We start from the raw sequence: 56,386 nt of genomic DNA, 5'->3' as shown, positions 1-56,386 counted from the left end.
TCGCCGCCGCCGAGCCCGACCCGCTGGCCACGGCCGAGGCCGGCCTGCTGACCCACCTCGCCGACTGTCACGGCGACGCCGTCGAGCGTCTCACGCGCCTCGTCGAGCCGGAGAGCCTGCACGGGGCCGTCAAGGTCCAGCCGCTCGCCGTCGACCGGCACGGACTCACCCTGCGCATCGAGCGGGCCCGCGCCCACGGCGACGTACGGCTGGCGTTCCACCGGCCCGCCGACACCGTCGCGCAGCTCACCGAGCGCATGCACATCCTCCTCACCCAGGCCAGCGCTGCCTCCTGCCCCCGCGCGCTACAGCGGCAGCGCACAGACGACGACCGGTGACGCGAACGGCTCGCCCACGAGCCGCAGTTCACCGCTCGTACGGTCGACGCGGAAGACGCTGACCGTGCCCGACCGCTGGTTCGCCGCGAACAGCAGGTTCCCGCGCGGCGAGAGGGCGATCTGGCGCGGGAAGTCACCGCCGACCGGCACCGTGTCGAGGAGCCGGAGACGGGCGCCGTCCGCCTCCACGGCGTACCGCGTCAGGCTGTTGTGCCCGCGGTTCGCCAGATACGCGAACCGCCCGTCCGGGGACACCACGAACTGGGCCGGGTAACTCGTGCCCGAACCGGTCCCCGTGGACTGCGCCTCCCCGATGGACAGTCGCCCGGTGGCGGGGGAGTAGGCGCAGACCGCGACCGTGTTGTCGACCTCGTTGGCGAGATACGCGTACCGGCCACCGGGGTGGAAGGCGAGATCGCGCGGACCCGCGCCCGGCCGGGTCTGATCGCGCGAGACCTCGGTGAGCGTGCCGCGCGCGAGGTCCAGGCGGTACGTGTAGACCGTGTCCGTGCCCAGATCGACCGCCAGGACATGGCCGCCGTCGGGGCTGGTGACGAACTGGTGCGCGTGCGGGCCCTGTTGACCCGGCCCCGGCGCCGGACTGGAGTGCATGACGAGATCGGTGCGCTCGCCCAGTGCGCCCGAGGCGTCGATGGGGTGCACCGCCACGCTGCCGGAGCCGTAGTTGGCGCTGAGCAGCCACCGTCCGCTCGGATGCACGGACAGATGACACGGCCCCGCGCCGCCGGTGCTCCGCGTGCCGAGCACCTGGTGCCGATCGCCCTCGCCGCCGAGCCGGATCGCGGTCACGCCGCCGGCCTCGCGCTCGTTCACCGCGTACAGGGTGCGGCGGTCGGGGTGCACGGCGAGGTACGACGGGTCGCCCACGCCGGTGACGGTTCCGGCGCCGGTGATCCGCCCCGATTCCGGGTCGTAGGTGGCCAGGCCGATGCCGGTGCCGCCGTTCTCGACGGAGGTGTAGGTGCCGAGGAAGAGGGGGCGGGGAGCGGTCGGTCGAGAGGCTGCCGATGTGGATGGTTCCGGTGCGGGTGATTCCGGTGTGGTGGCGGGTTCCACCGGGGTGGCCGCCATCGCTCTCGCCGGGACGGACGCGGCCGCGGCGGTGCCTGCCGCCGCGCCCACGAACCGGCGCCTGCTCCAGCCGCCGCGCGCACCTCGCGCCGGTTCCGTACCACCGCTCATTGCCTGCACCCCGGGTCTCGGTCGCCGCGGCCGTCTGTCGGCCGTGACAGCAACTCTGACGTGGATCACCTGTGGTGTGCAAGAGGAGCAATGGGCGTTGCATGGGCTGCAACGGGCGCCGCGGGTCTTTCTCGCCCCCGCCGCCCCTACCCGTCCCATCCTTCTGGGGGCTGCGCCCCCAGACCCCCCTTTCGCGCTGGACGCGCTCGTCCTCAAACGCCGGACGGGCTGGAGGGTGGCCCCGGCCGGTGCTGAAGTGCGGCGGGTGCGGGTGGGCGGGGGAAAAGGGGTGGGCTGAGCGTGGTTGTCCTCGGACGCCTGCCGGGGCTTGTTTTTTAGCCCGTCCGGCGTTTGAGGACGAGGCCGTTCAGGCCGACAGCGGGGGTCTGGGGGCGCAGCCCCCAGAAGGATGGGACGGGTAGGGGCGGCGGGGGCGAGAACAGCTACCAGTCGCCGTCCTCCACCGGCTTCCCTGCCAGCGGCTTCACCTGTCCGGGCGACGGCTCCTGCCACGGCTCGTGGTCGTCGCCGAGCCAGTCGCCGACCGGCTTTACGGCCGTCAGGGGGTCCGTGGGAGCGAGATCCTCGGCGTCCTGGTCGAAGTAGTCGAACCAGGGCAGGCCGGCCCGGGTGTAGGCCGCGCGGTCCACGGGAGACGGAGGCGGGGCCTCGCCCGTGATGCGGCGCCACTCGGGCGGCGTCACCAGGTGCACGAACACGCGGCCGGCGGGGCGCTCGGCCCACGCCTTGAGCGGCCGGTCGTCCCGGTAGACCTCCTGGCGCATCGAGCCGCCGACCCCCAGCCCCATCGCCGCCCCCGACCGCTGCGGCCCCGCCGCCCCGCCCGGCGCCGGCGGGGCAGCCATCGCCATGGGCGCCATCGGTACGGTCCCGCCGTAACCCCGGTTCCGGACGGTCGCCGCCCGCTCCGCCCGCCGACGCTCCTCCTCCCGCCACTTCGCCAGTTCCGCGTCGGACAACGGGAACGACTGGAGCTGTACGCCGCCCCACACCTCCTCGCCCGTGACCTGGCCCTCGACGGTCGCGCCCAGCCCGAGCGGCACCGCCACGAACTGGCGAACCGTGCCCTTGCCGGAGTTGATGCCGTCCAGCCAGGGCTGGCGCGGCAGCACCACGTAGTTCTGCGGCTTCCGCGACAGCCGGTCGCTCCACGGCTCGCCCGACACCGCGCACACCTTGCCCACGCCCACCTGCAACGCGGCGGGCTCCGTGGTGCCCGCGAAACTCAGCCACATCGCTTCGCGCAGATACACCGGCAGCAGCACACCGCCGCGCGCCCGCCAGGCCTCCGGCACGGTGTCGGGGTAGTCGGCGACCCGGCGCACCGGGAACTCGCCGAGCCCGGGCGGCAGTGGATGCGTGCCCGTCTCCGGCAGCCGGAGGGTGCGGACGAACCGTACGGACACACCGCCCGGCAGCCGCAGGGTGTTGCCTTCGATCCGTACGCCGGAGTCACCCATGCGCCGCCCCCTTGGTCCTCTGGTCCTCAGTTGTTCTGTGTGACTTCGTCACATAGAACGACGTGACACGGCCTCCCGGTTCCTGCCCGGTACGCGCACCCGCTTCAGGTACTTCCGCAGCCGGGTCAGTCGGGGCATCCGCTCCCGCTCCTCCCGGGTGCACCGGTCCAGTTCCTCCAGGAGCCGCCGGGAGCGGTGCTCGGTGTCCAGCTCGTCGAGGATGCGGTTGACCTCGGTCAGGACGGCGCCGTGCAGTTGCCACTGCGCCGCGTCCTGCTGGATCTCCGCCAGGAGCAGCTGCGCCAGCTTGTCGCGGGTCGCTGTCGCCGCCCGCAGTTCGGTGGCGAGCCGGGTCTCCGCTGACTCGGCGCTGACACTGACGTCGGTGGTGACGAGGACCGCGAAACTGACCACGGCGTCGGCGATCTCGGACAGCAGCCGCTCCAGCGCGGCCCCCGTCTCCGGGGCGAACAGCGGTTCGGGGTCCCGTTCCTTGGCCAGGTCGGTCAGGCTGCGGGCGAGGACGCGCAGGACGACCGTACAGATCTCCAGCGTGTCCAGGCCGGTGCGCAGGACGACCCGGTGCAACAGTCCTTCCCGGACACGGGGGTTGAGGCGCAGGCTGTCCTCGGCCTGTTGCAGGGCCGCGTCCACCTCGACGATGTCGTGGTCGAGCCGACGGGCCTCGTGGAGACGGGCGGTCGCGTGGTCCACGGGAGTGCGGCCCGCGGCTTCCTCGCCCATCCGCAGCATCAACTGCCGTACGCGGCGCGCCAGATCCTCGATGGACTCACCGGCCGCCTCCACCCACACCGGGGGAGCCAGCAACAGGTTGAAGGTGAGCCCGACGACCGCGCCGACCACGGTCTCCAGGACCCGTGCCCAGGCAGTGTCCCCGACCCTGGTGACGCCCAGCACCAGCATCGCGCTGATCGCCACCTCGGGCACGAACTCGCTGACCCGCACCAGATGCCCGACCGCCAGCGAGGCCAGGATGATCAGTCCCAGGCTCCACCAGGTCAGCCCCACCAGCACGCTGAAGCCGATCGCGATGACGACCCCGGCGACCACGGAGTTCACCCGGCGGATACCGGTCTTGATCGTGGCGTAGAGGGTGACCTGGACGACCAGGAGCGCGGTCAGCGGAGCGGTGAGCGGCGCGGACTCGGGGCTGACGCGGAGCGCGACGACGTACGCGATCGTCGCGGCGGCCGCCGACCGCAGCGTCTGCACGACCACGGGCTCGCGGTGCCTGCCCACGAACCGGACGACGGACGCCGTCCACTCACCGGGTACCACTCGCATGCGCGCGCACGCCTCCTTCCCGTCCTTCCCACAAACGGACCGAGCGTACTCACGGTAGGCCGCGAGTGCGTCCGGCGCGGAGGGAGGTGTTCCTCACGTGATCAGGGATGTTTCCCTTCGTTGACCACAGGTTCTGTCGACCGGGTTGACCATTACGTTGTGGATCTTCGGGCCGTCCGGTGATCTCCTGGTCCGTATGGCCGACGACCCCGATTCCCCGCACGCGAAGGCGCTCCGCCATGTCGCAGCCCTCTCCACCGGCCCCGCCGTGCCCCCGGACCTCCGGGTGACCCTGAACTTCCACCCGGACCGGGCGGTCCGCGAACTGCCCCTGCTGCGGGCGCTGGCCCAGGACGGTGTCTACCGCTCGCAGTTCGTCACCGGCACCAGCAACGGCGGGCTCACCGCCCGTCCCGGCGGCGACCGCTGGCGCTGGGAGAGCCGGATGTTCGCGGGGACGTACGACACCGCGCCCGCCCACCAGCGCCCGGTGTACGGCGCGTTGAACTTCCGCCGCCAGGTCGTCGGCGCCGCCCCGAGGTTCGGCTCCTCGCACTTCCGGCTGACCGGCGCCGCCCTCGCGCGGGCCACCTTCTGCTACCCGGACAGCGCGGCGGAACCCGCCCACTTCGGGGTCGCCGCCGGGATGTCCCTCGTCGCCCTCGCCGAGGCGGACGAGCGGGACGCGCTCGACGACTACATCGAGGCCCAGATCCACGGCCCCGTCCTGCTCAGCCGGGACGTCGAGGCGCTGGTCCTCGACGCGAGCTATCGCGGCACCCCGGTCGAGAAGGCGGCCCGCACCCTGCCCGTACCGCTCGAATGGCACCCCGGATACCGGCTCACCGTAGGGGAGTTGCGCCGTCACGCCGACTACCGGGGACCCGAGTACGTCGAACTCGGCGCCCGGATCGCCGAGGACGGCCGGCTCGACCCACGGATCATCGGGGACGCGGTCCGCACCGGCCGCCATGAACTCCAGCACCTGAAGATGGTCTGGCACTGTCTCGCCCGGTTCGGCGCCCCGGAGGGGGCGGGCACCGCCCGTTCCACCTAGCTTCCCTTGCCCGGCAGAGCCAGGTCGGTGGACCATGCCTCGCCGAACGCGTACTTGGGCGTGGCGGCGTTGTAGGTGTAGATGCCCGCGAGCGGCAGCTTCTCGCCGGGTGCGGCGGACTGCAGGACGTCGCACAGATCGCCGACGGTACGCACCGGCACGTCCTTGACGCTCGTGATCACGTCACCCTCCTCCAACTTCGCCTTGTCCGCCGCGGAGTTGGTCGCCGTACTCATCACGAACAGACCGGTGACGCCCTCGTCGAGCAGCTGGTTCTGCATGTCGAGGACGTACCGCTGGTCCTGGAGGTCCGGGAAGTAGTACGCGGAACTCAGAGCGGGGTCCTCCAGGGAGACGAGTTCCCACCCGGGGTCGTTCTTCCGGTCGCCCGCCACCAGCCCGTCGAGCAGGGGCTTCGCGTGGTCGCCGGCGATCGAGTAGTACTGGCCCTGCGCCTCCGAGTTGCCCAGGGTGTTGATCCCGACGACCTTGCCGTCGGTGTTGAGCAGGGGCCCGCCGGAGTTGCCGTGGTTCAGCGTCGCGGAGTGCTGGATCGTGGCCGGGAGATGGGGATAGGACACGCTCAGATCGGCGGGAACGTCCGGCGACTGCACGCTGCCGGACGTGTACACGGGCTTCTGCGTGGCGTAGTCGGTGAGGGACGTCGGATAGCCGAGGGCGGTCACGGTGTCGGCGGCCTTGACGTCACCGCTGTCGCCGAACTCCAGCTCCTTCAGGTCGTCCTGAGGGCTCGTCAGTTTCACGACGGCCAGGTCCTCACAGGGGTCGCTGCCGAGCAACCGGACGGGCACCGGCTCCTTGTCGTCGATGACCACCTTCAACGCGCCCTGTCCTTCGACGACATGAGCGTTCGTCAGGATGAGCCCCTCATCGGCGTCGTAGACGAAACCGCTGCCGAGCGCCGAGTTGCCGATCACATGCACCGTGGCCGGCGCGGCCTCTTCGAAGATCTCCTGCGGCGACGGATCGTCCGCCGGTACGGCCACCGCGGTCGTTCCGCCCAGGGCGACCAGAACGGCCGAGGCGCCCGCGACCGCGGACTTCGCTTTCACGCCCATAAGACGCCGCCCTCCGACACCGGGCGGCCCGCCCCACCCCAGGACCCGGCCCGGAAATGATCGCTATCAGGTCCAGAATATCCCCGTATGACCGGCCTGTCCTGCGGCGGACAGGTCCGGTTCCCGACCCGTTCCACCCCTCCTTCCGTACGCTGTTCCGGGGCCGTACGCAGGGCGCGGACACGGCCGGTCGAGGCGGGGGAGGCACGGAGACGGTGACCGATTCGTGGGAGCGGGCCAGAGGGATCCTCGCGGCGGCGGGGCTGCCACCGGACGGCCTCGCGGAGTGCCGTCCGCTCACCGGTGGGACGTACAACGTCGTCGAGGAGCTCCGGCTGGCCGACGGCGGCCGGTACGTCCTGAAGATCCCGCCGCCGGAGACGGTACCGGGGCTCAGCCACGAGGTCCGACTGCTCGTCTCCGAGGCGGAGTTCTACCAGGCCGCCGGCACGGTCGGCGTACCGGCGCCGAGTCTCGTGGCCCTCGGCGACGGCCACCTGCTGATGACCGCCTGTCCGGGCGATCCGTGGGACGACTCCGTGACCGAGGCCGAGCGGGTGCTCCTGAGAGGTGAGCTGGGCGGCCTGGTGGCCCGCTTGCACACGGTCACCGGATCGGCCTTCGGCTATCCTTCCGGCGCCCTCGGCTCCCTCGCCCCCGACTGGCGTACGGCCTTCACGACGATGTTCGACGCGGTGCTCGACGACGCCGTCCGTTATGACGCGTGGCTGCCGGTTCCGGTGGACGAGGTGGCCCGGACCGCCCGGGACGCGTACGACGCCCTCGACGAGGTCACCGTTCCCCACCTGGTCCACTTCGACCTCTGGCAGGGGAACATCCTGGTCGACCGCTCGGCCGGGGCGCCGCGCATCGGTGGCCTCATCGACGGTGAGCGCATGTTCTGGGGCGATCCGGTGGCCGACTTCGTGTCGCTGGCGCTGCTGGGGGACATCCGGGGCGACGAGGCGTTTCTGCGGGGGTACCGGGACGCGGGCGGGTCGGTCGAGTTCGAGGAAGGGGTCTGCCGGCGGCTTGCTCTCTACCGCGCCTACCTGGACCTGATCATGCTGACCGAGGTGGTGCCCCGGGAGATGGGGGAGGAGCGGAAGGAGTGGGCGCGGGAGGTGGTCGGGCCTGCGCTGATGGGCGCCTTGGGAGATCTCCCACGCGCGCGCCGCCGACGCTAGTCCAGTGTGTCCCAGTGCGTAGTCTGGTGCGGTGCAACTGTCTTTGGGAGAACGTGTGCGGTGGTCGGTGGCCCGATGACGGACTTCGGCGCGATCGACGCCCTGCTGGCCGGTGCCCGCCAGGAGGTGCCGCTGCCCTCGGTCGAGGTGCGGCGCGGGCTGCGCGAAGGGCTGAACCTCTCGCGCGCCCAGGTGGCGCAGGCCCTCGGCGTGAGTCCCTCGACCGTCGGGGGGTGGGAGTCGGGGCGGGACCCCAGCGGCGAAGTGCGCGAGAAGTACGCCTACTTCCTCGACGGGGCGCGGACTCGGCTGGAGGAGCGGGCCGAGCAGGACGCTGAGGAGGAGGCCTCCGCGGGCTCCGAGGAGACGACGGAGGTGGCGGAGACAGAGGAAACAGAGGCCGAGGGCGAGTCGGAGACCCTCTCCGTCGCCCAGCCCTGCGTGCTGTGCGGACACCCCGCCCGCCATCAGGTCGCCGGGTTCCCGCAGCACCTCGATCCCGGTGAGTGCGGCGGAGGGACGGCTGAAGAACCCCCGGCCGAACCAGTGGCCCCCGTCAAGGTCGTCCCCGTCGGTCGTCGTGTCCAGACCGTCTCCGACGAACCCGATCCGATCGCCGCCGCCGTCGCCGGTGCCCTCGCCGAACACGCGGGGGATGTCGACGCGGCGACCGCCGCGCTGGTCAAGCGGGCCATCCCGGACGCGATGGCGCTGCTCGACTCGACCCGCAAGGGCGGGCGGTACGACGTCGTGGCGCATCCCTGGATCCCGGACATCCTGCGCAAGCAGACCGCACGCGGTGCCGACCAGATCTGGGAGGCCCGCCCCAAGTGGGCCCGGCGTGAACTCCCGCCCGGCGCCCACGAGGTGACCGCGCTCGACATCAACGGCGCCTACCTCTCCGCGCTCAAGACCCACCTCCCCATCGGCCAGTTGGAGCACTCGACCGGCTTCGGCCACGACCGCCGCCGGGCCGGCGTCCACCTGATCACACCCCCCGTCTGGGACCACGAGGCCGAACTGCCCAACCCGGTCGGCAACCGCGACGAACCGGGCCCGCTGTGGGTCACCGAGCCGACACTGAGGCTCCTCCTACGGCTGTCCGGGCCGAAGTACGGGCTGTGCGAACCCCCGGAGATCCATGAGTCGTTCACGTCCGGCGCCACCGAGAACCTGCTGGAGAAGTTCCGGATCGCCCTGAAGGACGCGCGCGACCGGGCCATCGAGCAGGACGACGAGGTCACCCTCGAATACGTGAAGGCGATGTACTCCAAGTTCGTCTCCACCATGGGGGAGTCGAACTACAACCGGGAGCTGTACCGCCCCGACTGGATGCACCTGATCCGCTCGCAGGCCTTCGCCAACCTCTGGACCAAGGCGTACAAGGCGTACGGCGAGGGGCTGACCGTCGTGCGCGCGATGGGTACGGACGAGCTGCATGTGATCGGCGACTGGCGGAGTGTCTTCCCGGAGGGGCGTGGCGTTTCCGAGGTCAAGATCAAGGACACCTACACCGTCGGCGAGGATACTGATCCCGCCGCCGCGGGCGAGCACGAGAACTGAGTGACAGTGAGGGAGGCGGTGCATGCCTGAACACACCCATGAATTCGGGATGTACGGAGCCCGGGGAATCAGGGGCAGCGCGGCCGTCGCACGCCGGCTCGACATGCTGGCGGGCGGGATCGTCACGCCGATCACGGCCCGGCGCGGGCTGCTGGCACGCCTGCACTACCTCACGCGTACCGACCATGCCAGGTCGGCGGCACGGGAGGCGGGGCTGACGGTCACCGACCGTACGCTCAAGGCGTGGCTGGAGGGCAGGCGCAGCCCGTCGAAGCGGAACCTGGAGAAGATCGAGACGGCGTACTGGACGGTCCGCCGTCAGAACGTCGCCCGGTATCTCGTCGGGCGGCTCAACGCCCGGGGCCGGGGCACGCGCGTCGAACTGCATCCCCTCAACCAGTCCCAGGTGGACCGGCCGCGCCAGCGCGTCGTCGAGTTCCGCACCCTCAACATCCGGCACTGGGACCTGCTCGTCGAGGCCTGGTCCACCGGCGACACCCAGGCCTTCGACGACGCCTGGACCGACCAGATCGTCGACCTCGGCTCCCAGTGGGGCCAGTACGAGTACGTCACGAACGTCGGTTTCGCCGCCTGAAGCCCGGCCCCGAACCCGGGGCCGGGCCGGCGCGAGATGATCGTGCCATGAGTGAGATCATCCTGATGTCCGACGAGAAGGTGGCCGCCGTACCCGTCGAGGAGTGCGGTGAGCGTCTGGTGGACGTACGAGGCGCCCTGCTGACCGACGACCGGCAGCAACACGCGTCCGGCGGCGCCCAGTTCCACCTGCGGCAGGGCGTCCTCGACCGGCTGCTCGACGCGCAGGCACTGCTTCCCGACGGCATCCGGCTGCTGTTCGTCGAGGGCTACCGGCCGCCCGTCCTGCAACGCCGCTACTTCGACGGGTACTCCGCCGAACTGCGCGCCCAGCACCCGGACTGGCCCGCGGACCGCCTCCGTTCGGCCGCCAGCCGCTATGTCTCCCCGCCCGAGATCGCCCCGCACAGCGCGGGCGCCGCCGTCGACCTGACCCTCGCCGACACCGACGGCCACGAACTCGACCTGGGCACGGCCATGAACGCCAACCCCGAGGACAGCGCGGGCGCCTGCTACACCCACGCCACCAACATCGACGCCAAGGCCCGCACCCACCGCGAAATCCTGAGCAAGGCCCTCAGCAAGGCCGGCCTGGTCAACTACCCCACGGAGTGGTGGCACTGGTCCTACGGCGACCGCTACTGGGCCTTGACGACAGGCGCCCCGACGGCACTGTACGGCCCGAAGGAATTGACCCCCGGGCACACCTGACGGCTGGAGCGGCCGGCGGGTTGGGGGCGGGCGCGGAACCACGCCCCGCCAGGCACGCCTGACGGCTGGAGCGAAGAGGTGGCTGGGGGACTCGGGTGCGCACCGCGCCCCGACAGGGGCGCGGGGAACTGCGCGACCAGCCCCCACCGACCCGCAGCCAACGAACGACCCACCCGCCCCGGAGTGCTCACCCAGAGAACGCGTTCACCCCCGTGAGCTCCGCCGACACCTCCCACAGCCGCGCAGCCGACTCCGCATCAACCGCATAGTCCCGAACCCCACTGGTCTGATCCCCCGGCGTGGCGGGCTCGGCGACATCGCAGTCCTCGCAGTACACCCCGCCCATCCCCACCAGCTGCGGGGACGTGGCGGCCCACACCTGAGTGGCCGCACCCTGCTCGGGCGTCTTGAAGCCCTCAGGGTCGAGCGCGTTGCCCTCTGCGTCCCGCCACCCGCGTTCGATCTGCTCGGCGATCGGAATATGGCGCTGGAGCGGGGTGAAGATGGCGCCGGGGTGGAGGGAGAAGGCCCGTACGCCGGCGTCGCGGCCGAGCCGGTCCAGGTGGACGGCGAACAGGACGTTGGCCGTCTTGGCCTGCCCGTACGCCTCCCACTTGTCGTAGCCGTGCTGCCAGTGGATGTCGTCCCAGCGGATACCGGAGAAGTGGTGGCCGCGGGAGGAGACGGAGACGACGCGTGCGCCGCCGGGGGCGATGGCCGGCCACAGCCGGTTGACGAGCGCGAAGTGGCCGAGGTGGTTCGTCGCGAACTGGGCCTCCCAGCCGGGGCCGACCCGGGTCTCGGGGCAGGCCATGATCCCGGCGTTGTCGATGACGAGGTCGAGGGGGCGCCCGGAGGCGAGGAAACGCTCGGCGAAGGCGCGCACGCTGTCCAGGTCGCCGAGGTCGAGAGCGTCCACCTCGACACCCTCGATGCCGGCCAGTGCCTCCCGCGCGTGCTCAGGGCGGCGGGCGGGTACGACGACCCGCGCGCCCGCCTTGGTGAGGGCGCGGGTGGTCTCCAGACCGAGGCCCGAGTAGCCGCCCGTGACGAGCGCGAGCTTCCCGGAGAGGTCGATGCCCGCGAGGACGTCGTCGGCGGTGCTCCGGGCATCGAAGCCCGAGCCGATCTTGTGCTGTGCGGTGGTCATGGACAGCACGCTACGAATTGGAGCGCGCTCGAAGTCAAGAGACACCGCCGCCCTCCCCGGCGCCGACCCGCCGGACGAGGCCAGAGGAATGCGAGCGGCGCTTCATGGCCGAACGTGAGCCCCGGCCGGGCCCTTCGGGGGAGTGCGCCGGTTGCCGGAGGGGCCGTCAGCCTTGTGGTGGTCGGCGTTTCGGCGGGTGCCTCGTGGGCGGGCGTGGTCCTGGCGGAGCAGGCGACTGGTGGCAACGCGGCTGGGGCTCTTCGGGGGAGTGCGCCGGTTGCCGGAGGGGCCGTCAGCCTTGTGGTGGTCGGCGTTCCGCGGGTGCCTCGTGGGCGGGCGTGGTCCTGGCGGAGCACGCGACTGGTGGCAACGCGGCCAGGGTCCTTCGGGGGAGTGCGCCGGTCGTCGGAGGGGCCGTCAGTCCGGTGGCAGTCGGCGCATCCGCGAATGCCTCCTCGGCAAACGTGAGCCCTCGCGGAGTCGACGTCGCTGGGGTCCGTCCGGGGGAGTGCGCCCCCCGCCAGGGGGCTTCAGCCCGATGGCAGCCGGCGCTTCCGCGAGCGACTCGTCCATGGACGTGAGCCCGCCGGAGTCGACAGCCGGCGGCACACCCCTGGGCCGCTCCGGGGGAGCGCGCCCACCGCCCCGCGTCACCGCAACGATCCGCCGGACGGGCCCTCAGCCCGACGGCAGCCTGCGCTCCCGCGACCACGCCAACAGGTCCTCCACCGGCCACGTCGTGACCACCCGCTCCGCCGGTACCCCGCACTCCTCCGCGCGGGCGCAGCCATGGATCTGCCAGTCCAGCTGGCCCGGCGCGTGCGCGTCGGTGTCGATCGAGAAGAGCACGCCCGCCGCCACGGCCTGCCGCAGCAGGCGGCGCGGTGGGTCCAGCCGCTCCGGGCGGCTGTTGATCTCCACCGCCGTGCCCGTCTCCGCACAGGCCGCGAACACCGCGTCCGCGTCGAACTCCGACTCCGGCCGCGCCTTGCCCCCGCCCCGCTCGCCCCGCCCGCCCCCGCCACCCCGGGGCTCCCGCCCGACGAGCAGCCGCCCGGTGCAGTGGCCGAGCACGTCCGACAGCGGATTGCGTACGGCGGCCACCATCCGGCGGGTCATCGAGCGGGCGTCCATGCGCAGCTTGGAGTGCACGGACACCACCACGACGTCCAGCAGCTCCAGCAGGTCGGGGTCCTGGTCCAGGGAGCCGTCGTCGAGGATGTCGCACTCGATACCGGTGAGCAGCCGGAACGGCGCCCAGGTCGCGTTCAGTTCCTCGATCACCGCCAGCTGCTCGCGCAACCGCTCGGCGGTCAGGCCCCGCGCCACCGTGAGGCGCGGTGAGTGATCGGTGAGTACCGCCCACTCGTGCCCGAGACGCGCCGCCGTACGGCCCATCTCCTCGATCGGGCTGCCGCCGTCCGACCAGTCGGAGTGCAGATGACAGTCCCCGCGCAGCAGCGCCCGGAGGCGTTCCCCGTCCCCGAGAGGCGGGGTCACGCCCTGCTCGCGCTCCAGTTTCTCCAGGTACGCGGGCACCTGCCCGGCCAGCGCCTCGCGCACCACCTGCGCGGTCTTCGGGCCGATGCCCTTCAGGGACTCCAGCGTGCCGGTGTCGGCCCGCTGCCGTATCTCCTCCGGGGACAGCTCCGCCAGCACGTCGATCGCGGTACGGAACGCCCGTACGCGATACGTGGGCGCCAGGGAGCGCTCCAGCAGGAAGGCGATCCGGTCCAGCGCCTCGACGGGATCCAGTGACATCGCCATCGTCACCTCCGCCTCCAGCGTGGCGCGGGCTCGGCGGGCCCGCACCACGGAGGGGCGGAGGCGACGGTCACGGGCCCGCCCGGTGGCCGGTACATGATGGCCGGATTCGCTCTACGCTCTATGCATGACCGAAATCGGGAGCCCGTACATCGCTCACCCGCGGATCATGGTGCTCGGGGTACAGCCGGGTATGCCGCCGTTCCGCATCATCGAGATCGACGGGGAGGTGGTCGGTGCGGCGCGGGCGCTCACCGATGTGCTGGTGGTCGCCGCCGCGGCCGGCATCACGGTCCATGATCTCGACGATCCGGACATGATCCGCTGGGTCGGCGGCGACAAACTCACCTGGACCAGAAGGCAGAGATAACTACGCCCGTTTCTTCGGCGCGTGCACCGCGCGGCTCAGCCGGCGACCGAGGAGCAGGTAACCGATCAGCGCTCCCGTGGTGTTGAGGATGACGTCGTCGATGTCGAAGGCACGCCCGGTGATCAGCAGGCCCTGGGCCAGCTCGACCATGAGCATCACGGTCGCGGTCAGGAACAGCACTCGCAGGACTCCCCGCGCCTTGGGCAGGACGATGGGCACCAGGAGACCGAAGGGCACGCCGAGCAGCACGTTCCCGCCGATCTGACGGATGGCGTCCCGCATCTCGGGCTGGTCCAGATAGGCGCGCAGCGAGCGGCCCGGGTGGAGATTGGTGTGGGTCAGCGCTTCGGAAGCCGGGGACGGCTCAAGGGTCAGCCTCGCCAGGATCACGGCGAACGCCACCATGAACACGAAGGCGCACAGAACCGTCAGCAGCCGGGCCAGGAAGACGAACGGACGGCGCTTCGGCGGAGCCTTCTCGGGGGGTTTGGGGGAGGCCTTCGGTGGGGTCTTCGAGGTCCCCCGGGTCCTCCAGGAGAACTTGGGCGCGGACTTCGACGGCGACTTCGGCGATGCCTTGGGTGTGGCCTCCTTCGAGGTCTCGGGCGGCTTGCTCGCGGCCTTCGCGGGGCGCAGGCGCAGCGCGGCGAGGGAGCGCGGAGCTGATCGGGCCATCAACGTCCTCCGGTCTTCAACTGACCCCCGTGAAACGGCGGTTACCCCCGATCAGGCCGGGGACTCAGCTCCGGCCCGCCCGGATCCGGGGACCCGGGCAGGACGGTCTCCCTCAGGCGCCGTAGGTCACGGTCACCGTGGTGAAGCCGAGCGAGCCGAGCAGGCCCTTGAGCATGGCCGTGGTGTTCTCCTCGGCGCGCGCGGTCAGACCGCTCTCCTTCGCCGCGTCGCCGATGTGCCGGGCCGCCAGCTTCTGGACGGCCTGTTCGTCGTTCGGGTTGTCGGAGAAGAGATCGGTTATCCGGTCGAAGATGCCGCGCTGCTTGGAGACGGCATAGGAGCGGTCCGGGTTCAGCGCGGGCTTGCCCAGTGCCGAGTGCGGCAGCCGGAGCGTCGCGGTCGTCCGGTCCTTGTCGACCGTCACGTCGTCCTTCGCGATCTTGCCGAGATCGACATAGGCGTCGACCGTGCCCGCACCCACGTAGAGCACCCGGGTGCCCTTGATCGCGTCGGGCAGATACTTGGTGTCCTTCTCCAGGTCCACGACGACCTGGAAGTTGCCGGACGCCGCCTCGTAACGGCTCATGTCCTGGATGGATTCGAGGAGCGCGGGGCCTGAACGGTCGTTCGTCTCCTCGCCGAATATGTCCCCCAGCCCCGGAAGCACCGCCAGCCGTAGCCCGGCCAGCAACAGCACGAACACCAGCACCACGGCACCCAGTACCTTGGCCCAAACAGGCATGCGCCGTACGGCCTTGATGGACGTCGTCATGGCGACGGACCCCTTTCTTCCTGCGTACTGAACCGGATGCCCGCCAAATGCCCCGTCAGACCGCTCTGTTGATGGATCGGGACAATTGAGAGGGGGCCTACCGGAGTGCGCGGTCGCCCGACGGGCGCGACCACCACACGCCCTCCCCGTGCGTCAGCCCCGGCAGCCGCAGCTCGGCCTCGCGCACCCGCCGGGCCGCCACCGCTCCGGTGAGCTGCCAGGTGGCCCCGCCTCCCGTGGTCGGCCCGAACTCCGCACCGAGGGACGCCAGCAGACCGGTCACCGGGGCCAGCGCGGACGACGGGATCTCCAACTCGAAGGCGTGGTACGGCTCGTACACCCGCGTCCCCGCCCGCTCCAGCGCCCGGCGCAGCACCACCGGCGTCAGCGCCCGGAAGTCCGCGGCCGTGCTGAGCGGCCCGATGAACCCGGAGCGGACGAGGACGACCCGGCAGTCGGTGACCGGCCACTCACGCGGTCCTGCCAGCAGACTCGCGTGCACCGAGTCCTCGATCGCCTGATGGAACGCCCGCGGAAGCGCGCCGAGTTCGGTCTCGTACGTGAACACCGCGCCCGAGCCGAGCGGTCCCGGCTCGACGCGCAGCCCGACGGTCGCGTAGCAGCGGGCGCGGTCGAGCCACGGGTACTCCTCGTACGCCTCACCGTTGCCCGCGGGCCGCTCCAGGAACCGGACCCGGCTCGCCTCGAACTCGGCCTCGACGCCGAAGTCCTGGACGAGGGTGGCGGCGATGACCTCCTTCTGTACCTCGCCGTAGAGGAGCAGCGCGGTGCTGCCGTCGGGTGCCGGGCGGGCGTGGGTCAGCGGGTCCTGGTCGGCCAGGGTCAGCAGCGCCGAGCGCAGCCGCGCCGACTGCTCCGGGTGCCGGGCCCTGACCAGGGTCTCCAGCGTCGGGGGCGCGAACTGCGGTGTCCGGTCGGTGAGTTGGCCGAGGCGGTCGCCGACCCGGACGGTGGCGAGGCCGGTCAGGGCGGCGATGTTCCCGGCGGTGAGCGGGCCTCGGCGGCCGATCACATCGAGGCCGGTGACGCGGCCGGGGACCTCGGTGGTCCGGCCGTCGGCCTCGCGTCGCAGGAACGTCAGCCGCTGACGTTCCGTCACCTCACCCTCGTACAGCCGCAGATACGCCGTCCGCCCGCCGTCCGGTGCGGGGCGTACGGCGAACACCGTGCCGCGCGGGGCCGCGTCGGCGGCGGTAGGGGTGGGGCGGGGGAGCAGTCGGGTCAGGGCCCCGACGAGTTCGGGCACGCCCTGGCCGCCCAGCGCGGAGCCGAAGAGGAGCGGATGGAGCGAGCCGTCGGCGGTGCGGGCGGCGAGGGCCTCGGCCAGCTCGTCCGGGGTGGGTGCCGGGCCGTCCACGACCGCCGCGAGGATGGCGGGGTCGACCTCGGCGATCGCCTCCGCGGTGAGCGTCAGTGGCCGGGTGCGGGCGGCCGGGGTGCCGATGGCGTCGACGCCAGTGAGCGGGACGACGTACGGGGTCAGCCGACGGCGGATCTCCGCGACCAGGGCCTCGGACCGGGCGCCCGCGCGGTCGATCTTGTTGACGAAGACCAGCGTGGGCAGCCGCAGCCGCCGCAGCGTCCTCATCAGCACGCGCGTCTGCGCCTGGACGCCCTCCACGGCCGACAGCAGCAGCACCGCACCGTCCAGGACCTCCAGAGCGCGCTCGACCTCGGCGACGAAGTCGGAGTGCCCCGGGGTGTCGATGAGATTGATCTGGGTGTCGCCGGCCGTGAACGCGGCGACGGCCGAGCGGATGGTGATCCCGCGCTGCCGCTCGATCGCGCCGTCGTCCGTACGGGTGTCGCCGGCGTCGACGCTGCCGAGCCGGTCGATCGCGCCCGCGTCGAACAGCAGCCGCTCGGTGAGGCTGGTCTTACCGGCGTCGACGTGGGCCAGGATCCCGATGTTCAGGGTGTGCGAAGTGGGCACGGAGTGCATGGGTGGTCGAGTCCTCAAGAACTGTGGTCCGGCATGGGCGGCGGAGAGTTCCGAGGAAACGGCGCATTCCGTGCTCCTGAGGTCGGGGAGAGCCGGAGAGAACCGGCCGCCGTCATCATGGCGTGGCCCGGGCGGGCGGCCGCAACCGATTTTCGCGGCACGGAGTGCCAGGAACGGCCAGTACGATGGGCCGTGGACGACCGTAATGATCATGCGAGGAGCAGTTCGTGCGAGACATCGCCGTGTTCAGCGGTAGTGCCCATCCCGAGCTGGCGGCCGAGGTCTGCGAGCACCTGGGCGTGCCGCTGCGGCCCACCCAGGTCAGCCGGTTCGCCAACGACTGCCTGGAGGTGCAGCTCCAGGCCAACTGCCGGGAGCGGGACGTCTTCCTCGTCCAGCCGCTGGTCGTCCCGGTCCAGGAACACCTCGTCGAGCTGCTGATGATGTGCGACGCGGCGCGCGGGGCGTCCGCCGGGCGGATCTCGGTCGTCATGCCGCACTACGCCTACGCCCGCTCCGACAAGAAGGACATGCCCCGCATCTCGCTCGGCGGGCGGCTGGTCGCGGATCTGCTGGTCGCGGCGGGCGCGAGCCGTGTCCTCGCGATGACCCTGCACTCCCCGCAGGTCCACGGCTTCTTCTCGGTCCCGGTCGACCATCTGCACGCCCTGCGCGAACTCGCCGCGCACTTCCGCCAGTACGACCTGTCCCGGACGACGGTCGTCTCGCCCGACCTCGGCAACGCCAAGGAGGCCGCGCACTTCGCCCGGCTGATCGGCGCCGAGGTGGCCGCCGGGGCCAAGCAGCGGTTCGCGGACGACCGGGTGAGCATCAGCTCCGTGATCGGCAAGGTCACCGGACGGGACGTCATCGTGCTGGACGACGAGATCGCCAAGGGCAGCACGGTCCTCGAACTCCTGGAGCGGCTGCGGGAGTTGGAGCCCCGGTCCATCCGGGTCGCCTGCACCCACGGGCTGTTCGCGGCGGGCGCGCTGAAGCGGCTGAGTTCACAGCCCGACGTGCTGGAGATCGTGTGCACCAACACCGTGCCGATCCTGGAGGAGGAGCGAACCGAGAAGCTGAAGGTGCTGTCCATCGCTCCCGCGCTCGCCGAGGCCGTACGGCGCATTCACAACGGTGAGTCCGTCAGCGCCCTGTTCGACGCCCCGGGAACCTGATGGGGGCATCACGATCTCAGCGGCGGACGCGGGTCAGGTCACGGAGATCCCTGAAGCAGGTGCGCCGTACTGGGCGCCCGGCGGGGTCATAACGTGCCGGACGTGGTCTCGGGCTGCTCCAGGGCCGCGTCCAGCGAGGCGACCGGCGGCAGCACGGTGGCCAGGCCCGTGACCTTGAGGACGCGCAGGGTGAGCGGGTGCGTGCAGACCAGGTGGAGACGGCCGTCGTGGGTGAGCACCCGGTGGCGGGCCCGGTACAGCAGGCGCAGCCCCGAGCAGTCGAAGAACTCGACATCCGTCAGGTCGATCACGATCCGGGCGTCCGGATGTCCGGTCGCCGCGTCCAGGTGCGGGATGATCTCGACGGCCGCGGCGATGTCGATCTCGCCGTGGAACTCCAGCACGGTGTGACCACGGTCCTCATGGACACGAAGATGCCGGGTGGGCGGTGCAGGATCCTGCTGCACTACGACATCGCCTCCAACCGCATGCTGAGGTGGCGGGACCCGCAGATGAGAGCACAAGTGACTTCCCCGCCCTGCAAGTTACCCTCGTTGGAGTGAATTTGAGCATGTTCGATTGACATATGTCTGTGAAATCGATGCGAGTCTCGCGTGTCTCCTCCCGCGATGTGCGGGGGTGGGTCTACGACAGCGCGTGCCAGGCCTTGGACAGCGACTGACGGAACTGGTCCGCCTGGTGCGAGGTGAGGTCGCGGATCATCCGCTCCTCCAGTTCCCGTACGGGCTCGGTGAAGCGGTCGAGCAGCTCACGGCCGGCGTCGGTCAGCAGGATCAGCAGCTCCCGGCGATTGCGCGGATTGCGCTCCCGTCGTACGAGTCCGCGGTTCTCCAGGGACCGGACGAGATCGGCGATGGACTGCGCGGTGACGAAGGAGTCACGGGCCAGCTGGGCCGCCGAGAGACCGTCGTGTCGCTCCAGGACGGTGAGCGAGGTGTACTGGAGTGCGGTGATTCCAGCCGGTCTGACCAGCTCGTCCAGATGGGAGCGGACTACGAGCTCCACCTGCTTGACCATGTAGAGCAATGAGGGGGGTGCCTTGGTGCTGACCATGGATTCAGACTAGAGCATTGACAGGAAACCTGTCTGTAATCAGACTGCGGACCAACAGGAATCCTGTTGATTGACATCTTGGCAAAGAGGCTGAGGAGCGGTGATGACCACCTTCGAGATCGAACCCGGGCGACTGTTCGTCGGAGGGCAGTGGCGCGAGGCGGCGGACGGAGCGCGGACCGAGGTGGTCGACCCGTCCCGGGGCACGGTCCTCACGACCGTCGCCGAGGCGTCGGCGGCCGACGTGGACGCGGCCGTACGGGCGGCGCGCGAGGCCTTCGAGAGCGGCCCGTGGCCCGCGATGAGCGGACGCGAGCGCGGCCGGATCCTGAACCGGGTAGCCCAGCTGATCCGGGAGAAGGCGGACGAGATCGCGCAGCTGGAGAGCCTCGACGTGGGCAAGCCGATCAGCCTGTGCCACGCGGTCGACGTGACGAACGCGGCCAACGACTACGAGTACTTCGCCGCCCTCGCCTTCTCGCTGGACGGCGCGACCCGCGAGACGGTCCACAACGCCCTCGCCTACACCAAGCGCGACCCGATCGGCGTCGTCGCCGCGATCACGCCCTTCAACTTCCCGCTCATCCTGGCCGGTTCGAAGCTCGGCCCGGCGCTCGCCGCAGGCAACACGGTGGTGCACAAGCCCGCCGACGAGACCCCGCTCAGCGCCCTCTACATGGCCAGGCTGCTCCAGGAGGCGGGCGTCCCCGACGGCGTCGTCAACGTCGTCACGGGCACCGGCCCGGTGGCGGGCGAGGCGCTGCTCCGCCACCCGGGAGTCGACAAGATCGCCTTCACCGGCTCCACCGCCATCGGCCGCCATGTGGCGAGCGCGGCCGGCGAGGCGCTCAAGCCGGTCACCATGGAGCTGGGCGGCAACGCGGCGCACATCGTCTTCGAGGACGCCGACGTCGAGAAGGCGGTCGGCGCGGTCATCAAGGGCTTCGTCTTCAACACCGGCCAGTTCTGCATGGGCGGCCCGCGCCTGCTGGTCGCGCGCCCGGTGTACGAGACCCTGCTCGGCATCCTCGCCGACGCGGTGCCCGGCGTCCCGGTCGGCGACCCGAGGCAGCCCGAGACCGTCGTCGGCCCGATGGCGGGGGAGAAGCATCTGCGCAAGGTCGAGGAGTTCGTGGCGCTGGCCCGCAAGGAGGGCGCCCGGATCGTCTGCGGCGGCGAGCGGCTCGACCTGGACGGCGGCTACTACTACAAGCCGACGGTCATCGCCGACCTGGCCAACGACTCCCGGGTCGTCCAGGAGGAGATCTTCGGCCCGGTCCTCACCGTCCAGCCCTTCGACTCCGAGGACGAGGCGGTCCAGCTCGCCAACTCCACGCCGTACGGCCTGGCTTCGGGCGTCCAGACCACCAACCTGGCCCGCGCCCACCGCGTCGCGAACCGGCTCCAGGCGGGCATCGTCTGGGTCAACGACTGGGCGATGCTCGACCCCGCGATCCCCTTCGGCGGCGTCAAGGACTCCGGCTTCGGCCGCGAGTACGGCCCCGAGGCGCTGGCCGCGTACACGAAGGTCAAGTCAGTGGTCGTCTCGCTGGACTGAGCGCGCCGGCTGTCTCGCATCCACCCCAACTCGTTCAGCCCGTAAGGGAGTTCAGCATGTCCATCACCACCCGTGCCGCGGTCGTCGAGTCCGGCGGTGCGCCCTTCACCCTCTCCGACGTCGAACTGGCCGAGCCCGCGCCCACCGAGGCGCTCGTACGTCTGGTCGCGACGGGCCTGTGTCACACGGACCTCGGTGTGGCCAGCGGAGGACTGCCCTTCCCTCTCCCCGGAGTTCTGGGGCACGAGGGCGCGGGCGTCGTCGAGGCGGTCGGCTCCGCCGTCACCGGCATCGAGCCCGGCGACCATGTCGTCCTGTCCTTCACCTCCTGCGGAGACTGCCGCAACTGCCGTGACGGGCACCCCGCGTACTGCGTGACCTGGCTGCCGCTGAACCTCCTCGGGGGCCGCCGGGCCGACGGCACCGCCACGATCAGCCGCGACGGCACGGAACTGGGCGGCCACTTCTTCGGCCAGTCGTCGTTCGCCGAGCGGGCGTTGGTCGATCAGCGCAGCCTGGTCAAGGTCGACGCGGACGTTCCGCTGGAGTCGATCGCCCCGCTGGGCTGCGGCGTCCAGACGGGTGTCGGCGCCGTCTGGAACGTGCTGAAGCCGGGTCTGGGCAGTACGGTCCTGGTCCTCGGCGCCGGAGCGGTGGGTCTCTCGGCGGTCATGGCGGCGGCGCTGACACCCGCGACGAGGATCATCGCGGTGGACAGGGTGGGCGAACGTCTGTCGCTGGCGCGGGAGTTGGGTGCGACCCACACGATCAACGCGGGAGAGTCGGACTTGGCCGAGGCGGTGGCGCGAATCACGGAGGGCCAGGGAGTCGACGGCGTCGTCGAAACGACCGGCAGCGTCGCGGTCCTCCGCCAGGGTGTCGACGCGCTGGCCCAGCGAGGGACTCTCGTCGTGGTCGGCGCCCCGCCCTTCGGTACGGAGGTCGCCCTGGACGTCAACGGGATGCTGGGCGGCAAGCGCGTGGTGGGCCTCACCCTGGGTGACGTCGAGACCCAGTCCTTCATCCCGGCCCTGGTGGACCTGGTGAAGGCGGGCCGACTCCCGCTGGACCGCCTGATCAGCACGTACCCGTTCACGGACATCGACCAGGCGGTACGGGACATGAGCGCGGGCAAGACGATCAAACCGGTCCTGACCTTCGGCTGACGGCCGGCCCGTACGGTCTCTCGCCCCCGCCGCCCCTACCCATTCCCATCCTCGGGGGCTGCCGCCCCCGAACCCCCGCCACGGCCCTGAAGGGGCCTTGTCCTCAAACGCCGGACGGGCTGGTTTGTCAGCCCGTCCGGCGTTTGAGGACAAAAGGGGGGTCTGGGGGCGCAGCCCCCAGAAGGATGGGACGGGTAGGGGCGGCGGGGGCGAGAAAAAAGACCTCACCTGCTCCGATGCAGCGCCACCAGCAGCTGCCACACCTGGTGGGCGATCTCCTCCGACGTCGCCTCGATCCGGCCGTGCAGCCAGTCCGCCAGGACCCCCGCGAAGGTGGCGGCCACCGCCGAGGCGACCAGCGGCGCGTCCGCCGCCCCCGCGAGCTCGCGTTCCGCGAGGCTCCGGGCACGCAGGTCCCGGTGCAGCACCTGACCCAACGGCCCCCCACCCCCCGGGCTCAGCAGAGCCCGGTACAGCGCGGCGTGCGGAGTGAGGGCCGCGAAGAACTCCACGAGCGCGACCGGAGCGATCACCGGATCGGGCCGGCCGCGCCAGGCGTGCAGGGCGTCCACCGCCTCCCGTACGACATCCGCGCAGGCGTCGACGGCCAGCGCCTCCAGGTCGGGATAGTGGACGTAGAACGTGGCCCGTCCGACCCCCGCCCTGCGCACCAGCGCCGCGACGCTGACCTCCGCCAGGGCGTGCTCGGCGCATTCCGCCAGCAGGGCCTCGCGCAGCCTCGCCCGGGTGCGGGCGGCCCGCGGGTCCTCGGGCACGCCGCGGATCACCGCGCGACGAGGACGGCGGCCAGGGCGATGGCGCCGGGCAGCGCCTGGGCGAACAGGATGCGCCGGTTCGCCGTCGCGGCGCCGTAGACACCGGCCACGATCACACAGGAGAGGAAGAAGACCTGCGCCCGGAACCCGGTCGGGTCGGCGGCGATCAGCCCCCAGACCAGGCCGGCCGCGAGAAACCCGTTGTAGAGCCCCTGGTTGGCGGCCATCGCGGCGGTCGCACGGGCCATCTCAGGGTCGAACCCGTGGAACTTGCGCCCCGGCGGGCGCTGCCACAGGAACATCTCCAGCACCAGGATGTACGCGTGCAGCGCGGCCACCAGACCGACCAGCACGTTCGCGACCGTCTCCATGCTCGGCAAACTCCTACGTCAGGCTTCTTGGACAGGTGTCCATCATGGACAGGTGGCCAGCATACATGGACAGGTGTCCAGTAACTCGCCCCGGTTGTCAGACCCCGCCGCTAGCGTCCCGACCATGACCGAACCCACGACCTCCGACCCCACGATCACCGTCCGCCCCGCCCGCGCCGACGACATCCCCGGACTCGTCGCGTCCAGCACCGCCCTCTTCGCCGAGGACGCCGGCACCCGTGATCCGAGCGTCGACGCGAACTGGCCGCGCGAGCACGCCGCCGTATCGTTCACGGCGGCGCTGGACGACCCGGCGCGCCTGGTCCTGGCGGTCGAGTACGCCGGCGCGGTGGTCGGTCACCTGACGGGCTCCCTCGCCGAGCCCACCGCGATGCGCCCGGTGAAGGCCGCCACCCTGATCAGCGTGTACGTCCGTCCCGCCCACCGGAGTTCGGGGGCGGGGGCACGTTTGGTGGACGCCTTCGTCCGCTGGGCGGGCGAGCGGGGCGCCGAGCACGCCGAGGTGACCGCCTACGCGGCCAACACGGACGCCATACGTTTCTACGAGCGGAACGGCTTCGCACGGCAGTCCCTGACACTGCGCCTGAGCCTGGGCGCGGGCTCAGGCACTGGCACAGACACAGGCCTTTAGTCAGGCTGTCCCCTCCGCCGCGTACACCCGTTCACCGCCCACATAGGTGAGCGCCACCTTCGTCTCCGCGATCGCCTCCGGCGGGCCCGCGTACGGATCGCGGTCCAGGACCGTCAGGTCGGCCAGCGCTCCGACGCGCACGCTGCCCGTGTCGTCCAGGTGGTTGGCGTACGCCGAACCCGCGGTGTACGCCGTGATAGCGGCTGTCAGGCCGATGCGTTCGGCGGGGAGGAACACCCGGGGTGACGCGGAGCCCGGTGCCGCACGGTTGACCGCGACGTGGATCGCCTGGAGCGGGTCGGGGCTGCTGACCGGCCAGTCGCTGCCCGCCGCCAGGGTCGCCCCCGAGCGCAGCAGCGCGCCGAACGGGTACTGCCAAGCCGCCCGTTCGGGGCCGAGGAAGGGGATGGTCAGGTCGTCCATCTGGGGTTCGTGCATGGCCCACAGCGCCTGGATGTTGGCGACCGCGCCGAGCCGGGCGAAGCGCGGCACGTCGTCCGGGTGGACCACCTGGAGGTGGGCCAGATGCGGCCGGGTGTCGCTCGGCCCGTTCGCGGCTCGCGCGGCCTCGACGGCGTCCAGGGCGTCACGTACGGCCCGGTCGCCCAGCGCGTGGAAGTGGCACTGGAACCCGAGGGCGTCCAACTGGGTGACGTACTTGGGCAGTTCGGCCGCGTCCACGAAGCTCGTGCCCCGGTTGGCGGTGGCGCAGCCGCACTTGTCGAGGTAGGGGTCGAGCAGCGCGGCCGTGCCCGTCTCGGCGACCCCGTCCAGCATCAGCTTCACACTGCCCGCCCGGAACCTGCCCTCGCTCAACGCGGCCCGCCGCTCCATGAGTTCGGGGATCTGCTCGGCCCCGCGCTCCCGGTCCCACCACAGCGCGCCGACCACCCGCGCGGTCAGCGACCCGTCCCGGGCGGCGGCGAGATACGTCTCCGACGGGTCCTCCATGCCGAGGAACGAACCGACCAGCGCGTCCTGCCAGGCCGTGACACCGAGCGAGTGCAGCCTGCGTTGCGCGGACAGCAGCGCCGCCAGCCGCTCCGCCGCCGTGACCGGCGGGGTCAGCCGGCCCACGTACTCCATGGCCCCTTCCTGGAGCATCCCGGTCGGCTCGCCCGAGGCGTCCCGCTCGAAGCGGCCGTCCGCCGGGTCCGGGGTGTCCCGGGTGACGCCCGCGAGTTCGAGGGCCCGGGTGTTGACCCAGGCCCCGTGATGGTCCCGGTTGGGCAGGTACACCGGCCGGTCCGGGACCACCGCGTCCAGCAGCTCCCGGGTGGGCGTGCCCCCTTCGAAGGCCTCCATGGACCAGCCGCCGCCCGTGATCCACTCCCGCTCGGGATGCGCGAGGGCGTACGCGCGGACGACGGCCACGGTGTCCTCGGCGGTCTTCGCGCCGGTCAGATCGCACTGGGTCATCTCCAGCCCCGCCGGCAGGGGATGGACGTGCGCGTCCTGGAAGCCCGGCAGCAGCAGCCGCCCGGCGAGATCGACCACCTCGGTCCCGGCCCCGATCAGATCGTTCACCTCGTCCCGCCCCACGGCGATGATCCGCCCGCCGCCGACCGCGACGGCCGTGGGATTCCCGGGGGCGAAGACCGGACCGCCGGTGAAGAGGAGATCAGCGTGCATGTTCTGTTTCCTTGAGGTGTGGGGAGTGGGAGGGAAAGGCCGGCGTGGGGATGCGGTGTCTGGCCGGTGCTGGTGAAGAGGGCGGGCAACCGCGCCCCTTTAGGGGCGCGGGGAACTGCGCGACCAGCCCCCACCGGCCCGCAGACAAAACAACCGCCTCCCCGCGGAGCTCACCGCGCAGACGGCTCCCGTACGCCAAGCAGCTGCGGCGCATCCGCATCCGTGCCCCGACCGGTGCTGAAGTACGGAGACCTACGTCCCCACTTCGCCCACGCGGCGGCCACGAAACCGGACGCGACCATCAGCGACGGCACGAGAAGCAGGAACCACCCGTTGTCCGGGCTGAGTTCGAGATGGTCGGCGGAGGTGTAGAAGGACCAGGCGAGATACCCGCCGAGCCCGAGCAGCGTTGCCGCGCTCAACACCGGCAGCACCACCGCCCGTATCCCGTCCCGCCAGTCCTCGCGCAGCAGCCCCCGGAAGCGCACGGCGGCTGCGAGTGCGGTGAGCGCGTACGACAGGGCGACGACCATGCCGATCGCGTTGACCGCCGCAAGGATCATGTCGGCGAGGCGCGGAATGACCAGGGCGAGCCCGGCGACGGCCGCCGCCAGCGCGCCGATCATCAGCGTGCCGGCCGCCGGTGTGCCGTACCGGGGGCTGACCTTGGACCAGGCCGGGCCGAGCGTACGGTCGCGGCTCATCGCGAACATCGCGCGGGCCGTCGGGATCACCCCGGCCTGCAAGGACGCCACGGCCGAGAACATCAGCGCGACGAGCGGCAGCGCGGCCAGCGGCTGGTCGGCGAGCCGGTCGCCGAAGAACGCCAGCCCCTCGGCGCCGTGGCCCGCCAACTCGCCCTCGGACAGCACCCGTTGGAAGGCGATCGAGCCGAGCAGGAACAGCCCCAGCATCGTCACCAGGGTGGTGATCCCGGCCCGCGAGGCCTGCCTCGGGTCCTTCACCTCCTCGTTCACACTGAACGCGGCCTCGAATCCCCAGTAGCAGAACACCGACAGCAGCATGCCCTGCGCGAGCGCCGACGCCGACGGGATCTGGAAGGGGTCGAACCAGCTCAGGCTGAAGGAGTGCGGGCCGACGACGATGCCGTAGCCGCAGAAGCCCAGCAGCACGACGTACTCGAAGACCAGCAGTGCGCCCTGGAGCCGGGCGGCCGTTCTGATGCCGGAGACAGCGGTGAGGGTGACGGCGACGAGGACCAGAATGCCGACGGCGGTCGTCTGCGCGGTCGACCCGGGGTCCAGGGCCAGCCCGGCCACCCGGTGCAGACCCGCGTCGCCCGCCAGCTGGATCACCGCCGAACCGGTCACCGCCGTGGTGTACGCGAGGAACACCACCGCGGCCACGATGTTCACCCAGCCGACCATGAAGCCCAGCCAGGGACTGAGTGAACGCCCCACCCACACATAGCCGTTGCCCGCGTTCGGCTCCACCCGGTTGAGTCGCGAGTAGGCGCCCGCGATGCCCAGGATCGGCAGGAACGCCAGCAGCATGATCGCGGGCAGATGCAGCCCGACCACCCCGGCCGTGACCCCGAGACCGATACCGATGCTCGTCGTGGCCGCCGTGCTGGACGCGGCGATGGCGACGCCGTCCAGCACACCGAGGGACTTGCGCAGCGCGGGCTGCGCGGACGACACGGGTGGGGGTGCGCCGTAGGGCTGGGGATCGGTCATGGCGGTCTCCGCTCACACCTGGGGGCCTCGGTCGACCCCGGTGAACGCACATGAAACTGCCCGGGGCCTTAACAGGTCAACGGTGTTGTCATAAGGTGCCCGCACCGGTCACCGCGCCGCACATGATCGTGAGCGACCGCTCAGGAGGAAGCCGATGAGCGACCGTGTCGTCCCGCCCGCCGCCCGGCGGCGCAGGCGCCCCACCAAACAGGGCGTCGTCCTCTCCGAGGAGCTGATCGTCGAGACGGCGATGCGGCTGCTCGGGGAACACGGCGCCGAGGCCCTCTCCGTGCGCCGCCTCGGCCGCGCCCTCGGCGCCGACCCGAGCGCCCTCTACCGCTACTTCCGTGACACCGACGAACTGATGCTCGCCATCGCCGACGAACTCATCGGCCGTACGCTCCGCACCTGGCGCCCCAGCGGCGACTGGCGCGCCGACCTGCGCGATCTCGGCCTGCGGATGCACGCCGGAGCGCTCGCCCAGCCACAGGCGGCGGTGCTCAGCTCCTACCGGGTGACCGGACGGGCGTACGAGATCCAGGCCGTGGAGACCGTCCTCGGTGTGCTGCGCGGCGCCGGGTTCCCGGATGCCGAGGCCGTACGGATCTACCACGCCTTCGTCGACCAGGCGCTCGCCTTCGGCGCCCTCGACTCGGCGAACGCCGCGCTGCCGAAGGCCGCCCGCGAGGCCGAGGCGGCGGTGTGGCGGGCGACCTACGCCCGGCTGCCCGCCGACACCCACCCGCACATCCATGCGACCGCCCGCCATCTCGTGATGGACATGCGCCACAGCTCCTACCCGGCGGCCCTCGACCTCTTCCTGACAGCGGCGGCGGCCCGTCTCGCACAGCTCACCGCGTCCGGCGGCGCGCATCCCGTGTGATTCCGGTGGGCGGGGTACCCGCACCAGAGAGGGCAGCGGCGACCGGACCCGCCCCGGACTCCGTACGGAGGAACCATGACCTTGGTGACAGCGGCCGTTGTGGTGCTGGACAGCGCAGAACCCGAGAAACTCGCCGCGTTCTACATGGAGTTGCTGGAGGCCGAGGAGACGGTGACGACCGTCAACCGCATCGAGATCAGGGCCGCCGAGGGAACCCGGATGGAGTTCCGCCTCGACGCGAACATGACCCCACCGAGCTGGCCACGCGCCGAGGCCTCCTTCCAGGTCCACCTGGACTTCCGCGTGAGCGACCTCGACGAGGCGGAACGCAGGGTGGTCGGGCTCGGCGGACGCGCCCTGGAGACGAACGACGCCGGCACACCGTACGAGGAGCGGGGGTACGCCGACCCGGCCGGCCACTCCTTCACCCTCCGCCGCGACGTGTCGACGACGTCCGAGCAGCTTTGACGGCTCCCGGGGACGGGAAGGAAGCGGAGGGCACGCCGTCCGCGGACCGGCGGACGCGGCTGACCGTGCTGGTGGCGCTGGGCGCCAATCTGCTGATCGTCGTCGCCAAGGCCGTGGGCGGGCTCGTCAGCGGGTCGCCCGCGCTGCTGTCCGAGGCCGCGCACTCCGTGGCCGACAGCCTCAACGAGGTCTTCCTGCTCGCCGCCCTGCGCCGCAGCCGCCGCCCCGCCGACCGGCGGCACCCCTTCGGCTACGGCAAGGAACGGTTCTTCTGGTCACTGCTCGCGGCCGTCGGCATCTTCGTCATGGGCGGCTGCTTCTCCTTCTTCCAGGGCGTGGAGGCGTTCAGGGGCGGCACGGAGGAGTCCTTCGACGGCTATGTGGTCGGTTTGGCGGTGCTCGGTGTCGCGTTGCTCGCCGAGGGCGCCTCCCTGCTGCGGGCCGTGCACCAGGCGCGCCGGGAAGGTGCCGCCGGTGGTACGGGCGCTCTGCGCGACCCCGCCCTGCGCACGGTGATCGCCGAGGACGGCACCGCCGTGCTCGGCGTGACGCTCGCTCTCGTGGGCATGGCCCTGCACATGGTCACCGGGCAGGTCGTGTGGGAGGCGTCCGCCTCCCTCGCCATCGGGGTACTGCTCGTCTGCGTCGCCTACTGGCTGGGCCGGGACGCCCGCGCCCAGCTCGTCGGCGAGGCCGCCGACCCGGAGCTGAGCCGCGAGATCCGCGAGCTGCTGGCGGCCCAGCCCGAGATCGACAGCGTGGAGGCCCTGTTCACGATGAAGATGGGGCTCGACTCCACGCTCGTGGCCGCCCGGATCGATCTCGTCCCCGGTCTCGACAGCGAGCGGGTCGAGGAGGTCTCCGTACGCATCAAGCGCTCCGTGGCCCACGCGGTCCCCGAGGCCGGCGAGATCTTCCTCGACGTGACCGACGCGGACGCGAAGGAGGCAGCGAAGAGCCCCGCCGCGACGGGGGAGCGCGGCGGGGCCTGAGGCTCGGCTGCCCGGGGGTGAGGACTTCATGCCTCCCGGAACCAGATTTTCTTTTTCCCCGCGGTTACTAGTTCCCTTCGAACGGATCGAGGACGAACACGGGGATCTCCCGGTCGGTCTTCGTCTGGTACTCGGCGTACGGGGGATACGCGGCGACCGCCCGCTCCCACCACGTGGCCTTCTCCTCGCCGGTCACCTCACGGGCGACGAAGTCCTGGCGCGCCGGCCCGTCCTGGAGGTCGACGTGCGGATCGGCGAGGACGTTGTAGTACCAGACCGGGTGCTTGGGAGCGCCGCCCAGCGAGGCGACCACCGCGTACACCCCGTCGTGCTCCACCCGCATCAGCGGTGTCCTGCGGATCTTGCCGCTCCGGGCGCCCCGGGTGGTGAGCAGGATCACCGGCATGCCGGTGTCCATCAGGGTCGTTCCCTTGGTGCCGCCGGAACTCTCGTACAGCTCCACCTGCTCCCGCACCCACTGGGTCGGACTGGCTTCGTACTCGCCCTCAAGAGGCATGGCCCACGTCCCATCGTCTCGTCGTGTGTGGCTGTTGCTCATGAGAGTGAACACTCGGGCGGAGCTTATTCATCCGGGCGCGTACGAAGCGGCCCTTACCCGTGAGGTAATCGCCCGGTCCGGTGCACTCGGCCACAGTGGAAACCATGACATCCGCAGCCACCACCACCCGTACCGTCGTCGCAGACCTGCTGACCCGGATCGGCGAGGGCGACCCGGAGCGGATCGCGGACCTGTACGCGGAGGAGTTCGACTGGCGGCTGAACTGGCCGGAGGACGAGCACGGCCGCGCCGCCACCCCGTGGATCCGCCACCGCGCCGGCCGCGCGGACGCCGCCGCCCACTTCCGCGACCTGGCCGCCCACCATGTTCCAGGCGAGGCCGCCACCGAGATCGAACGAGTACTGGTCGACGGCGAGGACGCGGTCGTGCTGGGCGAGATCCGGCAGACGGCCAGGGCCACCGGGCGCCCCTACCGCGCCCGGTTCGCCCTGCACCTGACCGTCCGGGACGGTCTCGTCGTACGCCATCACGTGTACGAGGACAGCCTCGCGGTCGCTCAGGCCTTCGCCCTGGACGGCGACCGATGACTTGGTATGCGGCCGTGCGTCACGTGGGCGACACCACCATCCGCACCGCCAGCGCCATGATCACCGCGCTGGACACGAGCGCCGTCACCAGCCGCCCGCGCCGGCCTGTGAGCGCTCGGCCGAGCAGTGCGCCGCCGGAGGCGACCAGCAGTTGCCAGCTGGCCGAGGCGAGGAAGGCCGCGAGCACGAACACCCCTTGTTCCCAAGGGGATACGGCCTCCGAGGCCCGGCTGCCCAGCACCAGAGCGGCGAAGTAGATCACGGTGGTGGGGTTGAGCAGCGTGATGCCGACCAGCAGGAGGAACGCCCGGAGCGGACTGGGTGGTGTCGGGTCGGCGCGGGTGGCGAGCCCCCCGCCGCGGTACTGGCGCAGGGCGCCGAGCCCGCCCCGGAGCGCGAGCACGGCCAGCACCAGGGCGGACGCCCAGCGCAGCGGCACCAGCACCGGTTGCAGGGCACCGGCCAGCGCGGAACCCCCGACAGCGGCCAGCAGGGCGTAGAGCCCGTCGGCGGTGGCGATGCCGAGCGCGGCACAGACACCGGTCCTCAGGGACGTACGGGCGGTGAGGGAGACGAGATACGTCGTGACGGCGCCGACGGGGACAGCGATGCCGTACCCCGCGAGGAGCCCCGCGACCAGCGCGGCCGTCATGAGCGCGGAAGCACGGGCCTCCGGGGACGGCCGGGCTGCTGCTGGGACCGCACCGGACGAGCGGCGGCGGACATCAGCGGCAGGAGGGCATCGATCGTAGACATGGCGTGATCCTGGAGGCGGGGACCGGGTACCGGCAACTCATTTAGGGTTTCCGGATGACCGAGACGACCCGCCAGGCCCCGAAACCCTTCCTGTACGTCATCGTCTGCGCCGCCGGAATCGCCTCCGACATCAGCAAGTTGATCACCGCCGCGCAGGAGCGGGACTGGGAGGTCGGGGTCATCGCGACGCCCCTCGCCATGGGGTTCTTCGACCCGGCCGCCGTCGAGGCGCAGACCGGGCGCCCCATCCGGTCCGCGTGGCGCAGGCCCGGTGATCCACGGCCCTTCCCGGCGCCCGACGCCGTGCTCGTCGCGCCCGCCACCTTCAACACCCTCAACAAGTGGGCGGCCGGCATCGCCGACACCCTCGCGCTGGGCACGCTGTGCGAGGTGTACGGGATGGGCGTGCCGATCGCCGTACTGCCGTGCGTGGGCGACGCGTTGGCCGCCCATCCCGCGTACCGGGCCAGTCTGGAACGGCTGCGCGGGATGGGGGTGCGGTTCGGGGATCCGTACGCCGGAGAGGCCCAAGAGGGCGGTGGGGGAACGGAGTTCGGGTGGGAGCGGGGCCTGGAACTGCTCGTCACACGGTGACGTCGAGCGGGGTGCCCATCGGCAGCCAGCGGAACCGTTCCCGGATGTCGTCGGGCGCCTTCGCCAGTTCCGCCTCGATGGACTGCCGGCCCTCCTGGAAGTGCCGCCAGCCCTCGTAGTGGACGGGCAGGGCGGTCCGGGGCCTCAACTCGCCGCACAGAGACACCGCTTGGGCCGCCGTCATCGTGTAGCGCAAGGGGCCGGTCAGGGGGAAGCGGACGCCGCCGAGGTGGAGGAGCGCCGTGCCGACGGTCAGCCGGTGGGCGACCTCGCGCACACCGTCGTACAGGACGGTGTCCCCGGAGATCCACAGCGCGCCGTGTTGCTGCCCCTCCCAGCGCAGGGCGAAGCCCGTCACCTCGCCGACGATCGGGCGGGAGAGCGGCGGGCCGTGCCGGGCCGGGGTCGCCGTGACCTCGATCGTCGGGCGGCCCGGGGCGGTCAGGCGGTACGTCGTCCAGGGGGCGAGGCCGTGCGCGTTGCCGCCCAGCCTGTGTGCCCCGGACGGTGTCGTGAGGACGACGTCGACCCCGGGCAGCAGGGCCCGGCCGGCTGTGTCGAGGTTGTCGCCGTGGTGGTCGTGGGTCAGCAACACGGCGTCCAGTGAGGGGAGTTCGGCGGCTGCGAGCGCTGGTCCCGAAGTCTTCACCGACGAGGTGCCCCAGCCGAAGGCGTAGCGCCGGCCGGGCGGGTCGAACGTCGGATCCGTCAGCAGCCGCCAGCCGCCCGCCTCGATCAGCGTGGTCGGGCCGCCGATATGCGTGACGCGGGCCTCGGTCATACGGAGATCCCCTTCTGGACGCCGGGTTGCCGATCATTCATTCCGTTGGTTCCGCACGGTCAGCCGGTGTGCTGGACCGCCCACTCCAGCACGTCGTCCGCGATCTGCTCCCAGCCGGGGGCGGCGGGAAGCAGGTGCGGCCGTCCTGCGTACTCCTTGATCTCCGTGACCGTCTTCGACTTGTAGTGCTTGGCGTTGGACTGCTGCACCTTGGGCGGCATCAGATGGTCCAGCTCGCCCGAGACGAACAGCAGCGGCGCCCGGTCGTCGTTGTGGTAATTGACGTACGTGCTCTGGTGGCCGGGACGCAGGGTGGCCAGGGCGCTGTCGAAGAAGATGCTGCCGGACGCCGGGACCGCGTACCGCTCGTACAGCCGCCGGGACTCGGCCTCCTCGAACGTGTTCGTGAACGCGTAGTGCCACTGCTCGAAGTTCAGACCGACCGCCCGGTGCCGGTTGGCCGGGTTCTTCAGCACCGGGAAGGCCGCCTTGATCTGGGTCAGCGGCAGCACCGCCACCCCTTCGGTCGGCGCCGAGTTGATCGCCACGCCCGCCGCTCCGTGGCCCCGGTCGAGCAGCAGCTGGACGAAGACACCGCCCGCGGAGTGGCCGATGAGGATCGGCGGCTTGTCCAGGGAACGGACGACGTTCTCCAGGGTCTCGACGATCTGCGGGACCGTGACCTGCTCGACCGGCGTCGGGTCGGCGTTCAGCGACTCGACCTCCACCTCGAAGCCCGGGTAGGCGGGCGCGAGGACGCGGTAGCCGCGCTTCTCGTAGTGGTCGATCCACTGCTCCCAGCTGCGGGGTGTCACCCAGAAGCCGTGGATCAGGACGATGGTGTCGGGAGTGCTCATCGGTGCTCCTCAGTCGGTGGCGCGGTACGCGGCCTTGATCTGGCGGACGACGACCTCCGGGCGGGACATCATCACCACGTGCGAGGCGCCCTTGACCTCGACGGTCCGGCTGCCGGCCCGCTCGGCCATGAAGCGCTGCACCGCGGGCGGGATGACGTTGTCGGCGGTCGGGATGACGTACCAGGACGGCAGGGTCTTCCAGGCCGGTGCGCCGCTGCCGCTGCTCAGCCCTTCGAGGCTGCCCGGGCGTTGGGCCGCCGCCATGAGCCGGGTCGTCTTCTTCGGCAGGTCCTGGGCGAAGACGTCGTGGAACTTCGCCGGGTCGATGTAGCCGTCGTGGCCGTCGGCGGCGCCCGGCTGCGGATACGTCCGTACCAGCAGGGACTCCGGCAGCTTGCTGCCGGGGAACTTTCCGGCCAGGTCGAGCGCGGTCTCGCCCTGGTCGGGCGCGAAGGCGGCGACGTACACCAGCGCCTTCACGTTGGCCCGGCCGCGCGCCGCGTTGGTGACGACCTCGCCGCCGTACGAGTGGCCGACCAGGATCACCGGCCCCGGGATGCTCGCCACGACCGACGAGACGTACGCCGAGTCGGCGGTCAGGTCGCGCAGCGGGTTGGCCGGGGCGATCACCGGGAAACCGGCGTCCTGAAGGGACTTGATGGTGGCGTTCCAGCCCGACGCGTCGGCGAACACACCGTGCACGAGCACGACGGTCGGCTTGGGGGCGCCCTTCTCCGCCGAGGCGGGCGCGGGAGAGGAGTGTGCGACGGCGCCGGTCAGACCGACGACCAGGGCGCAGCTCGCGAGGACCGTGCCCAGGGTGCGGTGGAGTCGCATGCTCACGAAGTTCCTTCCGGGGATCAGGAGTTGAGGAAGTCGAGGAGATCCGCGCTCAGTTGGTCCTTGTGCGTGTCCGTGATGCCGTGCGGCGCGCCCGGATAGACCTTGAGCGTCGCCGACTTGATCCGGGCCGCCGATGCCCTGCCGCCGACGTCGATCGGCACGACCTGGTCGTCGTCGCCGTGCACGACCAGCGTCGGCACGTCGAAGGCGTCCAGGTCGGCGCGGAAGTCGGTGGCCGAGAAGGCGGCGATGCTCTCGTAGGCGTTGCGGTGCCCGGCCTGGAGGCTCTGCCGCCAGAAGGCGTCCCGGATGCCCTGCGAGACGTTCGCGCCGGGCCGGTTGTTGCCGAAGAACGGCCCGTCGGCGAGATCCCGGTACAGCTGCGAGCGGTCGGCCAGCGAACCGGCCCGGATCCCGTCGAACACCTCGCCCGGGACACCGCCCGGGTTGTCGTCCGTCTTCAGCATGAACGGCGGTACGGCGGACACCAGCGCGAGCTGTGCGACGCGCCCGGTGCCGTGCCGGCCGACATAGCGGGCGACCTCGCCGCCGCCGGTCGAGAACCCGATCAGGGTCACGTCCCGCAGGTCGAGGGTGTCGATGAGGGTGGCCAGGTCGTCGGCGTACGTGTTCATCTCGTTGCCGTGCCAGGTCTGGGTGGAGCGGCCGTGACCGCGCCGGTCGTGTGCGATCGCCCGGAAGCCGTGGGTGGCCAGGAACAGCTGCTGGGCCTCCCAGCTGTCCGAGTTCAGCGGCCAGCCGTGGGCCAGGACGACCGGGCGGCCCTGGCCCCAGTCCTTGTAGAAGATCTCCGCGCCGTCCGCTGCGGTGACGTATGGCATGGGGGTGTGCTCCCGTCTGCGGGACTTGTCCGACCCCCCGAGCATCGTCGGGCGCGGCGGGCCCCGCACCCCGTGGAGCGCGTAGTCGTGACCCCGGATCAGAGTCCCGGGGCCTGGGCGAGCTGCCGCCGGGAGGTCACGTCGAGCTTCCGGAAGATCTTCCGGAGGTGGTAGTCGACGGTGCTCGCGCTGATGAACAGCTGGGCGGCGATCTCGGCGTTGGTCGCGCCGCCCTTCGCGAGACGGGCGACGGTGAGTTCCTGCGGGGTCAGCGCGCTGGCCGTTCCGGCCGGTCCGCGCCGGGGGTGTTCGCCCGTCGCGGCCAGTTCCTGGGCGGCGCGCGCCGAGAAGCCGGTGGCGCCCATCGCGTCGAACAGGCCCACCGCCGTGCGGAGTTGCTCGCGGGCGTCCTTTCGGCGCTTGCGTCTGCGCAGCCACTCGCCGTAGTGGAGGTGGGCGACCGCCAGATCGGACCGGGCCCGGGTCCCGGACAGCAGGGCGATCGCCTCGGTGTAGAGCGGTTCGGCCTCGTCGGCCGGGGCGAGCAGGGCCCGGCAGCGGGCCAGCACCCCCAGTCCCCACGGGGTGTCGGCGGCCGTCGCCCGGGAGGTGAGCGTGTCCAGGGCCGTTGTGGCGAGGACGCGGTCGCCGCAGCGTACGGCCGCCTCGACGAGATGGGGGAGGAGGCGGGAGTGGATGCCGTACGCGTCGTGCTCGACCAGTGCGAGGGAGTGGTCGCGGGCGGTGGCGTAGTCGCCGCGGCTCAGGGCCACCACGGTCATCGCGATACGGGCGATCGACTCGACCGCGCCGTTGCCGAGCCAGGTACCCGCCTCCATCGAGCCCCGCAGGACGGCGTCGAGGTTCTCGTGATCGCCGTGCCAGGCCAGGAGTTCGGGATGCCGGTAGATCGCCCACACGTCGTCGGTCGCGCCGATCGCCGCCCGGATCTGGTTGCCCTCGGAGTGCAGGGCGTCGGCGCCGGTCAGCTCGCCGAGGTTCGTCTCGGACATCACCGTGCAGTACAGGGCGATGTCCAGCTGGGTGAGGGCGCCGGTGGCCCGGGCCACGTCCGCGGCCCGGCGCATCACGGCGGTCTGGGATCTCTCGTCCCACCGGATCATCGACATGGTGATGGTGGGCAGAAAGGCGCGCAGTACCTCCTCGTCGGAGGTGCGCGGGTCCAGGACCATCCCGCAGGCCCGCCGCAGATGCGGGACGGCACTCTCGTAGCCGTCGAGGGCCAGCACGGCGAACGCGCGCAGCACGAGATCGACGCCGGTGGCCGGCCTGGAGCGCGGCAGCAGGGTTTCGATGGCCCGGGCGATCTCGGGCGGTGAGGTGTCCCGGATCAGGTGTTCCGCGGTGATCACACCCTGGATCGCCTGCAGGAACGCCTGGCGGGCGAGATCCGGTGCTCCCTCGGAGAGCAGCTGTGCCGCCCGCAGGCACAGCGCGGGCGCCCGCGAGAACGAGTCCGCGTCGCCCAGCGCCAGGACGGCGTACGCCCGGACCAGCAGTATCCGGCCCCGGCCCACCGCGTCGAGCAGCTCGACGTCCACCGCGTCGACCAGCGACTCCGCCTGCAGAGGCGCCCCGGCGCGCAGCGCGGCCTCGGCCGCCGCGAGCAGCCGTCCGGCCCGGGCACCGTCCTCGGGGGTCAGTTCGGCGGCCCGGGTGAGGAAGGTCGCGCGGGCCGCGAATCCGCCCCGGGCGCCCGCCCGGTCGGCCGCGCGCTCCACCTCCGCCGCGACCTCGGCGTCCGGGCCGAGCGCGGCGGCGGCCAGATGCCAGGCCCGCCGGTCGCTGTCGGCGGGCCGGTCGGTGGCCTCGGCCAGCGCATGGTGGGCGCGCCGCCGCTCCATGCTGATGGCACCCCCGTACACCGCGGAACGCACCAGCGGATGCCGGAACGCGACGGCGGCCCGCAGCACCACCAGCCGGGCGGCCTCGGCCGGGCCGGACGCCTCGGGGCCGATGCCGAGCCGCTCGGTCGCGCCCGTGACATAGCCGAGGTCGCCGCCCGGTTCGGCGGCGGCCAGCAGCAGCCAGGTCTGCGCGGACTCCGGCAGCGCGCGCACCCGTTGGAGGTAGTGCGCCTCCAACCGCCCGCCCACCGGCAGCGGTTCGGGCAGCGCGAGGCCGCCGGCCAGCTGGTCGGCGGACAGTTCCTGGCCGAGGTCCGCCAGCGCGAGAGGGTTTCCGGCGGTGGCGGTCACGATCCGCGCCGCGACCCGCGCGTCCAGCGGCCCGGCGACCGCCTCGCGCAGCAGCTCCAGCGCGAACGGCTCGGCCAGCCCGGTGACTTCGGTGACGGGCAGCCCCGCCGGTACGTCGAACCCGGTGCGCGCGGCGAACAGCAGCCCGACGCCCTCCGCGTGCACCCGGCGCCCGACGAACGCCAGCACGCCCAGGGTTTCCTCGTCGAGCCACTGGGCGTCGTCCACGAGCGCCAGCACCGGCCGCCGCTTCGCCGCCTCCGCGAGCAGGGTGAGCGTCGCGAGCCCGACGAGGAAACCGTCGGCGGGTGGCCCGTCGGCCAGCCCGCAGGCCACCCGCAACGCCTCGCGCTGGGCCTCCGACAGCGGCCCGGGCTCCTTGAGCCCCTCCAGGAACGGTACGAGCAGCCGGTGCAGGGCCGCGAACGGGAAACCGGTCTCCGCCTCGACACCCGCGATCCGCAGCACCCTCAACTCGGCTGCCTCGGTCGCCGCGTGGTCGAGCAGTACGGTCTTCCCGATCCCGGCGTCGCCGCGCAGCAGCACGACCCGGCTCAGTCCCGCGCGGAGGTCGCCGACGAGACCGTCGAGTAACGCCCCTTCTGCCGCACGCCCTTTGAGGATCAACCCAACACCCTTCAGGAGGACCCCGGTCGGAGACCGGGGACGGCTGATTGTGCGGTTTCTGTGAAGCCCTCACATTCAAGCAGGAGCAGTGCCCGATCGGAGGGCAATGTCCTGGTTCCGGCCTCAACTCCGGCGGATATATCCATCGCTGCCCGGCGTCGACACATCGACGTCCCTGCGGACGATGCTCAGCCGGCCACCGAATTTCGCGAGGGCCTTGCGCAGCCCGGAGTCGGTGTACTCGATGTCGACGACCCGGTCGTCGAACGCCTCCGCGTACTCCCCGCACTCGTCGAACTCGCCGCATTCCTCCGCGACCGCGAAGTCCAGTCCGGCCTTCTTCCTGAGCCCGGCCAGCTCCACGGTGTTCTTCTGGCCGATGGCCAGCCCACGGGCGTGTGCGTGCCGGGAGAGGAGGGTGATGAAGTCGGTGGCGTCGGCGGCGGTGAGGAGGTCGTCGGAGCGGGTGTAGCTGTCGTAGTTGTCGGGCTCGACCGCGTCGAAGCCCTTGTCGGCGCAGCCGTCGATCCACTCGTTCACCCGCGCCGCGATCCGCTTCCGCTTCGCCGCCGTACCGATGTCCAGCAGCGCCTCGTCCCAGTCCTCGTCGATGACGACCTCGCCGTCCGAGTCCCGCAGCAGCAGATCGGCGGGCCACGACTTCTCGTCGCCGGGCTGGGCCTGGAAGGCGTTGACGTAGCAGATGTTGTACAGGCCGGGCGCGGGAGCCGCCGTACGGTCGCGGCTGACGATGCGCACACCCGCCGGAGGACGGTAGGCGCCGCCGATCTGGTAGTCGAAACCGGCGTGCAGCGGCGGCAGCTCGACCTCGGCCGAACCGGTGGGCGAGGACGTCGAGTCGGACCGCGTGTCGTTGTCCGCCTGCGGCGGGGAACCGCACGCCGCCAGTCCCCACAGGGCCGCGCAGACGGCCGCCAGCACGACCGTCGTCGCCCCGGGACCTCCGACGCGGGGTACACCCTTGACGGGCATGTCCGCTCCATCAGTCGCGGGTACGACCCCGCCTCGGACGCCGTGGCGGTCCTGGCGACTCGGGCCGGACTCGAACCTTGTCCACTACCGGCTGGGCGCACCTCTGCGCACCGGGGCGCGTGGCCTCGGCACGATCAGGATCAAAGCGTCCGGATCGCGCACAGTCAAGTCGGGCCGGAGCCGGGTCTCCTGACTCGTGGGTCAGTCAAATGGCGGTCTATGGTCATGACATGAACGGAGACCGTAACGCGTCGGCCTTACGCGACTCGTCGGCCTGCCCCACCGGTGCCGCCGCATGACCCCCTCCCGTTCCGGCGAGGAGTGGATCGTCGGCCGTGACCGTGAACTCGCCCTCCTCGCCGACCTGGTGGACGAGGCCATGGCCGAACCCGCCGATCTGCCCGGCACCTTGCCCGCCGTCCTGGTCGTGACCGGCGGACCGGGCGCGGGCAAGAGCGTGCTGCTCGACGCCGCCGGACGCACCGCGCGCCGAGCCGGACTGCGTGTCCTGCGCTGCCGGGGCTGCGAGGGCGAGTCAGGGCTGCCGTTCGCCGGACTGCACCAACTCCTGCGGCCCGTACTGGACCTGGCCGGCGGTCTGCCCGTACGCCAACGGGCCGCGCTGCTCGGTGTGTTCGGGCTGGACCCCGAGCGGACACAGGACACGGCTCCCGACCCGCTGCTCACCCCGCTCGGCGCCCTCACCCTGCTCTCCGACGCGGCCGGCCGGGAGCCGCTGCTGCTCGTCGTCGACGACACCCACTGGCTCGACGTGGGCACCCTCGACGTCCTCGCCTTCGTCGCCCGCCGCCTCGAAGGAGAGCGGGTCGCGATGGTCCTCGCCGCCCGGGACAACGCCGTACCCCCGCAATTCGCCCACGAAAGACGGCAGTTGACCATCGAGCCGCTGCCCCCGGCCGCCGCCGGACGCCTTCTCGACCTCCAGCCCGAACCGCCCGTCGGACGCGTCCGCTCCCGCATCCTCGACCAGGCGGCCGGTGTTCCCCTCGCCCTCGTCGAACTCGCCCGCGCGGTCAGCCGTGACCCCGACGCCGGACAGGACGGCGCCACCGACGAACTGCCCCTCACCGACCGGCTGGAGGCGATCTTCGCCGCCGATCTGCCCGAACTCCCCGCCCCCACCCGCTGGTTGCTGCTCCTCGCCGCAGCCGCCGAGACCGCCGAACTGCCCGTCATCCTCTCCGCCGCCGGGGACACCGCCGCCCCGGCCGACTGGCGGCCCGCCGAACGCGCCGGACTCGTCCGCATCGACGACGGGCGGCTCCGCTTCCGGCACCCGCTGATCCGCTCCGCCGTCTACCAGGCCGCGAGCTACGCCGAGCGCCACGCGGCCCACACCGCCCTCGCCGACGTCCTCGCCGGCGACCCCGACCGGCGCGCCTGGCACCGGGCCGCCGCCGTCCTGGGCGTCGACGAGGACGCCGCCCAGGGACTGGAGGACAGCGCGGGCCGCGCCCAGCGCCGGGGCGGATACGCGGGCGCCGCCGCCGCTCTCGAACGGGCGGCCCGGCTCAGCCCCGACCCGGACGTCCGCGCCAAGCGCCTGGTCCGCGCCGCGACCATGGCGATGTACGCCGGACACCCGCGCTGGGTCAGCGAGCTGGCCACCCACGCCCTCACCCTCACCGACGACCCGGCCGTCCTCGCCGAGGCCTCGCTCCGGGCCGGCTGGGCACTCGCCGTCACCAGCCGCTTCGAGGACTCGCTCGGCTTCCTGCTGCCGGTCGCCGAGGCCGCCGTCGAGACCGACCCCGCCCTCGCCCTCGACGCCCTCTCCACGGCCACCACCGCCTCCTACCACTCCGGGAACCCCGCGCTCCGCGCGAAGATCCAGCACATCACCGACCGCGTCCCGCCCCAGGACGACGAGGCGTCCCGTCTGTGGGCGCTGGCCGGCTGCGACCCGGTACGCCACCGCGAGCAGGCCCTCGCGCTCCTCAGGGGCACCGACTGGACCGAGGACCCGGCCGGACACCCGCGCCGGGTCGCCCGGGACCGCAGACTGACCCGGCTGGTCGTCGTGGGCGCCGCCGCCTGGGTCCTGGACGAGACCGCCGAGGCCGTCCGTCTGCTCGGCGCCGCCCTGGACCATCTGCGGCGCTCCCCGACGGCCGGCGTCAACGCCACCGTCGCCTGGGTCCTCGCGACCACCCTGTACGAGAGCGGCTCCTGGACCCAGGCCCGCACGATCGGCGACGAGGCGTACCGCACGGCGGCCGAGGCGGGCCTGGAGGTCGTGGCCGTCGGCGCGCCCGTCCTCGGCGCCACGGTCCTCGCCCTGCGCGGCGACACCGACGCGGCCCGGGCCGCCGTACGACGCGCCGTCCACGGCATCGATCTGCCGGGCTCCCGCAGCCTGCAGGTACGCACGCACTACGCGCTCGGCGCCGCCGCTCTCGCCGAGGGCGACCACGCCACCGCCTACGCCCGCTTCCGGGCCGTCTACACCCAGGACCCCGAGCCCGAGCCCGTGCACTTCCAGGCCTCCGACTACTTCCTGGCCGACCTCGCCGCGGCCGCCGTCCGCACCGGCAACGCCGACGAGGCACGCCGGATCGTCGACGCGACCCGGCGCCGCCTCGCCGCCGGGCGGATCTCCGCGCGACTGGACGCCGTACTGCACCGGGCGGGCGCCCTGCTGAGCGACGGGGACGAGGCGGAGGCCCACTTCACGGCCGCGCTCGCCGACCCGGACGGCGAACAGTGGCCGTTCGAGAGGGCGTTGGCCCGCCTCGACCACGCGGAGTGGCTGCGCCGCCGACGCCGTCCGGTCGAGGCACGACCGCTGCTCACCAGCGTCCTGGACGTCTTCGAGCGGGTCGGCGCCCGCCCCTGGACGGAACGCGCCCGCGCCGAACTGCGGGCCGCCGGTGTCACCCCCACCAGCACCGCCCCGCGCGACGCGCTCGCCGAACTCACCCCGCAGCAGCTCCAGATCGCCCGCCTGGCCGCCGGGGGTCTCACCAACCGCGAGATCGGCGAACGCATCTTCCTCTCGCCCCGCACGGTCGGCTTCCACCTCTACCGGATCTTCCCCAAACTCGGCATCACGGGCCGCGCGCAACTGCGCGACGCGCTGCCGGACGGGCCGTAGTCAGGACGTACGCTCGCTCTCGTACTCGTAGCCCCCCGGCAGGCAGGAGCAGCAACGATGCAGTACGTGAAGCTCGGTTCGACGGGCCTGGACGTGTCGCGGATCTGTCTGGGCTGTATGAGCTACGGCCTTCCCGATCGCGGCAACCACGGGTGGACCCTCGACGAGGAGGCCTCGCGCCCGTTGATCCGGCAGGCCCTCGACGCCGGGATCAACTTCTTCGACACGGCGAACGTCTACTCCGACGGCACCAGCGAGGAGATCGTCGGCAGGGCGCTCGCCGACTTCGCCCGCCGGGACGAGATCGTGCTCGCCACGAAGGTGCACGGTCGGATGCGGCCCGGGCCCAACGGCGGCGGACTCTCCCGTAAAGCGATCCTCACCGAGATCGACCACAGCCTCACCCGCCTCGGCACCGACTACGTCGACCTCTACCAGATCCACCGCTACGACCCCGTCACCCCGGTCGAGGAGACGATGGAGGCACTGCACGACGTCGTCAAGGCGGGCAAGGCCCGTTACATCGGGGCGAGTTCGATGTACGCCTGGCAGTTCTCGAAGGCCCAGTACACGGCCCGGGAGCACGGCTGGACCCGGTTCGTGTCCATGCAGAACCACTACAACCTCCTCTACCGCGAGGAGGAGCGCGAGATGCTGCCCCTCTGCGCCGACCAGGGCGTCGGCGTCCTGCCGTGGAGCCCCCTCGCCCGTGGCCGGCTCACCCGCGACTGGGGCACCACCACCGAGCGCAGCGAACGCGACGACTTCGGCCGCACCCTCTACCCGGAGGGCGACCGCACGATCGTCGAAGCGGTAGCCCGCATCGCGGCGCAACGGGACGTCCCCCGCGCCCAGGTGGCCCTGGCCTGGCTGCTCCACCAGACCCCGGTGACCGCCCCGATCGTCGGAGCCACCAAGCCACACCACATCGAAGACGCGGTGGCAGCAGTGGAACTGACCCTGACGGAAAAGGAGACCGAAGAGCTGACACAGTCGTACACCCCGCACGAGATCAGCGGCCACTGAGGCGCCCCGAAGGGCGCGCCCCAAAGGGGCGCGGGGCTGTATCTATCTGCGGCTCCGCCGCGGGGCGCGACCAGCCCCCACCGGCCCGCAGTCAACGAACTGCCCATCCCGCGTATCCCGCGGAGCGAAGCGCTCAGTGGGGCACGGACACAGCCCCGAACTCCGTACCGCACGGCCCGGCCCCCTCACTCTCCCCCAACCGCACCCGCTCCCCGCCCATGGAGATCGTCCGGTAGAAGCGCCCGATCCGCTCCGCCGAGCGCCCCACATAGTGTCCGATGAACGAACGCCGGAACCGATCACCGCTGCGGTTCGGCCCCGAGCCATGCACCAGGCTGCCGTTGAAGAACAGGACGTCACCCGGCGCCATGTCGACCGGCACCGTGGCCAGACCGGGAGGCGGGGGCACGTACTCCCGGGCGAAGGACACCCCGGCGTCCGCCTCCTCCGGACAGAACAGGTCCATCCGGTGCGTGCCCGGCACGACCTCCAGGCCGCCGTTGTCCCGGTCGATCCGCTCGCAGGCGATCCACGCGGCCACACAGGTCCCCGGCTCGACCCGCAGATAGAAGTTGTCCTGGTGCAGCGCCTGCCCCCGCGCACCCGGCGGCTTGAAATAGAACATGCTCTGCGCGGCCAGCACCTCCTCACCGAGCAGCACCTCAAGGACGCCACGCAGCCGGGGGTCCAGCAACAGGCCGAGCGACGGCTCGTGGAACTCGTGCGGCTGCATCACGCGCGGATACGCGTCCAACGGGTCCACCGGACGCCCGTCCTGTCCTGACGGCCGCGGCTCGAAATGCCCCGGCACGGGACCGGCCGCGTGCAGCGCCGTGAACCCGTCACGGAGCGCTGCGATCTCCTCGTACCCGAACAGACCCCGTACGACGGTGAATCCGTCCTCCTCGAACCGTCGGCGCCCTTCCTCCGGCAGGATGGGAGCGCCGGCGGCGCCGATGCCTGTGACTGTCATCGTCCACTCCTTCGGTCCGTTGCGACTCGCCGTCACACTAGGGGCGGTGCACCCCGGGGGAGGATGCCTGTGAACGCTGACGGATTGCCCGAGACCGCCGTCCCCGCACCACCGCCCGGTCTGGTGACCGTCGGGCGCTACGACGAGGGACCGGGATACGCCGTCAACCGGCCGCAGGGCGCCGACAGTTGGCTGTTCACCTGGACGACCGGCGGCCACGGGCTGCTGACCCAGGGCGCGGCCGGGGTACGGGCCGGCGCCGGGGACCTGGTCGTCCTCGGCCCCGGAGTGCGCCACCGCTATCAGGTCCGACCGGGCGCCCCGCACTGGCGGTTCTGGTGGGCGCACTGCCAGGCACGCCCGTCCTGGACGGCCTGGCTGAGTCCGTACGCCGTCGGCGACGGCATGTACGTCGTCGCCCCGGTCCCGGACGCCCTGCACGACCGGATGGCGACCGCGTTCGCCCGAATGCTGTCCGACGCCCGCTGGCCGGGCAGCGACACAAGGCCGCCCAATTCCCCGCCCGATTCCGCTGCTTCGTCTCCGCCCGAGAGCCCGATAGCCGTCGCGCACGGCACAGCCGCCCGGGAACTCGCCCTCTGTTCCCTGGAGGAAATCGTCCTGCTCGCCTCGGCGTCCGCCCGACCCCTGCCACAACGGCCGGGAATCGACGCCCGGGTGAGCCGTGCGGAAGCCCTCATCGCCGCCGATCCCGCCGCCCCGCACACCGTCCGGTCGCTCGCCGAGGGCGTCGCGCTCTCGCCCTCGCGGTTCGCGCACCTGTTCACCGAGCAGCTCGGCAGGTCCCCGATGCGGGCCCTGCGCGAGGCCCGACTGAGCCATGCGGCCCGGCTGCTGGAGGCCACCGACCTGCCGGTGGAACGCGTCGCCGTCGCCTCCGGCTTCGCCAGCCCGTTCCACTTCAACCGGGTGTTCCGCGAACGCCATGGGACGCCGCCGGGCGCGTACCGGACGCTGTGCAGGCGCGTACCAGCGGTAACCGGTACCGCTATTGGTTCTGTGGTGGCTCCTGGGCCGCAAGGTGAAGGAACCGGTCAACTCCCGTGACGGTGCCGTGTGTTGCGGGGAGCTACCACAGACCCGGAACGTGAGCTGGGGAAACGCACAGGAAGCGCCGGCGGGACGGCGTGCACAGGCGGTTTCGCGCCACCGGCGATGGACTGCCGTCAATGGTTGCGAAACAACCCTGAGCGAAGTGAATACCGTTTGCAATGAGGATGTTGATACAGTGGCAATCCCAAAAGATGCATCCCATTGACACGCCGTCAACTGCATTAGTCCGTGCTGGAATGCGGAAAACGGCGTGATCTCTTGTTCCAGCTCGATGAGCTGTGCAAAGGTGTGCACGTCGGCGTGCGGACAGTCTCTTTTCCCCCTGCACGTACGCGGCGTCCCCGTCGGCTCCCCGCTCCAAAAGAGCTGTCCGCTGCGGGCGTTCGCGATGCCGATTCCCCGTTTGGTCCGATCCTGTCGTTTCGTCGGCCGGGTCGCATACCGCTAGGTATGGACTAAAACCCGCGTTGTCCGTGGAGGAATGCAGACGTGAAAGACGCAGGCCTGTCGAATTCCCCAACCCCAGCTCCGGCTTACGACGCTTCGGATGTCGAACTCAGCGCCGAGCTGACGAAGTGGACGGGGACGACGCCCGCACTCCATCCCGTCGGTGAACTGCTCGACCGGCACTGGGAAGCAGCTTTCGCCTACGCCCGTCTGTGCACCAGCGGAGCACGCCCCGCCGGAATGCTCACCACCGCCGCGTTCACCCGCCTCTTCGGGGAATCCCTCCGGCACAACGGCCCCACCTCCGCCTGGCGGCCCCAACTCCTGGTCACCGTCCGCCGTCTCGCGGCCGAGTGGGAGAGCGACCACCGCCACGAGATGCTCCACCCCGAACTGCGCACCACACCCGGCGGCGGGAACCGCGTCGCCGCCCGGCTGCTGCCCGCGCCCGACCGGCGGCTGCTCTCCAGGGCGTTCCAGAACCTCTCGCAGTCCGCGCGCTGTCTGCTGTGGCACGCGGAGGTCGAGGGCGAACCGCTGGAGATACCCGCGGCCCTGCTGGGCCTGAGCGTGACCGACGCCGCCGTGGAACTCGGCCGGGCCCGTGGCCGGCTGCGCGAGGAGTGCCTGCACGTCCACCGCGAGGTCGTGCCCCGGGACGAGTGCCGTCGCTACATCCGGCTGATCGACGTCACCTGCCGGCGTCGCAGCCTGGACGTCGACCCCGACCTGGCCAGGCACCTCGCCGACTGCAAGCACTGCCGGTACGCCGCCGACCAGCTGAGCCAGTTCAACGGCGACCTCGCCCTCGCACTGGCCGAGGGCGTCCTCGGCTGGGGTGCGCGCGCCTACCTGGAGTCCCGCCCGGGACGCGCCGCCGAGAGCGCCATCGTGGAGGTCGAGCAGGCCCCGATCGTCGAGATCGCCACGGTCGAGAACCTGCTCCCGGTACCGCGCGTTCTCGCCCAGGCCCCGCCCATGCCCACCACGGCACCCGTCTCCACCGAGCTGGTCGTCCGCCCCGGATCGCACCGCTCCGCGCACAAGGCGGCCCGGCGGGCGGTCCGCCGCCGCAACCGCGCCCTCGCCGTCGCGACCGTGAGCGCGCTGGTCCTCCTTCCGCTGGTCCTGTGGAACGCCCTCGGCCAGGGCGACGAGGAGGGCCCGACGGCGGAGACCAGCCCCTCGGACACCGCCACCAACGGCTCCGGCACCTCCGACAACGACCCTTCCTGGATCGGCGCCGGGGAGACCACGAAGGGCGCCCTCCTCGGCCGGCTGCACAACGTCGAGTCCGGACTGTGCATCGGCGTCGTCGGCGGCAAGCCCGTCAAGGGCGCGGAGACCGAGCTGACCAAGTGCTCGGCGGCGGCCGGCCAGCAGTGGGCGTACGAGAAGGACGGCCTGCTGCGCAGCATCGCCGCCCCGGACCTCTGCCTCGACTCCCACCTCGGCTACTCCGTCCAGCTCGCCCCGTGCACGGGCACCGCCCAGCCCGCCACCAAGAACGTGCGCTACGACTTCACCCTCCAGGGCACCCTGGTCCCGCGCTGGGACCAGGACCTGGCGCTGACCCCCGCCGACGCCAAGAACAAGACGGCGCTGGTCCTGAAGACGCGCGAGGAGTCCGCCGACCAGCACTGGGTCTTCGACTCCTCGTCGCCCTCGCTCCAGATGGAGGCCGTCAACTGGGACGCGGCCACCGAGTCCACGGCCCCGGTCGTCAAGAAGAGCCCCAAGCCCTCACCGACCCCGACGGCCTCCCCGACCCCCACCCCCACAAAGGCCGAGCCGACCCCGACCCCGTCGACGGCCACCCCGACCCCGTCGGCCTCGTACCCGTCCAACGTGCCCTGCTACTACTACGGCTACTACGCCTGCTCCTCCAACGGGCAGTACGGGAACAACGGCAACAACTACGGCTACGGCTACGGCAGCGGTTACGGATACGGCGGTTACGGCTATGGCTACGGCGGTGGATACGGCGGCTGGGGAGGCCGCTGACGACCGGGCCCCGCCCGCCCCTCAGCCTCCGACGACGAGCAGCGAGCCCCACAGCGCCACCACGGCCGGGATCAGCGCGGCCGGCACGGAGATCAGCCCGAGCCGCGTGAACTCCCCGATCCCGACCTCGTGCTCGTACCGGTGCACGATCCGCCGCCACAGCAGGGTCGCCAGCGATCCGGCGTACGTCAGGTTCGGGCCGATGTTCACCCCGAGCAGCACGGCGAGCACCGCACCCGGACCGGCCGTGGCGGTCAGCGGCAGCAGCACGAGCACCGCGGGCAGATTGTTGATCAGATTGGCGAGTACGGCGGCCAGCGCGGCGATCCCGAGCAGCGCGACCAGTCCGGTCCCGTCGGGCAGCACCCGGCCGAGCGCGTCGGCAAGGCCGTTGTCCACGACCGCGCGGACGACGACGCCCAGCGCCAGCACGAACGCGAGGAACCCGGGCGCGGTCGCCCGCAGCACCGCCATCGGGGTGGCGCGTCGCCGCAGCAGCGCGCGCCCGGCGAGCACGAGCGCCCCCGCCAGCGCAGCCCATGCCGGGTCGACGCCCACCGCGGAGGCCACGACGAACCCGGACAGCGTGCAGCCCACGGTGACAAGGGCGAACAGCGGGAACGCGGGCGCGTCCTCCGTCTCCGGGCCTGACACGCCGTCCTGGGCGGGCACCGCCAGATCGGCGGCGAAGAACCGCCGGAACACCAGGTACTCGGCGCCGATCGCGACCAGCCAGGGCAGTGTCATCAGCGCGGCGAACCGGGTGAAGCTCAGCCCGCTCGCGCTGAACGCCAGCAGGTTGGTGAGGTTGGAGACCGGCAGCAGCAGCGACGCCGTGTTCGACAGATGCGCACAGGCATAGGAGTGCGGCTTGGGCCGGATCCCGCTGCGGGCGGCCGTGGCGAACACCACCGGGGTCAGCAGCACGACGGTCGCGTCCAGGCTCAGTACGGCCGTGATCCCCGAGGCGAGCACGAAGACCGAGGTCAGCAGCCTCTTGGGCCGATTCCCCGCGCGACGGGCCATCCATGCCCCGCAGGCCCGGAAGAGCCCGTCGACATCGCAGAAGTGGGCCAGCACCAGCACCGCCGCGAGGAAGCCGACCACCGGCCCCAGCCGCTCGGCCTCCTGCCACGCGTGCTCCGGCGAGATCGCGCCGCTGACGACCACGAGCCCGGCGGCGGGAACCGCCACAACCGCCTCCGGCAGCCCGAAGGGGCGGACGACGGCACAGGCCAGCACGGCGACGAGCAGCACGACGGACAGGGCCTCGGCGGACGCGGAGTTCAGGGTTCGGTCCTCCGGGACGGAAATTTCGGAACCCACCCATGAAAGCAGGCACCGGTCAGGGTCCTGCCCACCGGGTCGGGGCGCCGCTCACGGGCTCGCCCACCGGGTCGGGTGCCGCTGACCGGCCCGCCCGCCGGGTCAGGGCGCCGGTCATGGGCTTGCGTACTGGGTCGGGGTGCCGGTGGCGGGGTTGCGTACTGGGTTGGGGCGCCGGTGGTGGGCTCGTTCACCGGGTCGGGTGCCGCTCACGGGCTCGCTCACCGGGTCGGGCGCCGCTGACCGGCCCGCCCACCGGGTCAGGGCGCCGGTCATGGGCTCGCTCACCGGGTCAGGCGCCGCTGACCGGCCCGCTCACCGGGTCAGGGCGCCGGTCTTGGGCTTGCGTACTGGGTCGGTGCGCCGGTGGCGGGCTCGTTCGCCGGGTCGAGGTGCAGGTCATGGGCTCGCCCGCCGGGTCATGGCCCCGGTCACGGGTCCGCCCGCCGGGTCATGGCGCCGACCAGCAGTCCGCCCGCCGGGTCGGGCGCCGCTGATCGACCTGCCCACCGGGTCAGGCGCCTCCAGCCGGGTCACGCGCCGCTGCCCGGGCCGAAGACCGTCAGGAACACCGACGACTCGTTCCCGCCGACGGGCACCTCGCCCTTGTCCCACGGCACCTTCAGCGACTCCCGCTCGTCGGGCGGGGTGACCAGCAGCGCGGCCGGAGTAGCCGTCTCGGCCTCGCTGATCTCCGGGTTGGCGAAGCTCAGGCCCGCCCAGGCACTGCCGCCGGGCGCCAGCTCGACCGTCGTCGGCGTGGCCTCGGAACGCTTCGGGTCGGGGCCGAGCTGCTTGCCGGCCGCGTCCACGAAGGCGGCGCCCGGATAGCCGCGCAGGGTGCAGGTGCGGTCGGAGTCGTTGGTGAGGACGACGGGGAAGTTCTTCTGCCCGGCGCCCGGATCGAGCCGCCCGACGGAGGCGCGCAGGTCGGCGGTGTGGCAGCGGGTGTCGTCGGTCGAAGGCGCGGGCGTCGAGGGAACGGGTGTTGAGGGGGCGGCCGTAGAAGTGGCGGACGCCGATGGAAGGGTGGTCGTCGGGGCAGCCGTGCCGCCGCCGTTGTCGCAGGCCCCGAGGAACAGGACCGGTAAGGCGAGCAGCGCGGCTCGGGATGTACGGAAGATCGCCATGTCGACACTCCTGAAGTCACTGCGCGTACGGCGTCTAGTGCACCGTCACGAGTGTCCGATGCGGCCCGAGCCAAAAAGGTTCACGCACCGTTTGAGTCAGGACTCACAGCTCGTCCGTCAGCGACAGCTCCGCCCAGATCGTCTTCCCGTCGGGCGTGTGCCGGCTGCCCCACCGCTCGGTGAGCTGCGCGACCAGCAGCAGACCGCGCCCGCCCTCGTCGAAGGTCCGCGCGCGCCGCAGATGCGGGGCGGTGTGGCTGCTGTCGGAGACCTCGCAGATCAGCCTGGCCGCATCATGGATGAGGCGCAGCCGGATGGGGTGCGAGCCGTACCGGATGGCGTTGGTGACCAGCTCGCTCACCACCAGCTCGGTGGTGAACGCGGCCTCGCTCAGATCCCAGACGTCGAGCTGCTCACCGACCTGCTTGCGGATCGGCCCGACGAGCGCCGGATCGGGCGGGATGTCCCACGTCGTCACCCGGGAGGCGGGCAGCCCCTGGGTGCGGGCCAGCAGCAGCGCCACGTCGTCGGCCGCGCCGCCCGGCGGGAGCAGGGTGTGCAGGATCCGGTCGCAGGTCTCGTCGAGCGAGTCCGCGTACGCTGCCAGCGCCTCGCACAGCAGCTGGTGACCGGCGTCGATGTCCCGCTCGCGGCTCTCGATCAGCCCGTCGGTGTAGAGGGCGAGGACCGTGCCCTCGGGCAGATCCAGTTCCGTCGACTCGAAGGGGAGCCCGCCCAGCCCCAGTGGGGGACCGGCGGGCAGCCGGATCTGCCGGGGTCTGCCGCCCGGCTTGAGCATGACCGGCGGCGGATGCCCGGCACGGGCGAGGGTGCAGCGCCGCGACACCGGGTCGTACACCGCGTACAGACAGGTGGCGCCGACCTCTCCGGGGCCGCCCTCGCTGCCGGCCTCGGCGGACAGCCGTACGACGAGGTCGTCGAGGTGGGTGAGCAGCTCGTCCGGGGCGAGGTCGATGTCGGCGAGCGTGCGCACGGCGGTGCGCAGCCGGCCCATGGTGGCGGAGGCCTGGATGCCGTGGCCGACGACGTCCCCGACGACCATCGCGACCCGCATCCCGGACAGCGGGATCACGTCGAACCAGTCGCCACCCACTCCGGCCCGAGCCGCCGGCAGATAGCGCGAGGCCGCTTCGAGGGCGGCGGTGCGCGGCAGGGTCCGGGGGAGCAGGCTGCGCTGCAGCGCGAGGGCCGTCTCGCGTTCGCGGGAGAACCGGCGGGCGTTGTCGATGCAGACGGCGGCCCGGGCGGTCACCTCCTCGGCGAGCAGCACGTCGTCGGGGGTGAACGGGTCGGGCCGCCGGTACCGGGTCAGGACGGCGACACCGAGGGTCGTACCGCGTGCCGTGATCGGGACGGACATCGTGGAGTGGATGCCGAACTCCTTGACGCGGTTGAAGCGCGCCTTGTCCCAGGACAGCCACTGTTCGAGGTCGCCGGAGGGCACGGTGGCCACGATCGAGCGGCCCGCGAGGAGGGAGTCGGCCTGGGGCGAGAAGGCCGGGTACTGGTCCAGCTGTCCCGGCTTGGCCACGGCCTCCGGGCTGCCCGGGAGGATCGAGCGGTGGGCGGCCCGGCGCAGGCTGATGGGCGCCGTCAGCTCGGCCGGGCGGTGGTCGCCGCCGTGCTGCGGCGGGTCCAGCAGATCGACGCTGACGAAATCGGCGAGCGCCGGGACACAGACGTCCGCCAGCTCCTGAGCCGTTCGGGTGACGTCGAGGGTGGTGCCGATGCGCACGCTCGCCTCGTTGACCAGCTGGAGCCGCTCCCGGGCGAGGTACTGCTCGGTGAAGTCGTGGGCCGCGAGACAGACCCCCCGTACCCGCCCCTCGGCGTCCCTGAGCGGCGCCAGCCGGGCCAGCCAGGCATGCGCGCGCTCCTCGCCGCCGGTCTGCAGATAGGTCTGTACGTCCTTCGCCCGGCCGCTGGTCAGCACGTCGAGCATGTGCTGCTCCAGCTCGGCGCTGCGCTCCCTGCCGCCTATCTCGGCGATCCTGAGCCCCCGGATGCGCTCCAGCGGGAGCCCGATGACCCCGGCCATGGCGTCGTTCACGCCGTGCAGCCGCAGCCGGTCGTCGTAGACGGCCGTCGCACAGGGCGCCTGGGCCAGCGCGGCCAGCATCAGCGGGTCGTCCTCGGGCCGCAGCCCGCCCTCCAGCGGGGTGACGACGAGCCACTCGGCCGGGCCGTCGTCCGGGGACGGCCGGTGGTGGGCGAGGAGCCAGGCGGACACCGTACGGCCGTCGCGGTGACGCAGTGCGAGGGTGCCGTACCAGGTGTCCTGCGCCGGGCGGCCGGACCCGGCCGAAGCGCCGTCGGCCAGCAGCGAGGCGGCGGGACGGCCCAGCATCTCGGCCGCCGACCAGCCCAGCAGCCTGCGTGCGCCCTCGTTCCAGCCGGTCAGTGTGCCCCGCTCGTCGACGACGGCCCGCGCCGTGGCGGCATCGTCGAACGGGTACACCGGACTCATCGTCGCCACTCCATCGTGAACACTCACAGTGAGCAAGGGACGTCACTGGTGTTCCACACTAATGCGTTCTGCCCGCGCGCGGTCGGGAACACCGCTGTCCCCGGACCCCGGTGCAGCCCGCCGTCCAGGGCCCGAATCAGGCCGTTGTGACAGGTGAGACCGAAGTACGTCACCGGACTCTTGACGGGTGCATGTTCCTCACCGTCAGAATCTGTTTGCTAACGATCAGTTGTGATTACTTCTGGGCCCTGATCGGACTTCGGGGCTCCGAATGAGGGAGAGCCGCATGACGGTCACGCGCAGATCGGTTCTGATCGCCGGTACGTCCGCCCCCGCGGCCGGAGCCTTACTGGGCACCGCGACCGACGCGCGGGCCGCCGACCGGCCCGCCCGCCGAACCGTCCCCCTCCGGGACGGCTGGCGCTTCGCGCTGGTCGACCTGGCCGGAATCGCCGACCCCACCGGCGCGTACGAGAACGCCCCCGACCCCGCGTACGACGACTCCGCGTGGCGGACGGTCGCCGTCCCGCACGACTGGAGCATCGAACTCACCCCGACCACCGAGCACGGTACGACGAGCGGCACCGGCTTCTTCCCCGGCGGCCTCGCCTGGTACCGCCTGACCTTCACCCTCCCGCCCGCGCTCGCGGGCAAGCGGATCTCGGTGGAGTTCGACGGCGTCTACATGGACGCGTACGTCTACTGCAACGGCACGGAGGCCGGCCGCCACCCCTACGGCTACACCGGCTTCGCCCTCGACCTCACCGACCTCCTCCACACCGACGGCACCACGGAGAACGTGCTCGCGGTGAGCGTGCGCAACCGGCTGCCCAGCAGCCGCTGGTACTCGGGCAGCGGCATCTACCGCGAGGCCCGCCTGGTGGTCACGGAACCGGTGCACGTGGAGCGCTGGGGTACGTACGTCACGACCCCGGAGATCACCGACGACCGAGCCCTGGTCCGGGCACTGACAGCCGTGGTGAACGAGTCGGGCGCCCCCGCCGAGGTCGAGATCGTCTCCAGGATCGTCGACCCGCGCGGCCGTACGGTGGCCCGCACCTCGTCCACGACCACGGTCACCGACCGGTCGACGGAGACCCATGAACTCACGGTCCCCGAACCGAAGTTGTGGGACATCGAGACCCCGCACCGCTACACCCTGAGGACCGAACTGCGCGTAGGCGGCGCCACGGTGGACACCCACCGCACGACCTTCGGCATCCGGAGCTTCCGCTTCGACCCGGACGAGGGCTTCCAGCTGAACGGCGTCCAGCACAAGATCAAGGGAGTGGACCTCCACCACGACTTGGGCGCCCTAGGCGCTGCGGTGAGCGTGGACGCGATCCGCCGCCAGATGACGATCATGAAGTCGATGGGCGTCAACGCCTTCCGCACCTCGCACAACCCGCCCTCGCCGGAGATGATCCAGGTCTGCGAGGAATTGGGCATCGTGATGATGGTGGAGGCCTTCGACTGCTGGCGCAGCCCCAAGACCCGCTACGACTACGGCCGGTTCTTCGAGGAGTGGGCGGACCGGGACATCACGGAGATGGTGCGGGCGGCCCGCAACTCACCGGCCGTCCTGATGTGGTCGATAGGCAACGAGATCTCTGAGTTCACGTCGACCGCGGGCCTGGCGATGGCGGACCGCCTGATAGCAGCGGTGAAGGCGTCGGACGAAACCCGCCCGGTCGTGATCGGCTCGCACCGCCACCGCAGCGTGCCCGCCCCCGGCACCCCCGGCGACCTGATCCTGGCCAAGCTCGACGGTCTCGGCCTCAACTACAACACCGCGGCCTCGGTGGACGCCCTGCACGCCCGCTATCCGCACCTGTTCCTCTTCGAGTCGGAGTCCTCGTCCGAGACGTCGACGCGGGGCGCCTACCAGGAGCCGGAACGCCTGAACACGGGCGAGAACCACACACCGGGCAGACGCGCCGTCTCCTCCTACGACAACAACCTGGCCTCCTGGACGATGAGCGGGGAGTACGGCCTGAAGAAGGACCGGGACCGCAAGTGGTTCGCGGGCGAGTTCCTGTGGTCGGGCATCGACTACATCGGCGAGCCGACGCCGTACGACGTGTTCCCGGTGAAGGCGTCCTTCTTCGGCGCGGTGGACACGGCGGGCTTCCCGAAGGACATGTACCACCTGTTTCGCAGCCAGTGGACGGACGACCCCATGGTCCACCTCCTCCCCATGACCTGGAACCACGAGCTGGGTGACACGGTGGAGGTCTGGGCGTACGCGAACGTCGACACAGTGGAGCTGTTCCTCAACGGAAAGTCGTGCGGCACAAGGCGGTTCGACACGAAGAAGACGGTCGACGGCCGCGTCTACCTGGAGACCACGGAGGCGACGGGCGACGACAAGACGGTCACCTCCGGTGCATGGCCAGGCAGTTACACGAGCCCGAACGGCAGTGCGGGCAAGCTGCACCTGACCTGGCATGTGCCGTACGCGCCGGGGGAGTTGAAGGCGGTGGCGAGACGGAACGGCCGGGTGGTGGCGACGGACGTCCTGCGGACGGCGGGCGAGGCGCACGCGATACGCCTGACGGCCGACCGCAAGTCCCTTGCGGCGGACGGCCGTTCACTGTGCTTCGTGACGGCGGAGGTGGTCGATGCGAGGGGAGTGGTGGTGCCCGACGCCGAGCACCTGCTCGCCTTCGAGGTCGACGGTGGTGGCTCGCTGGCGGGGCTCGACAACGGGCGGGAGGAGAGCGCGGAGCGCTATCAGGCGAGCACACGAACCGCCTTCCACGGCAAGGCGCTTGCCATGGTCAGGGCGGGTGTGGAGGTGGGGCGGTCGAGGGTCACGGCGCGTGCGGCGGGGTTGCGTACGGGGACTGTCGTGGTCCGTACGAGGGCGTCGCGCGACGAGGCGCGAACTCCGGCGGTTCCCTTCCCGCCGGACCCGGGCCCGGGAACCCCTGTGTACCCCCTGGCGGACGCGAGTTACTCCGGCCGCCCGGACACGTTGCCGGCCGCGATGCTCGACGGCGCGCCGGGCACTGGCTGGTCCAACGGGTTCTACAAGGCGCCGACCGCGTTGCTGCCGGCGTTCCGTGGGGCGCGTGCGGGGGACTGGGTGTCGGTGGACTGGGGGAGGGTGCGGGACTTCGCGCGGGTGGAGGTGTCGTTCACCGTGGATGCGACGCACAGCCTGCCGGCGTCGTTGGTGGTGTCGGTGTGGGACGGCGAGGGGTTCGCCCCGGTGTCGGATGCGACGGTCGAGTGGTCCGACGCCTCCGACACACCCACGGTGGTCACCTTCGCGGCGGTACGGGGGAGCGGACTTCGGCTGGCCCTGAAGAGCCGTTACCCGGGGGAGGAGCGGGGCGCGATCCGGATCAGCCGCTTGGAGACACCGGCAGGCTGATCCTCGCCCCCGCCGCCCTTACCCGTTCCCATCCCTCGGGGGCTGCCGCCCCCGAACCCCCGCTCCGGCCCTGAAGGGGCCTTGTCCTCAAACGCCGGACGGGCTGACTATCCAGCCCCGGCCGGGGGTGGGGGAGAAGGGGGGGC

At 71.7% G+C, this 56,386-nt stretch carries 48 protein-coding genes (1 of these 48 cut by a window edge); 21 read left to right on the top strand and 27 right to left on the bottom strand.

Annotated elements, in window-relative coordinates; translation table 11 throughout:
• Positions 1–338: the 3' portion of a DUF2470 domain-containing protein gene (locus tag ACFYXF_RS17335; protein ID WP_389350439.1), read on the top strand. It extends 388 nt beyond the left edge of the window; 338 of the gene's 726 nt are visible here — the last part of the coding sequence; its start codon lies off the left edge, out of view; its stop codon occupies positions 336–338.
• Here ACFYXF_RS17335 and ACFYXF_RS17330 read toward each other — a convergent pair.
• The 3 genes from ACFYXF_RS17330 to ACFYXF_RS17320 all read right to left on the bottom strand — a co-directional run bounded on the left by ACFYXF_RS17330 (position 306) and on the right by ACFYXF_RS17320 (position 4,327).
• Entirely contained in the window at positions 306–1,541 is a 1,236-nt protein-coding gene (locus ACFYXF_RS17330) for a lactonase family protein (protein ID WP_389350438.1), read from the bottom strand. The two genes, ACFYXF_RS17335 and ACFYXF_RS17330, sit on opposite strands and share 33 nt — an antisense overlap.
• A 443-nt stretch (positions 1,542–1,984) precedes the next feature.
• A complete protein-coding gene (locus ACFYXF_RS17325; protein WP_389350437.1) occupies positions 1,985–3,022 on the bottom strand; it encodes a hypothetical protein in 1,038 nt (345 codons plus the stop codon).
• 48 nt (positions 3,023–3,070) lie between these two features.
• Positions 3,071–4,327, bottom strand: coding sequence for an aromatic acid exporter family protein (locus ACFYXF_RS17320; protein ID WP_389350436.1), 1,257 nt, complete (start codon positions 4,325–4,327; stop codon positions 3,071–3,073).
• Positions 4,328–4,523: 196 nt separating this feature from the next.
• Here ACFYXF_RS17320 and ACFYXF_RS17315 point away from each other — a divergent pair, with 196 nt between their 5' ends.
• Complete coding sequence (locus tag ACFYXF_RS17315; protein WP_389350751.1) at positions 4,524–5,384, top strand: DUF3626 domain-containing protein; 861 nt, start codon at positions 4,524–4,526, stop codon at positions 5,382–5,384.
• On the opposite strand, the gene ACFYXF_RS17310 is transcribed toward ACFYXF_RS17315, so the two are convergent.
• Entirely contained in the window at positions 5,381–6,463 is a 1,083-nt protein-coding gene (locus ACFYXF_RS17310) for a S1C family serine protease (RefSeq protein WP_389350435.1), read from the bottom strand. The genes ACFYXF_RS17315 and ACFYXF_RS17310 overlap by 4 nt on opposite strands.
• Before the next feature lie 215 nt (positions 6,464–6,678).
• Here ACFYXF_RS17310 and ACFYXF_RS17305 point away from each other — a divergent pair, with 215 nt between their 5' ends.
• From ACFYXF_RS17305 to ACFYXF_RS17290, 4 genes are all read left to right on the top strand, one after another.
• The gene (locus tag ACFYXF_RS17305; RefSeq protein ID WP_389350434.1) at positions 6,679–7,650 is read left to right on the top strand and encodes a phosphotransferase family protein; all 972 of its coding nucleotides are present in this window, start codon (positions 6,679–6,681) and stop codon (positions 7,648–7,650) included.
• Positions 7,651–7,725: 75 nt separating this feature from the next.
• A complete protein-coding gene (locus tag ACFYXF_RS17300; RefSeq protein WP_389350433.1) occupies positions 7,726–9,213 on the top strand; it encodes a helix-turn-helix domain-containing protein in 1,488 nt (495 codons plus the stop codon).
• Between the two features lie 22 nt (positions 9,214–9,235).
• Positions 9,236–9,808 carry a transcriptional regulator gene (locus ACFYXF_RS17295; RefSeq protein WP_389350432.1) on the top strand — a complete coding sequence of 191 codons (573 nt, stop codon included), beginning with the start codon at positions 9,236–9,238 and terminating at the stop codon, positions 9,806–9,808.
• Positions 9,809–9,855: 47 nt separating this feature from the next.
• Positions 9,856–10,518 carry a M15 family metallopeptidase gene (locus ACFYXF_RS17290; RefSeq protein WP_389350431.1) on the top strand — a complete coding sequence of 221 codons (663 nt, stop codon included), beginning with the start codon at positions 9,856–9,858 and terminating at the stop codon, positions 10,516–10,518.
• A gap of 187 nt (positions 10,519–10,705) precedes the next feature.
• Here ACFYXF_RS17290 and ACFYXF_RS17285 read toward each other — a convergent pair whose 3' ends face one another.
• Together ACFYXF_RS17285 and ACFYXF_RS17280 are read right to left on the bottom strand one after the other, a co-directional pair.
• The gene (locus tag ACFYXF_RS17285; protein ID WP_389350430.1) at positions 10,706–11,668 is read right to left on the bottom strand and encodes an SDR family NAD(P)-dependent oxidoreductase; all 963 of its coding nucleotides are present in this window, start codon (positions 11,666–11,668) and stop codon (positions 10,706–10,708) included.
• 678 nt (positions 11,669–12,346) lie between these two features.
• On the bottom strand, positions 12,347–13,435 hold the full coding sequence (locus tag ACFYXF_RS17280; RefSeq protein WP_389350429.1) for a PHP domain-containing protein: 1,089 nt from the start codon (positions 13,433–13,435) through the stop codon (positions 12,347–12,349).
• 124 nt (positions 13,436–13,559) lie between these two features.
• Between ACFYXF_RS17280 and ACFYXF_RS17275 the strand changes: the two genes are divergently transcribed.
• Complete coding sequence (locus ACFYXF_RS17275) at positions 13,560–13,802, top strand: hypothetical protein (protein WP_389350428.1); 243 nt, start codon at positions 13,560–13,562, stop codon at positions 13,800–13,802.
• Here the strand turns inward: ACFYXF_RS17275 and ACFYXF_RS17270 are convergent, their stop codons facing one another.
• From ACFYXF_RS17270 to otr(A), 3 genes are all read right to left on the bottom strand, one after another.
• Positions 13,803–14,477, bottom strand: coding sequence for a VanZ family protein (locus ACFYXF_RS17270; RefSeq protein WP_389350427.1), 675 nt, complete (start codon positions 14,475–14,477; stop codon positions 13,803–13,805).
• 112 nt (positions 14,478–14,589) lie between these two features.
• Entirely contained in the window at positions 14,590–15,249 is a 660-nt protein-coding gene (locus ACFYXF_RS17265) for a DUF4230 domain-containing protein (RefSeq protein ID WP_389350426.1), read from the bottom strand.
• A gap of 97 nt (positions 15,250–15,346) precedes the next feature.
• Positions 15,347–17,212 carry a tetracycline resistance ribosomal protection protein Otr(A) gene (gene otr(A), locus ACFYXF_RS17260; protein ID WP_389350425.1) on the bottom strand — a complete coding sequence of 622 codons (1,866 nt, stop codon included), beginning with the start codon at positions 17,210–17,212 and terminating at the stop codon, positions 15,347–15,349.
• A gap of 227 nt (positions 17,213–17,439) precedes the next feature.
• Between otr(A) and ACFYXF_RS17255 the strand changes: the two genes are divergently transcribed.
• A complete protein-coding gene (locus ACFYXF_RS17255; protein ID WP_389350424.1) occupies positions 17,440–18,390 on the top strand; it encodes a ribose-phosphate diphosphokinase in 951 nt (316 codons plus the stop codon).
• Positions 18,391–18,476: 86 nt separating this feature from the next.
• Here the strand turns inward: ACFYXF_RS17255 and ACFYXF_RS17250 are convergent, their stop codons facing one another.
• Positions 18,477–18,857, bottom strand: coding sequence for an anti-sigma factor antagonist (locus tag ACFYXF_RS17250; protein ID WP_389350423.1), 381 nt, complete (start codon positions 18,855–18,857; stop codon positions 18,477–18,479).
• A gap of 178 nt (positions 18,858–19,035) precedes the next feature.
• Entirely contained in the window at positions 19,036–19,464 is a 429-nt protein-coding gene (locus tag ACFYXF_RS17245; RefSeq protein ID WP_389350422.1) for a MarR family winged helix-turn-helix transcriptional regulator, read from the bottom strand.
• Positions 19,465–19,567: 103 nt separating this feature from the next.
• Here ACFYXF_RS17245 and ACFYXF_RS17240 point away from each other — a divergent pair, with 103 nt between their 5' ends.
• Positions 19,568–21,022 carry an aldehyde dehydrogenase family protein gene (locus ACFYXF_RS17240; protein WP_389350421.1) on the top strand — a complete coding sequence of 485 codons (1,455 nt, stop codon included), beginning with the start codon at positions 19,568–19,570 and terminating at the stop codon, positions 21,020–21,022.
• A gap of 56 nt (positions 21,023–21,078) precedes the next feature.
• A complete protein-coding gene (locus ACFYXF_RS17235; RefSeq protein ID WP_389350420.1) occupies positions 21,079–22,188 on the top strand; it encodes an NAD(P)-dependent alcohol dehydrogenase in 1,110 nt (369 codons plus the stop codon).
• A 224-nt stretch (positions 22,189–22,412) separates the two neighbouring features.
• On the opposite strand, the gene ACFYXF_RS17230 is transcribed toward ACFYXF_RS17235, so the two are convergent.
• Both ACFYXF_RS17230 and ACFYXF_RS17225 read right to left on the bottom strand, forming a co-directional pair.
• Complete coding sequence (locus ACFYXF_RS17230) at positions 22,413–22,976, bottom strand: TetR/AcrR family transcriptional regulator (RefSeq protein WP_389350419.1); 564 nt, start codon at positions 22,974–22,976, stop codon at positions 22,413–22,415.
• Positions 22,973–23,335, bottom strand: a complete 363-nt coding sequence (locus ACFYXF_RS17225; protein WP_389350418.1) for a DUF1304 domain-containing protein — start codon at positions 23,333–23,335, stop codon at positions 22,973–22,975. The genes ACFYXF_RS17230 and ACFYXF_RS17225 overlap by 4 nt, the downstream gene beginning before the upstream one ends.
• Before the next feature lie 124 nt (positions 23,336–23,459).
• Between ACFYXF_RS17225 and ACFYXF_RS17220 the strand changes: the two genes are divergently transcribed.
• Positions 23,460–23,987, top strand: a complete 528-nt coding sequence (locus tag ACFYXF_RS17220) for a GNAT family N-acetyltransferase (protein ID WP_389350417.1) — start codon at positions 23,460–23,462, stop codon at positions 23,985–23,987.
• Here the strand turns inward: ACFYXF_RS17220 and ACFYXF_RS17215 are convergent, their stop codons facing one another.
• Positions 23,988–25,619: an amidohydrolase gene (locus ACFYXF_RS17215; protein WP_389350416.1), complete on the bottom strand. Its 1,632-nt coding sequence runs from the start codon at positions 25,617–25,619 to the stop codon at positions 23,988–23,990.
• A gap of 170 nt (positions 25,620–25,789) precedes the next feature.
• On the bottom strand, positions 25,790–27,316 hold the full coding sequence (locus tag ACFYXF_RS17210) for an APC family permease (protein ID WP_389350415.1): 1,527 nt from the start codon (positions 27,314–27,316) through the stop codon (positions 25,790–25,792).
• 154 nt (positions 27,317–27,470) lie between these two features.
• Here ACFYXF_RS17210 and ACFYXF_RS17205 point away from each other — a divergent pair, with 154 nt between their 5' ends.
• From ACFYXF_RS17205 to ACFYXF_RS17195, 3 genes are all read left to right on the top strand, one after another.
• Entirely contained in the window at positions 27,471–28,199 is a 729-nt protein-coding gene (locus tag ACFYXF_RS17205; RefSeq protein ID WP_389350414.1) for a helix-turn-helix domain-containing protein, read from the top strand.
• A gap of 75 nt (positions 28,200–28,274) precedes the next feature.
• Positions 28,275–28,667 carry a VOC family protein gene (locus tag ACFYXF_RS17200; RefSeq protein WP_389350413.1) on the top strand — a complete coding sequence of 131 codons (393 nt, stop codon included), beginning with the start codon at positions 28,275–28,277 and terminating at the stop codon, positions 28,665–28,667.
• Positions 28,664–29,659, top strand: a complete 996-nt coding sequence (locus ACFYXF_RS17195) for a cation diffusion facilitator family transporter (RefSeq protein WP_389350412.1) — start codon at positions 28,664–28,666, stop codon at positions 29,657–29,659. The genes ACFYXF_RS17200 and ACFYXF_RS17195 overlap by 4 nt, the downstream gene beginning before the upstream one ends.
• 67 nt (positions 29,660–29,726) lie before the next feature.
• On the opposite strand, the gene ACFYXF_RS17190 is transcribed toward ACFYXF_RS17195, so the two are convergent.
• The gene (locus ACFYXF_RS17190; protein ID WP_389350411.1) at positions 29,727–30,176 is read right to left on the bottom strand and encodes a nitroreductase family deazaflavin-dependent oxidoreductase; all 450 of its coding nucleotides are present in this window, start codon (positions 30,174–30,176) and stop codon (positions 29,727–29,729) included.
• 146 nt (positions 30,177–30,322) lie between these two features.
• Here ACFYXF_RS17190 and ACFYXF_RS17185 point away from each other — a divergent pair, with 146 nt between their 5' ends.
• Positions 30,323–30,766 carry a nuclear transport factor 2 family protein gene (locus tag ACFYXF_RS17185; protein WP_389350410.1) on the top strand — a complete coding sequence of 148 codons (444 nt, stop codon included), beginning with the start codon at positions 30,323–30,325 and terminating at the stop codon, positions 30,764–30,766.
• A 19-nt stretch (positions 30,767–30,785) separates the two neighbouring features.
• Here ACFYXF_RS17185 and ACFYXF_RS17180 read toward each other — a convergent pair whose 3' ends face one another.
• The gene (locus ACFYXF_RS17180) at positions 30,786–31,418 is read right to left on the bottom strand and encodes a LysE/ArgO family amino acid transporter (RefSeq protein WP_389350409.1); all 633 of its coding nucleotides are present in this window, start codon (positions 31,416–31,418) and stop codon (positions 30,786–30,788) included.
• 158 nt (positions 31,419–31,576) lie between these two features.
• Between ACFYXF_RS17180 and ACFYXF_RS17175 the strand changes: the two genes are divergently transcribed.
• A complete protein-coding gene (locus ACFYXF_RS17175; RefSeq protein ID WP_389350408.1) occupies positions 31,577–32,116 on the top strand; it encodes a flavoprotein in 540 nt (179 codons plus the stop codon).
• Here ACFYXF_RS17175 and ACFYXF_RS17170 read toward each other — a convergent pair.
• From ACFYXF_RS17170 to ACFYXF_RS17145, 6 genes are all read right to left on the bottom strand, one after another.
• Positions 32,106–32,897 (bottom strand): MBL fold metallo-hydrolase, encoded by a 792-nt coding sequence (locus tag ACFYXF_RS17170; protein WP_389350407.1) that lies wholly within the window; start codon positions 32,895–32,897, stop codon positions 32,106–32,108. The two genes, ACFYXF_RS17175 and ACFYXF_RS17170, sit on opposite strands and share 11 nt — an antisense overlap.
• Before the next feature lie 59 nt (positions 32,898–32,956).
• Positions 32,957–33,754 (bottom strand): alpha/beta hydrolase, encoded by a 798-nt coding sequence (locus ACFYXF_RS17165; RefSeq protein WP_389350406.1) that lies wholly within the window; start codon positions 33,752–33,754, stop codon positions 32,957–32,959.
• A gap of 9 nt (positions 33,755–33,763) precedes the next feature.
• Positions 33,764–34,591, bottom strand: a complete 828-nt coding sequence (locus tag ACFYXF_RS17160; RefSeq protein WP_389350750.1) for an alpha/beta fold hydrolase — start codon at positions 34,589–34,591, stop codon at positions 33,764–33,766.
• 23 nt (positions 34,592–34,614) lie between these two features.
• Positions 34,615–35,439 (bottom strand): alpha/beta fold hydrolase, encoded by an 825-nt coding sequence (locus ACFYXF_RS17155; RefSeq protein ID WP_389350405.1) that lies wholly within the window; start codon positions 35,437–35,439, stop codon positions 34,615–34,617.
• 98 nt (positions 35,440–35,537) lie between these two features.
• On the bottom strand, positions 35,538–38,285 hold the full coding sequence (locus ACFYXF_RS17150) for a LuxR C-terminal-related transcriptional regulator (protein WP_389350404.1): 2,748 nt from the start codon (positions 38,283–38,285) through the stop codon (positions 35,538–35,540).
• A gap of 123 nt (positions 38,286–38,408) precedes the next feature.
• Complete coding sequence (locus ACFYXF_RS17145) at positions 38,409–39,278, bottom strand: endo alpha-1,4 polygalactosaminidase (protein WP_389350402.1); 870 nt, start codon at positions 39,276–39,278, stop codon at positions 38,409–38,411.
• A gap of 295 nt (positions 39,279–39,573) precedes the next feature.
• Between ACFYXF_RS17145 and ACFYXF_RS17140 the strand changes: the two genes are divergently transcribed.
• Both ACFYXF_RS17140 and ACFYXF_RS17135 read left to right on the top strand, forming a co-directional pair.
• A complete protein-coding gene (locus ACFYXF_RS17140; RefSeq protein WP_389350400.1) occupies positions 39,574–42,393 on the top strand; it encodes a helix-turn-helix transcriptional regulator in 2,820 nt (939 codons plus the stop codon).
• A 57-nt stretch (positions 42,394–42,450) separates the two neighbouring features.
• Positions 42,451–43,419: an aldo/keto reductase gene (locus ACFYXF_RS17135; protein WP_389350398.1), complete on the top strand. Its 969-nt coding sequence runs from the start codon at positions 42,451–42,453 to the stop codon at positions 43,417–43,419.
• Between the two features lie 133 nt (positions 43,420–43,552).
• Here ACFYXF_RS17135 and ACFYXF_RS17130 read toward each other — a convergent pair whose 3' ends face one another.
• On the bottom strand, positions 43,553–44,392 hold the full coding sequence (locus tag ACFYXF_RS17130; protein ID WP_389350396.1) for a phytanoyl-CoA dioxygenase family protein: 840 nt from the start codon (positions 44,390–44,392) through the stop codon (positions 43,553–43,555).
• A gap of 63 nt (positions 44,393–44,455) precedes the next feature.
• Between ACFYXF_RS17130 and ACFYXF_RS17125 the strand changes: the two genes are divergently transcribed.
• Positions 44,456–45,460: a helix-turn-helix domain-containing protein gene (locus ACFYXF_RS17125; protein ID WP_389350394.1), complete on the top strand. Its 1,005-nt coding sequence runs from the start codon at positions 44,456–44,458 to the stop codon at positions 45,458–45,460.
• 495 nt (positions 45,461–45,955) lie between these two features.
• Positions 45,956–47,917, top strand: a complete 1,962-nt coding sequence (locus ACFYXF_RS17120) for a ricin-type beta-trefoil lectin domain protein (protein ID WP_389350392.1) — start codon at positions 45,956–45,958, stop codon at positions 47,915–47,917.
• A 21-nt stretch (positions 47,918–47,938) separates the two neighbouring features.
• On the opposite strand, the gene ACFYXF_RS17115 is transcribed toward ACFYXF_RS17120, so the two are convergent.
• From ACFYXF_RS17115 to ACFYXF_RS17105, 3 genes are all read right to left on the bottom strand, one after another.
• A complete protein-coding gene (locus tag ACFYXF_RS17115) occupies positions 47,939–49,207 on the bottom strand; it encodes an SLC13 family permease (RefSeq protein ID WP_389350749.1) in 1,269 nt (422 codons plus the stop codon).
• A 569-nt stretch (positions 49,208–49,776) separates the two neighbouring features.
• Positions 49,777–50,373 (bottom strand): DUF4232 domain-containing protein, encoded by a 597-nt coding sequence (locus tag ACFYXF_RS17110; RefSeq protein ID WP_389350390.1) that lies wholly within the window; start codon positions 50,371–50,373, stop codon positions 49,777–49,779.
• A 103-nt stretch (positions 50,374–50,476) separates the two neighbouring features.
• Positions 50,477–52,861 carry a SpoIIE family protein phosphatase gene (locus ACFYXF_RS17105; RefSeq protein WP_389350388.1) on the bottom strand — a complete coding sequence of 795 codons (2,385 nt, stop codon included), beginning with the start codon at positions 52,859–52,861 and terminating at the stop codon, positions 50,477–50,479.
• Between the two features lie 286 nt (positions 52,862–53,147).
• Between ACFYXF_RS17105 and ACFYXF_RS17100 the strand changes: the two genes are divergently transcribed.
• The gene (locus ACFYXF_RS17100) at positions 53,148–56,240 is read left to right on the top strand and encodes a glycoside hydrolase family 2 TIM barrel-domain containing protein (protein WP_389350386.1); all 3,093 of its coding nucleotides are present in this window, start codon (positions 53,148–53,150) and stop codon (positions 56,238–56,240) included.
• Positions 56,241–56,386 lie beyond the last annotated feature (146 nt).

It is taken from the genome of Streptomyces sp. NPDC002680 (assembly GCF_042889145.1).
Taxonomy (GTDB): Bacteria; Actinomycetota; Actinomycetes; order Streptomycetales; family Streptomycetaceae; genus Streptomyces; species Streptomyces adonidis.
Note: the sequence above shows the minus strand (reverse complement) of the source record. Positions and strands in the feature narration are given on the sequence as shown.

Bases quoted from the DNA above. Each gene is read 5' to 3' on its own strand.
- ACFYXF_RS17330 (WP_389350438.1), bottom strand. From the start codon at position 1,541: ATGAGCGGTGGTACGGAACCGGCGCGAGGTGCGCGCGGCGGCTGGAGC.
- ACFYXF_RS17325 (WP_389350437.1), bottom strand. From the start codon at position 3,022: ATGGGTGACTCCGGCGTACGGATCGAAGGCAACACCCTGCGGCTGCCG.
- ACFYXF_RS17320 (WP_389350436.1), bottom strand. From the start codon at position 4,327: ATGCGAGTGGTACCCGGTGAGTGGACGGCGTCCGTCGTCCGGTTCGTG.
- ACFYXF_RS17315 (WP_389350751.1), top strand. From the start codon at position 4,524: ATGGCCGACGACCCCGATTCCCCGCACGCGAAGGCGCTCCGCCATGTC.
- ACFYXF_RS17310 (WP_389350435.1), bottom strand. From the start codon at position 6,463: ATGGGCGTGAAAGCGAAGTCCGCGGTCGCGGGCGCCTCGGCCGTTCTG.
- ACFYXF_RS17300 (WP_389350433.1), top strand. From the start codon at position 7,726: ATGACGGACTTCGGCGCGATCGACGCCCTGCTGGCCGGTGCCCGCCAG.
- ACFYXF_RS17295 (WP_389350432.1), top strand. From the start codon at position 9,236: ATGCCTGAACACACCCATGAATTCGGGATGTACGGAGCCCGGGGAATC.
- ACFYXF_RS17290 (WP_389350431.1), top strand. From the start codon at position 9,856: ATGAGTGAGATCATCCTGATGTCCGACGAGAAGGTGGCCGCCGTACCC.
- ACFYXF_RS17285 (WP_389350430.1), bottom strand. From the start codon at position 11,668: ATGACCACCGCACAGCACAAGATCGGCTCGGGCTTCGATGCCCGGAGC.
- ACFYXF_RS17280 (WP_389350429.1), bottom strand. From the start codon at position 13,435: ATGGCGATGTCACTGGATCCCGTCGAGGCGCTGGACCGGATCGCCTTC.
- ACFYXF_RS17275 (WP_389350428.1), top strand. From the start codon at position 13,560: ATGACCGAAATCGGGAGCCCGTACATCGCTCACCCGCGGATCATGGTG.
- ACFYXF_RS17270 (WP_389350427.1), bottom strand. From the start codon at position 14,477: ATGGCCCGATCAGCTCCGCGCTCCCTCGCCGCGCTGCGCCTGCGCCCC.
- ACFYXF_RS17265 (WP_389350426.1), bottom strand. From the start codon at position 15,249: ATGACGACGTCCATCAAGGCCGTACGGCGCATGCCTGTTTGGGCCAAG.
- ACFYXF_RS17245 (WP_389350422.1), bottom strand. From the start codon at position 19,464: ATGGTCAGCACCAAGGCACCCCCCTCATTGCTCTACATGGTCAAGCAG.
- ACFYXF_RS17240 (WP_389350421.1), top strand. From the start codon at position 19,568: ATGACCACCTTCGAGATCGAACCCGGGCGACTGTTCGTCGGAGGGCAG.
- ACFYXF_RS17235 (WP_389350420.1), top strand. From the start codon at position 21,079: ATGTCCATCACCACCCGTGCCGCGGTCGTCGAGTCCGGCGGTGCGCCC.
- ACFYXF_RS17225 (WP_389350418.1), bottom strand. From the start codon at position 23,335: ATGGAGACGGTCGCGAACGTGCTGGTCGGTCTGGTGGCCGCGCTGCAC.
- ACFYXF_RS17220 (WP_389350417.1), top strand. From the start codon at position 23,460: ATGACCGAACCCACGACCTCCGACCCCACGATCACCGTCCGCCCCGCC.
- ACFYXF_RS17215 (WP_389350416.1), bottom strand. From the start codon at position 25,619: ATGCACGCTGATCTCCTCTTCACCGGCGGTCCGGTCTTCGCCCCCGGG.
- ACFYXF_RS17210 (WP_389350415.1), bottom strand. From the start codon at position 27,316: ATGACCGATCCCCAGCCCTACGGCGCACCCCCACCCGTGTCGTCCGCG.
- ACFYXF_RS17205 (WP_389350414.1), top strand. From the start codon at position 27,471: ATGAGCGACCGTGTCGTCCCGCCCGCCGCCCGGCGGCGCAGGCGCCCC.
- ACFYXF_RS17200 (WP_389350413.1), top strand. From the start codon at position 28,275: ATGACCTTGGTGACAGCGGCCGTTGTGGTGCTGGACAGCGCAGAACCC.
- ACFYXF_RS17190 (WP_389350411.1), bottom strand. From the start codon at position 30,176: ATGCCTCTTGAGGGCGAGTACGAAGCCAGTCCGACCCAGTGGGTGCGG.
- ACFYXF_RS17185 (WP_389350410.1), top strand. From the start codon at position 30,323: ATGACATCCGCAGCCACCACCACCCGTACCGTCGTCGCAGACCTGCTG.
- ACFYXF_RS17180 (WP_389350409.1), bottom strand. From the start codon at position 31,418: ATGACGGCCGCGCTGGTCGCGGGGCTCCTCGCGGGGTACGGCATCGCT.
- ACFYXF_RS17175 (WP_389350408.1), top strand. From the start codon at position 31,577: ATGACCGAGACGACCCGCCAGGCCCCGAAACCCTTCCTGTACGTCATC.
- ACFYXF_RS17170 (WP_389350407.1), bottom strand. From the start codon at position 32,897: ATGACCGAGGCCCGCGTCACGCATATCGGCGGCCCGACCACGCTGATC.
- ACFYXF_RS17165 (WP_389350406.1), bottom strand. From the start codon at position 33,754: ATGAGCACTCCCGACACCATCGTCCTGATCCACGGCTTCTGGGTGACA.
- ACFYXF_RS17160 (WP_389350750.1), bottom strand. From the start codon at position 34,591: ATGCGACTCCACCGCACCCTGGGCACGGTCCTCGCGAGCTGCGCCCTG.
- ACFYXF_RS17155 (WP_389350405.1), bottom strand. From the start codon at position 35,439: ATGCCATACGTCACCGCAGCGGACGGCGCGGAGATCTTCTACAAGGAC.
- ACFYXF_RS17145 (WP_389350402.1), bottom strand. From the start codon at position 39,278: ATGCCCGTCAAGGGTGTACCCCGCGTCGGAGGTCCCGGGGCGACGACG.
- ACFYXF_RS17140 (WP_389350400.1), top strand. From the start codon at position 39,574: ATGACCCCCTCCCGTTCCGGCGAGGAGTGGATCGTCGGCCGTGACCGT.
- ACFYXF_RS17135 (WP_389350398.1), top strand. From the start codon at position 42,451: ATGCAGTACGTGAAGCTCGGTTCGACGGGCCTGGACGTGTCGCGGATC.
- ACFYXF_RS17130 (WP_389350396.1), bottom strand. From the start codon at position 44,392: ATGACAGTCACAGGCATCGGCGCCGCCGGCGCTCCCATCCTGCCGGAG.
- ACFYXF_RS17125 (WP_389350394.1), top strand. From the start codon at position 44,456: ATGCCTGTGAACGCTGACGGATTGCCCGAGACCGCCGTCCCCGCACCA.
- ACFYXF_RS17110 (WP_389350390.1), bottom strand. From the start codon at position 50,373: ATGGCGATCTTCCGTACATCCCGAGCCGCGCTGCTCGCCTTACCGGTC.
- ACFYXF_RS17105 (WP_389350388.1), bottom strand. From the start codon at position 52,861: ATGAGTCCGGTGTACCCGTTCGACGATGCCGCCACGGCGCGGGCCGTC.
- ACFYXF_RS17100 (WP_389350386.1), top strand. From the start codon at position 53,148: ATGACGGTCACGCGCAGATCGGTTCTGATCGCCGGTACGTCCGCCCCC.